The organism is Actinopolymorpha sp. B17G11 (assembly GCF_040196095.1).
GTDB lineage: Bacteria > Actinomycetota > Actinomycetes > Propionibacteriales > Actinopolymorphaceae > Thermasporomyces.
This window is the reverse complement of record NZ_JBEFTW010000011.1, coordinates 56,999-114,669: the sequence shown is the minus strand read 5'-3', so window position 1 is coordinate 114,669 and position 57,671 is coordinate 56,999. Positions and strand designations below refer to the sequence as shown.

Annotated in this window: 52 protein-coding genes (2 of these 52 running past the window's edge); 12 read left to right on the top strand and 40 right to left on the bottom strand. The window is 69.6% G+C overall.

Features of this window, described 5'->3' with window-relative positions; genetic code table 11:
* Positions 1-1,588, bottom strand: partial view of an ABC transporter permease gene (locus ABN028_RS14190; protein ID WP_349696906.1) — the 5' portion only. 416 nt of this gene lie to the left of the window's left edge; the window shows 1,588 of its 2,004 coding nt (coding positions 1-1,588); its start codon is at positions 1,586-1,588; the stop codon falls past the left edge of the window.
* Positions 1,585-3,042, bottom strand: a complete 1,458-nt coding sequence (locus ABN028_RS14185) for an extracellular solute-binding protein (protein ID WP_349327923.1) — start codon at positions 3,040-3,042, stop codon at positions 1,585-1,587. Before ABN028_RS14185 ends, ABN028_RS14190 begins: the two co-directional genes overlap by 4 nt.
* Positions 3,043-3,529: 487 nt before the next feature.
* Here ABN028_RS14185 and ABN028_RS14180 point away from each other — a divergent pair, with 487 nt between their 5' ends.
* Positions 3,530-4,351, top strand: coding sequence for an RraA family protein (locus ABN028_RS14180; RefSeq protein WP_349327922.1), 822 nt, complete (start codon positions 3,530-3,532; stop codon positions 4,349-4,351).
* A complete protein-coding gene (locus tag ABN028_RS14175; protein ID WP_349696905.1) occupies positions 4,348-5,628 on the top strand; it encodes a mandelate racemase/muconate lactonizing enzyme family protein in 1,281 nt (426 codons plus the stop codon). Before ABN028_RS14180 ends, ABN028_RS14175 begins: the two co-directional genes overlap by 4 nt.
* A gap of 34 nt (positions 5,629-5,662) precedes the next feature.
* Here the strand turns inward: ABN028_RS14175 and ABN028_RS14170 are convergent, their stop codons facing one another.
* The 8 genes from ABN028_RS14170 to ABN028_RS14135 form a co-directional block, all read right to left on the bottom strand.
* Positions 5,663-6,991, bottom strand: a complete 1,329-nt coding sequence (locus ABN028_RS14170) for a class II 3-deoxy-7-phosphoheptulonate synthase (protein ID WP_349327920.1) — start codon at positions 6,989-6,991, stop codon at positions 5,663-5,665.
* 30 nt (positions 6,992-7,021) lie between these two features.
* Positions 7,022-8,047: a 6-phosphofructokinase gene (locus ABN028_RS14165; RefSeq protein ID WP_349327919.1), complete on the bottom strand. Its 1,026-nt coding sequence runs from the start codon at positions 8,045-8,047 to the stop codon at positions 7,022-7,024.
* A gap of 103 nt (positions 8,048-8,150) precedes the next feature.
* A complete protein-coding gene (locus ABN028_RS14160) occupies positions 8,151-8,822 on the bottom strand; it encodes a response regulator (RefSeq protein ID WP_349327918.1) in 672 nt (223 codons plus the stop codon).
* A 77-nt stretch (positions 8,823-8,899) separates the two neighbouring features.
* Positions 8,900-10,132 (bottom strand): RNA polymerase sigma factor, encoded by a 1,233-nt coding sequence (locus ABN028_RS14155; protein WP_349696904.1) that lies wholly within the window; start codon positions 10,130-10,132, stop codon positions 8,900-8,902.
* A 66-nt stretch (positions 10,133-10,198) separates the two neighbouring features.
* Positions 10,199-10,522 carry a YciI family protein gene (locus tag ABN028_RS14150; protein ID WP_349327916.1) on the bottom strand — a complete coding sequence of 108 codons (324 nt, stop codon included), beginning with the start codon at positions 10,520-10,522 and terminating at the stop codon, positions 10,199-10,201.
* Between the two features lie 252 nt (positions 10,523-10,774).
* Positions 10,775-11,101, bottom strand: coding sequence for a dihydrofolate reductase family protein (locus ABN028_RS14145; RefSeq protein ID WP_349696903.1), 327 nt, complete (start codon positions 11,099-11,101; stop codon positions 10,775-10,777).
* Positions 11,073-12,239 (bottom strand): MacS family sensor histidine kinase, encoded by a 1,167-nt coding sequence (macS, locus tag ABN028_RS14140; protein WP_349696902.1) that lies wholly within the window; start codon positions 12,237-12,239, stop codon positions 11,073-11,075. The genes ABN028_RS14145 and macS overlap by 29 nt, the downstream gene beginning before the upstream one ends.
* 2 nt (positions 12,240-12,241) lie before the next feature.
* Positions 12,242-13,003 carry a lysophospholipid acyltransferase family protein gene (locus tag ABN028_RS14135; protein ID WP_349327913.1) on the bottom strand — a complete coding sequence of 254 codons (762 nt, stop codon included), beginning with the start codon at positions 13,001-13,003 and terminating at the stop codon, positions 12,242-12,244.
* Between the two features lie 141 nt (positions 13,004-13,144).
* Here ABN028_RS14135 and ABN028_RS14130 point away from each other — a divergent pair, with 141 nt between their 5' ends.
* Complete coding sequence (locus ABN028_RS14130) at positions 13,145-13,921, top strand: alpha/beta hydrolase (protein ID WP_349696901.1); 777 nt, start codon at positions 13,145-13,147, stop codon at positions 13,919-13,921.
* Positions 13,922-13,976: 55 nt separating this feature from the next.
* Entirely contained in the window at positions 13,977-14,726 is a 750-nt protein-coding gene (locus tag ABN028_RS14125; protein WP_349327911.1) for a hypothetical protein, read from the top strand.
* On the opposite strand, the gene ABN028_RS14120 is transcribed toward ABN028_RS14125, so the two are convergent.
* The 10 genes from ABN028_RS14120 to ABN028_RS14075 form a co-directional block, all read right to left on the bottom strand.
* Positions 14,609-15,664 carry a LysR family transcriptional regulator gene (locus ABN028_RS14120; RefSeq protein WP_349327910.1) on the bottom strand — a complete coding sequence of 352 codons (1,056 nt, stop codon included), beginning with the start codon at positions 15,662-15,664 and terminating at the stop codon, positions 14,609-14,611. The genes ABN028_RS14125 and ABN028_RS14120 overlap by 118 nt on opposite strands.
* 47 nt (positions 15,665-15,711) lie before the next feature.
* The gene (locus ABN028_RS14115; RefSeq protein ID WP_349327909.1) at positions 15,712-16,254 is read right to left on the bottom strand and encodes a 2,4'-dihydroxyacetophenone dioxygenase family protein; all 543 of its coding nucleotides are present in this window, start codon (positions 16,252-16,254) and stop codon (positions 15,712-15,714) included.
* A gap of 19 nt (positions 16,255-16,273) precedes the next feature.
* Positions 16,274-16,975, bottom strand: a complete 702-nt coding sequence (locus ABN028_RS14110; protein WP_349327908.1) for an SDR family NAD(P)-dependent oxidoreductase — start codon at positions 16,973-16,975, stop codon at positions 16,274-16,276.
* Entirely contained in the window at positions 16,968-18,344 is a 1,377-nt protein-coding gene (locus tag ABN028_RS14105; protein WP_349696900.1) for a GH1 family beta-glucosidase, read from the bottom strand. Before ABN028_RS14105 ends, ABN028_RS14110 begins: the two co-directional genes overlap by 8 nt.
* Complete coding sequence (locus tag ABN028_RS14100) at positions 18,341-19,321, bottom strand: aldo/keto reductase (RefSeq protein ID WP_349696899.1); 981 nt, start codon at positions 19,319-19,321, stop codon at positions 18,341-18,343. Before ABN028_RS14100 ends, ABN028_RS14105 begins: the two co-directional genes overlap by 4 nt.
* Positions 19,318-20,121 (bottom strand): VOC family protein, encoded by an 804-nt coding sequence (locus tag ABN028_RS14095; RefSeq protein ID WP_349696898.1) that lies wholly within the window; start codon positions 20,119-20,121, stop codon positions 19,318-19,320. Before ABN028_RS14095 ends, ABN028_RS14100 begins: the two co-directional genes overlap by 4 nt.
* 66 nt (positions 20,122-20,187) lie before the next feature.
* Positions 20,188-20,559, bottom strand: coding sequence for a carbohydrate ABC transporter permease (locus ABN028_RS14090; protein WP_349327904.1), 372 nt, complete (start codon positions 20,557-20,559; stop codon positions 20,188-20,190).
* Positions 20,560-20,731: 172 nt separating this feature from the next.
* The gene (locus ABN028_RS14085; protein ID WP_349327903.1) at positions 20,732-21,466 is read right to left on the bottom strand and encodes an endonuclease/exonuclease/phosphatase family protein; all 735 of its coding nucleotides are present in this window, start codon (positions 21,464-21,466) and stop codon (positions 20,732-20,734) included.
* A 17-nt stretch (positions 21,467-21,483) separates the two neighbouring features.
* A complete protein-coding gene (locus tag ABN028_RS14080; RefSeq protein ID WP_349696897.1) occupies positions 21,484-22,131 on the bottom strand; it encodes a response regulator in 648 nt (215 codons plus the stop codon).
* Positions 22,128-23,429 carry a sensor histidine kinase gene (locus ABN028_RS14075; RefSeq protein ID WP_349696896.1) on the bottom strand — a complete coding sequence of 434 codons (1,302 nt, stop codon included), beginning with the start codon at positions 23,427-23,429 and terminating at the stop codon, positions 22,128-22,130. Before ABN028_RS14075 ends, ABN028_RS14080 begins: the two co-directional genes overlap by 4 nt.
* Before the next feature lie 130 nt (positions 23,430-23,559).
* Between ABN028_RS14075 and ABN028_RS14070 the strand changes: the two genes are divergently transcribed.
* From ABN028_RS14070 to ABN028_RS14055, 4 genes are all read left to right on the top strand, one after another.
* Positions 23,560-24,258 (top strand): DedA family protein, encoded by a 699-nt coding sequence (locus ABN028_RS14070; protein WP_349696895.1) that lies wholly within the window; start codon positions 23,560-23,562, stop codon positions 24,256-24,258.
* 138 nt (positions 24,259-24,396) lie between these two features.
* Positions 24,397-27,081, top strand: coding sequence for an ATP-binding protein (locus ABN028_RS14065; protein WP_349696894.1), 2,685 nt, complete (start codon positions 24,397-24,399; stop codon positions 27,079-27,081).
* A gap of 113 nt (positions 27,082-27,194) precedes the next feature.
* On the top strand, positions 27,195-27,800 hold the full coding sequence (locus ABN028_RS14060; RefSeq protein ID WP_349696893.1) for a dihydrofolate reductase family protein: 606 nt from the start codon (positions 27,195-27,197) through the stop codon (positions 27,798-27,800).
* A 44-nt stretch (positions 27,801-27,844) separates the two neighbouring features.
* Positions 27,845-28,267 (top strand): VOC family protein, encoded by a 423-nt coding sequence (locus tag ABN028_RS14055; protein WP_349327897.1) that lies wholly within the window; start codon positions 27,845-27,847, stop codon positions 28,265-28,267.
* Between the two features lie 23 nt (positions 28,268-28,290).
* Here the strand turns inward: ABN028_RS14055 and ABN028_RS14050 are convergent, their stop codons facing one another.
* The 8 genes from ABN028_RS14050 to ABN028_RS14015 all read right to left on the bottom strand — a co-directional run bounded on the left by ABN028_RS14050 (position 28,291) and on the right by ABN028_RS14015 (position 37,779).
* Entirely contained in the window at positions 28,291-29,283 is a 993-nt protein-coding gene (locus ABN028_RS14050; RefSeq protein ID WP_349327896.1) for a sulfite exporter TauE/SafE family protein, read from the bottom strand.
* Positions 29,284-29,469: 186 nt separating this feature from the next.
* The gene (locus ABN028_RS14045) at positions 29,470-30,399 is read right to left on the bottom strand and encodes a TIM barrel protein (protein WP_349696892.1); all 930 of its coding nucleotides are present in this window, start codon (positions 30,397-30,399) and stop codon (positions 29,470-29,472) included.
* Between the two features lie 67 nt (positions 30,400-30,466).
* On the bottom strand, positions 30,467-31,993 hold the full coding sequence (locus tag ABN028_RS14040; protein WP_349696891.1) for a CoA-acylating methylmalonate-semialdehyde dehydrogenase: 1,527 nt from the start codon (positions 31,991-31,993) through the stop codon (positions 30,467-30,469).
* A gap of 30 nt (positions 31,994-32,023) precedes the next feature.
* A complete protein-coding gene (gene iolD, locus ABN028_RS14035) occupies positions 32,024-33,901 on the bottom strand; it encodes a 3D-(3,5/4)-trihydroxycyclohexane-1,2-dione acylhydrolase (decyclizing) (protein WP_349696890.1) in 1,878 nt (625 codons plus the stop codon).
* 40 nt (positions 33,902-33,941) lie between these two features.
* Positions 33,942-34,817: a 5-deoxy-glucuronate isomerase gene (gene iolB / locus ABN028_RS14030; protein ID WP_349696889.1), complete on the bottom strand. Its 876-nt coding sequence runs from the start codon at positions 34,815-34,817 to the stop codon at positions 33,942-33,944.
* Positions 34,814-35,722, bottom strand: a complete 909-nt coding sequence (locus ABN028_RS14025) for a Cgl0159 family (beta/alpha)8-fold protein (RefSeq protein WP_349696888.1) — start codon at positions 35,720-35,722, stop codon at positions 34,814-34,816. The genes iolB and ABN028_RS14025 overlap by 4 nt, the downstream gene beginning before the upstream one ends.
* The gene (gene iolC, locus ABN028_RS14020; RefSeq protein WP_349327890.1) at positions 35,715-36,698 is read right to left on the bottom strand and encodes a 5-dehydro-2-deoxygluconokinase; all 984 of its coding nucleotides are present in this window, start codon (positions 36,696-36,698) and stop codon (positions 35,715-35,717) included. Before iolC ends, ABN028_RS14025 begins: the two co-directional genes overlap by 8 nt.
* 64 nt (positions 36,699-36,762) lie before the next feature.
* Complete coding sequence (locus ABN028_RS14015) at positions 36,763-37,779, bottom strand: Gfo/Idh/MocA family protein (protein ID WP_349327889.1); 1,017 nt, start codon at positions 37,777-37,779, stop codon at positions 36,763-36,765.
* 219 nt (positions 37,780-37,998) lie between these two features.
* Here ABN028_RS14015 and ABN028_RS14010 point away from each other — a divergent pair, with 219 nt between their 5' ends.
* Complete coding sequence (locus tag ABN028_RS14010) at positions 37,999-38,736, top strand: GntR family transcriptional regulator (protein WP_349689301.1); 738 nt, start codon at positions 37,999-38,001, stop codon at positions 38,734-38,736.
* Between the two features lie 30 nt (positions 38,737-38,766).
* Here ABN028_RS14010 and ABN028_RS14005 read toward each other — a convergent pair whose 3' ends face one another.
* The 5 genes from ABN028_RS14005 to ABN028_RS13985 form a co-directional block, all read right to left on the bottom strand.
* Complete coding sequence (locus ABN028_RS14005) at positions 38,767-39,804, bottom strand: ROK family glucokinase (protein WP_349327887.1); 1,038 nt, start codon at positions 39,802-39,804, stop codon at positions 38,767-38,769.
* Positions 39,804-40,757 (bottom strand): ROK family glucokinase, encoded by a 954-nt coding sequence (locus ABN028_RS14000; RefSeq protein ID WP_349327886.1) that lies wholly within the window; start codon positions 40,755-40,757, stop codon positions 39,804-39,806. The genes ABN028_RS14005 and ABN028_RS14000 overlap by 1 nt, the downstream gene beginning before the upstream one ends.
* Before the next feature lie 172 nt (positions 40,758-40,929).
* Positions 40,930-41,367 (bottom strand): SRPBCC family protein, encoded by a 438-nt coding sequence (locus ABN028_RS13995; protein ID WP_349327885.1) that lies wholly within the window; start codon positions 41,365-41,367, stop codon positions 40,930-40,932.
* 85 nt (positions 41,368-41,452) lie between these two features.
* Complete coding sequence (locus ABN028_RS13990; RefSeq protein WP_349327884.1) at positions 41,453-43,066, bottom strand: ATP-binding cassette domain-containing protein; 1,614 nt, start codon at positions 43,064-43,066, stop codon at positions 41,453-41,455.
* A gap of 66 nt (positions 43,067-43,132) precedes the next feature.
* A complete protein-coding gene (locus ABN028_RS13985) occupies positions 43,133-44,116 on the bottom strand; it encodes a DUF3500 domain-containing protein (RefSeq protein WP_349327883.1) in 984 nt (327 codons plus the stop codon).
* 321 nt (positions 44,117-44,437) lie between these two features.
* Between ABN028_RS13985 and ABN028_RS13980 the strand changes: the two genes are divergently transcribed.
* The 3 genes from ABN028_RS13980 to ABN028_RS13970 all read left to right on the top strand — a co-directional run bounded on the left by ABN028_RS13980 (position 44,438) and on the right by ABN028_RS13970 (position 49,627).
* On the top strand, positions 44,438-45,133 hold the full coding sequence (locus tag ABN028_RS13980) for a UdgX family uracil-DNA binding protein (RefSeq protein WP_349696887.1): 696 nt from the start codon (positions 44,438-44,440) through the stop codon (positions 45,131-45,133).
* A gap of 260 nt (positions 45,134-45,393) precedes the next feature.
* Complete coding sequence (locus tag ABN028_RS13975; protein WP_349696886.1) at positions 45,394-48,003, top strand: DEAD/DEAH box helicase; 2,610 nt, start codon at positions 45,394-45,396, stop codon at positions 48,001-48,003.
* A gap of 40 nt (positions 48,004-48,043) precedes the next feature.
* Positions 48,044-49,627 (top strand): serine hydrolase domain-containing protein, encoded by a 1,584-nt coding sequence (locus tag ABN028_RS13970; protein WP_349696885.1) that lies wholly within the window; start codon positions 48,044-48,046, stop codon positions 49,625-49,627.
* Between the two features lie 74 nt (positions 49,628-49,701).
* Here ABN028_RS13970 and ABN028_RS13965 read toward each other — a convergent pair whose 3' ends face one another.
* The 7 genes from ABN028_RS13965 to ABN028_RS13935 form a co-directional block, all read right to left on the bottom strand.
* The gene (locus tag ABN028_RS13965; RefSeq protein WP_349696884.1) at positions 49,702-50,013 is read right to left on the bottom strand and encodes a ubiquitin-like small modifier protein 1; all 312 of its coding nucleotides are present in this window, start codon (positions 50,011-50,013) and stop codon (positions 49,702-49,704) included.
* A gap of 33 nt (positions 50,014-50,046) precedes the next feature.
* The gene (locus ABN028_RS13960; protein WP_349696883.1) at positions 50,047-51,135 is read right to left on the bottom strand and encodes a WD40/YVTN/BNR-like repeat-containing protein; all 1,089 of its coding nucleotides are present in this window, start codon (positions 51,133-51,135) and stop codon (positions 50,047-50,049) included.
* Positions 51,136-51,346: 211 nt separating this feature from the next.
* Positions 51,347-52,684, bottom strand: a complete 1,338-nt coding sequence (locus ABN028_RS13955; protein WP_349327877.1) for a phosphotransferase family protein — start codon at positions 52,682-52,684, stop codon at positions 51,347-51,349.
* A 42-nt stretch (positions 52,685-52,726) separates the two neighbouring features.
* Positions 52,727-53,869 carry a glycosyltransferase family 4 protein gene (locus tag ABN028_RS13950; RefSeq protein WP_349696882.1) on the bottom strand — a complete coding sequence of 381 codons (1,143 nt, stop codon included), beginning with the start codon at positions 53,867-53,869 and terminating at the stop codon, positions 52,727-52,729.
* Positions 53,870-53,893: 24 nt separating this feature from the next.
* On the bottom strand, positions 53,894-55,219 hold the full coding sequence (locus ABN028_RS13945) for a M48 family metallopeptidase (protein WP_349696881.1): 1,326 nt from the start codon (positions 55,217-55,219) through the stop codon (positions 53,894-53,896).
* Between the two features lie 113 nt (positions 55,220-55,332).
* Positions 55,333-56,733 carry a gluzincin family metallopeptidase gene (locus ABN028_RS13940; protein WP_349327874.1) on the bottom strand — a complete coding sequence of 467 codons (1,401 nt, stop codon included), beginning with the start codon at positions 56,731-56,733 and terminating at the stop codon, positions 55,333-55,335.
* A gap of 93 nt (positions 56,734-56,826) precedes the next feature.
* Positions 56,827-57,671 carry the 3' portion of a C40 family peptidase gene (locus tag ABN028_RS13935; RefSeq protein ID WP_349327873.1) on the bottom strand. It continues 187 nt past the right edge of the window, so 845 of the gene's 1,032 nt are visible here — the last part of the coding sequence; the start codon falls outside the window, past its right edge; the stop codon is at positions 56,827-56,829.

The following is a 57,671-nucleotide window of genomic DNA, read 5'->3' as shown; positions in this document are numbered from 1 at the left end:
CGAGGTTGTCGATCAGGTGCAGGTTGCTGACGATCCCGTAGAGGGGGATGAACAGCAGGGCGCCCGGCATCACATAGGTCAGCAGGACCGACCCGGTGATCGTCGGTGCGCCACGGAACCTCAACCTGGCAAGGGCGTACGCCGCCAACGCCGCCACGCTCACCGCAACCACAGTGGTCACCAGGGCCACCACCAACGTGTTGCGGAACCATGTGCCGAACGGATTTTCCGCCAGCAGGTTGAAGAACTGGTCGCTGGTCCACGGCGTCGGCCAGAGCATGCTGACCCGGCTGGTCATCTGCAGGTCCGTCTTGAACGCCGTGATGATCATCCAGTAGATCGGCGCCAGAACGAAGAACAGCAGGCCCGCCAGCGCGATCCACAACGGAACTCGCCCGAGGCGGTTGCCGCTCAGTCCCTTGTTGCCGACCTGCGTCAGCACCTCCGATGCCTTGGCACATCCGATACCGAAGCCGATGAGGATCGCCACGCCGACAGCCGCCTTCACGAAGAGCTGTGGATCCAGCTTGACCAACAGAGCCGTGAAGGCCACCCCCACCGTCCAGAGGATAGGCCGACTGATCCGTGCGTAGAACCGCGCGACCATGCCATCGCCGTTGCCCGTGCCCGTACCGCCGCGCAGGTACCGTGCGAGGACGAAGATCAGCACCGCGGTGAACGGCAGCAGGATCACCGCCGCGGCCGAGCCGAGGCCGAGTTGGAGCTGCTGGATCGCTGTCTGGTAGGCGAAGATGGTGTACAACGCTGTCGAGCCGGCCGGGCCGCCCTGGGTGAGCAACCACACCGAGTCGAAGTTGTTGAACGTCCAGATCGTCGACAGCAACACCGTGACCAGCATGACGTACTTCAGGCCGGGCAGTGTGACATGGATGAACCTTCGCCACGCCGACGCGCCGTCGACCGCGGCCGCTTCGTACAGTTGGCTGTCGATCGCCTTCAGGCCGGCGAGGAAGTTGATGGTGAAGAAGGGAATCCCCTTCCAGGTGTTCACCATCACCACCGACGCCATCGCGAGGTCCGGGTCTGCGAGCCAGGTCGTCGGCCACTGCGGCAGCACATGAAGGTCGGCGAGCAACGGCCCCAGGTGAAGCTGGTTCAGCAGGTAGTTCAAGCTGCCGAACAGTGGGTCGAAGATCGACCGCCAACTCACCGCGGCCACCACCGTGGGGATCACCCACGGCAGGAGGACGAGCCCCGTGACCAGGGACCGCCCCTTCCTGAGGTTGTGCAGGAGAAGCGCCGCGATCAGCCCGGCGCTCACCTTGAAGACCTCGGAGTAGGCGGTGTAGACGATCGTGTTGGACACCGAACGACCGAAGAACGGGTCGCCGAACAACCTGACGTAGTTGTCGAACCCGACGAAAACGTTGTCGGCGCCATGGCGGGCCGTGAAGCTGAGCCTGATCGCGTCGAGGAACGGGATCGCGATCAGGCCCACCAACAGCAGCACCATCGGGCCGACGAACGGGTAACCCACCCGCCAGTCCGCACCGAGGAGCCGCCGAGTCCTGACGACCGCACCTGACTGTGGACGTGCAGGACGGACTTCACGGAGCGCACTGCTCACTGCTTGAACCCCAGCTGCTCGAACGCCTGGACCATCCGCTTGTGGGCGTTCTCCACGGCGGCCTCGACCTCGACACCCTTCTGGATGATCTCGCCCATCATGTCGGTGAGGATGTACGCCTGCCCGACGGCTCCTCGACCTGGACTCGCGTCCTGCGGGAAGTGGTAGCCCGTCGTGGTCTCGATCGGCAGCTCCTTCGTGGCCAACTCGTAAGTGGGCTTGAAGATCGGGTCCCCTTCGAGGTAGAAGGGGTCGGAGTTCCAGACCTTCTCGTATGCCGGGTAGACCAACGCACCGGCGTCCTTCGCCAACGGGAGCAGACCATCACCCGAGGCGAGGTACTTCGCCACGATCTTGGCGAGGTCGGGGTTCTTCGCGCCCTTGAAGATCACGAACGCCATGACTCCCGCCGTCGTAAGCGAGACGTCGGTCGCCGGTCCGGCGAACCCCGGGAAGGTCCACGTCACCGGGTGGACGGCGTTGCCGGTCGTCATGGCCTCGGCATAGATGCTGTAGGAGTTGAGCGTGAAACCGGTGACCCCGGCGAGATAGGCCTCGTTGTTGCCCGTGTCGGTCCAGCTCATGACACCGGGTGGCAGCATCGGCTTGTACTTGTCCGAGGTGTAGATCTCGGACAGGAAGCGGACGGCCTCGATGGTCTCCCGAGAGTTGAAGACGACCTTCCCGCCCTCGTCATCGCTGATTCCGCCACCGTAGGCGTTGATCAGCGATTCGACGAGTCCGTTGGCGTCACCGCCGCGGTTGACGGTGAGACCCCAGCCGTAGCGTTGCTGGTCGGGGTTGGAGATCTCGAGAGCCGCGTCGCGGGCGTCTTCAAAGGTCTTGATGTCCTCGTAGGCGATGCCCTTCTCCTCCAGCCAGTCCTTGCGCGCGAACACGCCGGAACCCATGGTGTAGAAGGGGATTCCCCACCACTTGCCGTCGATCACCAAGGCGTATTCAGCGGTACCGCCGGCGGGCCCGTGCTGTGCCACCAGCTCGTCCACGACGTCCGTCACGTCCTCGATGAGGTCGAGCTCCTGCATCTGCGAGACGAACCGCCCCGCGTCGACCGAAGCCATGTCCGCGACGTTGCCGGCTCTGACGGCAGCCTGCTGCTTGGCCACGAAGTTGCCCTCGTCGGCATTGAACGTGGCGTTCTTGACTGTCGTCTTCGTGTCCTTGGCGAAGGTCTGGAGGATGTTCTCCACTGCGGTGTTCGCCTTGTCGAAGTACTGCCGCGTCGACAACGTGCGGGTCGTCTGGCCTTCGAAGTCCTTGGCCTCGTCGAGCAGCTTCTTCGGCACCGACGCGTTCGATGCCTGCGGCGGAGCGTTTCTCGTCTTACTTGCCTCGGTCCGGCACGCCGCCACGCCGGGTACGGCAAGGGCCGCGCCCACCAATCCCGCTCGGGCGAGGAATCGACGGCGATCCAAGCTCGCTGGACGTTCCATGAGCACACCTCTCACGTACACCTTCAGGCGTCGAGGCCGTCCGACTCACTGGGTACGCACCAGCCGGGCTAACCGAGTGGCCGTCTGTTCAGTGAGGATGGAGCGGGCCAATCGACGAAACTTTCGAACTGTCGGGGGTGGATCCACACTGGGTGGCGTCACCATAGTGACCTCGGCGCGTAATTACCAGATCCTTTGGTAAAGCGGCCGCAACTCAGCAGGTCGAGGCCATACTTCGCGGCAACACACCTGAAGTCCGGAAGGTGTTCATGCGCTGGGCGCATGGACCTCCATAAGAGATCGACATGTTCGTCCGAGCGTGTGCACGGACCGAAGCCTGCGAAAGTTTCGTTCCGCAGTCGAGCTGGTTGCGACGCAAGGCTCGTCGACCCCGACATCGTGACCGATCTCGGAAGACCGAGGGGTCGTCCGTGGCCGCGTGAGATGCTGAAGCGTCGACGACCGACTACGGAGGTCCCTTCTTTTCATGCGCATCCAACCCACCCCTGACCACCTCATCGAGCTCACCCGTGAGTGGTCGGGCGAGCGTTTCGCCGACGGCCGACCGCGGGTTCCCGACGACGTGCTCGACCGGCTCCGACTCGCCACCACGGAAGAGGCGTGGGGCACCCTGCTGCGCGCGGGCTACGATCGCCAGTTCGCCGGTGGATGGCGCGAGACCCATCCCGGCACGATCCTCGTCGGCCGGGCGGTGACGTCACAGTTCCTTCCGCATCGGCCCGACTACGACGCGGCAACCGTCACGGCGGGGGCACGGGAGGGCCATCTCGCCCCCGACAAGCAGAACTCCTGGATCATCCAGACGCTGCAGCAGGGCGACGTGATGGTCACCGACATCTTCGGCAAGGTGAAGGAGGGCACGGTCGTCGGCGACAACCTGAGCACGGCGGTCGCCGCCCGCACCGGAGTCGGAGCGGTCATCCATGGTGGTATCCGCGACTACCAGGGAATCGTGGAGCTGAAGGACGTCAACTTCTTCTTCCGGGACGTCGATCCGACACCGATCCGGCACGTGACCCTCGCGGGAATCAACATCCCGGTCCGCATCGGGGAGGCGACCGTGCTGCCCGGCGACGTCGTCCTCGGTACGCCGAGCGGGCTGGTCTTCATTCCGCCGCACCTCGCCGAGAAGGTCGCCGAGTCCAGTGAGAACATCCGGACCCGCGACGTGTTCGGAAAGCTCCGCCTCGCCGAAGGCGTCTACACCAGCGCCGAGATCGACGTCGGCACCTGGCCGGACCACATCGAGGAGGACTTCCAGCAGTGGAAGAAGGAGCAGCAGCAGTGACCGAGGATCCCGAGCAGCTGCTGGACAATGTCACCACCCATTCCCGACCGAGTGACCTGCGCATCACCGATCTGCGGATCGCCACCCTGGTGGGGGTTCCGTTCCGTTCGACCATCATCCGGATCGACACCAACCAGGGGATCCCGGGTTTCGGCGAGGTACGCGACGGCGCGAGCAAGACCTTCGCCCTGCTGTTGAAGGCGAGACTGCTCGGCGAGAACCCCTGCAACATCGACAAGTTGTTCCGCAAGGTCAAGCAGTTCGGCCACCATGCACGTCAGGCCGGTGGCGTGTGCGGGGTCGAGATGGCGCTGATGGACCTTGCCGGCAAGGCGTACGGCGTCCCCGCGTACGCCCTCGCGGGCGGGAAGTTCCGCGACAGGGTGCTCTGTTACGCGGACACGCCACGCTCGCCGGACCCCACCGTGCTGGGCGAACGGCTCCTCGCCCGGCGCAAGCGTGGTTACCAGTTCCTCAAGTGTGACGTGGGAATCGACCTGCTCTGGGACGTGCCCGGCGCCCTCATCGCCCCACCGGGTGCACGCGAGTCAAGAGCGACGATGCATCCGTTCACCGGGATCCAGGTGACCGAGAAGGGTGCCGAACACCTCGCCGCGCACGTCTCCACCGTGCGCGACATCGTGGGCTACGACATCCCGCTGGCGGTCGACCACTTCGGCCACATCGGTGTCAACTCCTGCTTGCGGGTGGGCCATGCGCTCGAGCCGTTCACCCTAGCGTGGCTCGAGGACATGGTGCCGTGGCAGCTCACCGAGCAGTGGCGCGAACTCACCACCCAGCTGAACACGCCCACCTGTACCGGCGAGGACATTTACCTCGCCGAGAACTTCCGGCCGCTGCTCGAACGTGAGGCCATCCGGGTCGCGCACCCCGACCCGGCCACCTCCGGTGGCATCCTCGAGACCAAGAAGATCGGTGACCTCGCCGAGGAGCACGGCGTCGCGATGGCGCTGCACATGGCCGGCACGCCGATCGCCACCCTGGCGAGCGTGCACATCGCCGCGGCGACCAACAACTTCCTGGCGCTCGAACACCACGCGGCCGACATCCCGTTCTGGAGCGACCTCGTGACGGGGTTGCCCAACCCGCTCGTCGAGGACGACGGGCACATCGCGGTGCCCGACAAACCCGGCCTCGGATTCGACGACATTAACGAGGAGCTGTTCCGCGAGCACCTCGACCCCGCCGACACGACGTTCTTCGCCGACTCCTCGACCTGGGACGGCGAACTCCTCCGCGACCGGCTCTGGAGCTGAGCTCCGCCTCGTCATGCCACCGGGCGTGAGGTTCTCACGCCCGGTGCAGCATCTCCGCGACGAGGAACGCCAGCTCCAACGACTGCGCGCGGTTGAGGCGCGGGTCGCACACGGTTTCGTACCGGTGGACGAGATCGGCCTCCTCCAGCGCATGCCCGCCACCCACGCACTCGGTGACCTCGTCACCGGTGAGCTCGACGTGCAGGCCGCCCGGCACTGTGCCGAGTGACCTGTGGACCTCGAAGAAGCCCTCCACCTCGTCCATCACGTCGGAGAAGCGCCGGGTCTTGTAGCCGCTGGGCGTCTCGAAGGTGTTGCCGTGCATCGGGTCGCACACCCACGCGACGGTCGCCCCGCTGGCGGTGACCTTCTCCACCAACGGCGGCAGGGCGTCGCGGACCTTCCCCGCACCCATCCGGGTGATGAACGTCAGCCGGCCCGGCTCGCGATCAGGGTCGAGCGCGTCGATGAGCGCCAGGGCGTCCTCGGGTGTGCTCGTCGGGCCGAGCTTCACCCCGACCGGGTTGCGGATCCCCTTCGCGAACTCCACGTGCGCGCCGTCGACCTGGCGGGTGCGCTCGCCGATCCAGAGGAAGTGACCGGAGCAGTCGTACGGCGTTCCGGTGCGGGAGTCGATCCGGGTGAGCGCGTCCTCGTAGTCGAGCAGCAGCGCCTCGTGGCTCGCGTAGAAGTCGACCGAGTGGAACTCGGCCGGGTCTGCACCACAGGCGTGCATGAACGAGATGGCCCGGTCGATGTCGCGGGCCATGCGGTCGTAGCGCTCCCCCACCGGGCTGTCGCGTACGAAGTCGGTGTTCCAGGCGTGCACCTGCCGCAGGTCGGCCTCGCCACCGATGACGAACGCGCGGGCGAGGTTGAGGGTGGCCGCGGACGAGTGGTAGGTACGCACCAGCCGGTCCGGGTCGGGCGCCCGGTCCTCAGGTGTGAACGCGAAGCCGTTGACCGCGTCGCCGCGATAGGCGGGCAGCTCCACTCCCGCCCGGGTCTCGGTCGGCTTCGACCGCGGCTTGGCGTACTGTCCGGCGATCCGGCCCACCTTCACGACCGGCACGCTGCCGGCGTAGGTGAGGACGACCGCCATCTGCAGGATCGTGCGCAGCTTGTTCCGCAGCGCGTCGGCGCCCACCCCGTTGAACGTCTCGGCGCAGTCGCCGCCCTGCAGGAAGAACGCCTTGCCGGTGGCGACGTCGGCGATCCTCGCCTTGAGCGAGTCGCACTCGCCCGCGAACACCAACGGCGGGAAGGTACGGAGCTGGGCGGCCGCGGCGTCCACGGCACCAGGGTCAGGCCACTCCGGCTGCTGGGCGGCCGGGAGCGCCCGCCACTTCTGACGGGAATTCACCCGGCAAGGTTACCGGTAGGGGATCGGCGCTCAGCCGAACAGGACCCCCGCCTCGGCGTACAGGTCCGGCGTGACCACCTTCAGCTCGCGGGTCGCGTCGGCCAGCGGAGCGCGGACGATCTCCGTGCCGCGGAGGGCGACCATCTTGCCGAAGTCGCCGTCGTGGACCGCCTCGATCGCGTGGAGCCCGAACCGGGTGGCGAGCCAGCGGTCGAACGCCGTGGGCGTGCCGCCGCGCTGGGTGTGGCCCAGGACGACCGCCCGAGCTTCCTTGCCGGTGCGCTTCTCCAGCTCCTTGGCGACCAGGTCACCGATCCCGCCGAAGCGGACGTGCCCGAAGGCGTCGAGCTCCTCGCTGTGCAGGGCGTGCGTACCCTCCTTGGGGGTCGCGCCCTCGGCCACCACGATGATCGGCGAGAAGTTGGTACGGAACCGGCTCTCGACGTGCTCGACCACCTTGTCGATGTCGAACGGCTGCTCGGGGATGAGGATCACGTTGGCGCCGCCCGCGAGGCCGGAGTGCAGCGCGATCCAGCCGGCGTGGCGGCCCATGACCTCCACGACCACGATCCGGTGGTGAGACTCGGCGGTCGTGTGGAGCCGGTCGATGGCCTCGGTCGCGATGTTGACCGCGGTGTCGAACCCGAACGTGAAGTCGGTGGCGCCCAGGTCGTTGTCGATCGTCTTCGGTACGCCGACGACCTTGACGTCCAGCTCCGCGAGCTTCGTCGCCACCCCGAGGGTGTCCTCGCCACCGATGGCGATCAACGCGTCCACGCCACCCGAGGCCAGATTGTCCTTGATGCGCTCGACGCCGTTTTCGACCTTGAACGGGTTGGTACGCGAGGAACCGAGGATGGTTCCACCCCGCGGAAGGATTCCACGCACCTGTGGGATGCCGAGCTCGCTGGTGACGTTCTCCAGGGGGCCGCGCCAGCCGTCACGGAAGCCGAGGAACTCATAGCCGTACTCCCCGACGCCTTTACGGACGACGGCCCGGATGACCGCGTTCAGGCCGGGGCAGTCGCCACCCCCGGTGAGGACACCAACGCGCATGGACAGGTCCCTTCGCAATGACAGAACAAAGACCGCAAGAACAGGTCGACGTCGAGCCTAGACCCGGCAGTTGATGGCCCGTCGGCAGGGCGGGGATCCGGTGTCAGACGTCGGGTGATTCGTCGGGTTCGCCGTCGTCGAGGCCACTCTGCATGGCGTAGCGGACGAGCTCGACCCGGTTGTGCAGCTGCAGCTTGCGCAGGGTGTTCTGGACGTGGTTCTGCACCGTGCGGTGGGAGAGGACGAGCCGGTCGGCGATGGCCCGGTAGCTCAGGCCCTTGGCCACCAGTCGCAGGACCTCGGTCTCCCGCTCGGTGAGCTGGGGCGCGACGGGTTCGGCGACCCGCGAGGCACCGGAGAGGCGGCGGAACTCACCCAGCACCAGCCCGGCCAGGCCCGGGGTGAAGACGGCGTCGCCGTCGGCGGTCCGGCGTACGGCGTCGACGAACTCCTCCGGGGAGGCGGACTTGACGAGGTATCCGGTCGCGCCCGCCTTGACCGCGGCGAGGACGTCGCCCTGCTCCCCGCTGGCGGAGAGGATGAGGACGCGGCTGCCGGAGTTGGCCTCCAGCAGCCGCCTCGTCACCTCGACGCCACCGAGCTCCGGAATCTGCAGGTCGAGGACCACGACGTCGGGTCTGGTGGCCTCCGCCCGGCGCAGCGCTTCCTCACCGGCTCCCGCCTCGGCGACCACGTCGAATCCCGCTTCGCTGAGATCGCGGGCGACCGCGTTGCGCCACATCGGGTGATCATCGACGACCATCACGCGGATCATGGTCCCCGACAGTACGCAAAACGGCCGGCGTCCTGCTAGTAGTACTTCGTCAGGTATGTCGGTTCGTGTGTTGTGCGCTACCCCAGCTGGTCGCGGCGGCGAGTCAGGTAGGCGGTCTCGGCGGTGTTGCCGGCCAGCTCGATGGCCTTGTCGTACGCCGCGCGCGACTTCTGACTGCGGCCCAGCCGGCGCAGCAGGTCGGCGCGGGTCGCGTGGTAGGCGTGATAGTCGGCCAACTTGTCCTCGAGACGGTCGATGGTCGCCAGGGCCACCTCCGGGCCGTCGAGCTCGGCGACCGCGATGGCCCGGTTGAGGGCGACGATCGGCGAGGAGTCGAGGCGGACGAGCTGGTCGTAGAGCGCGACGACCTGCGACCAGTCGGTGTCGCGTACGTCGCGGGCGGAGGTGTGCACGGCGTTGATCGCCGCGAGGATCTGGTAGGGACCCGGAGCCACCCCGGCGGCCAGCCGCTCCCGCACCAGCCGATGACCCTCGGCGACCATGCCTGCGTCCCAGGCCCCTCGGTCCTGCTCGTCGAGGGTGACCAGTTCGCCGCTGGTCGAAACCCGGGCGGTGCGGCGGGCCTCGGTGAGGAGCATCAGCGCCAGCAGCCCGGCCACCTCACCGTCGTCGGGCATGAGGGCACGGATCAGGCGGGTGAGCCGGATCGCCTCGGCGGTCAGGTCGTGACGTACGGGATCGGTGTCGGGGCCGGTCGCCAGGTAGCCCTCGTTGAAGACGAGGTACAGGACGGCGAGAACGCCGGACACACGCGCCGGGAGATCCTCCGCGGACGGCACCCGATAAGGGATGCGAGCCGCCTTGATCTTGGCCTTCGCGCGGGTGATCCGCTGCCCCATGGCGGTCTCCTGCACCAGGAAGGCACGGGCGATCTCGGGAACGGTCAGACCGCCGACCATGCGCAGCGTCAGCGCGACGCGGGTCTCCATCGCCAGCGCCGGGTGACAGCAGGTGAAGATCAGCCGGAGCCGCTCGTCGTCGATGGCACCAAGCGGCTCGGGCGGGTCGTCGTCGGACAACATCTGAGCCTCCTTCTGCTTGTCGCCGCGCTTGCTCTCGCGCCGGATCCGGTCGATCGCTTTGCGGTTGGCAGTGGTGGTCAGCCAGGCGCCGGGGTTGGGGGGTACGCCGTCGGCCGGCCACCGCTCGACGGCGGTCGCGAACGCCTCGGCCGCCGCCTCCTCGGCGATGTCGAGGTCGCCGAAACGTCTGGTCAGGGCGGCGACGACCCGCGCCCACTCCTCGTGGTGGGCCTGGGTGATCGCCTCCCGGACGTCGACCACGCTCATTCCGGGGTGGTCATTCCGGGGTCCCCGCGAAATCGTGGAGCGACGCGGAGCGGTTTCGTGAGGTGTTCACAGGAACGGCCGTACCTCGACCTTCCGGTTGCAGGCCTTCGACCCCTCGGCGGCGAGCCTGAGCGCCGCGTCGAGGTCGGGGGCCTCGATGATCCAGAAGCCGGCGAGGTACTCCTTCGACTCCAGGAAGGGCCCGTCGGTGAACACCGCCTCCCCACGCCGGTTGTCGATGACGGTGGCCGCGCTGGGCGCCGCGAGGCCGCCGGCGAAGACCCAGTGACCCTCCGCCTCGAGCCGGTCGTTGAACGCGTTGATGGCAGCCATCTCGTCCGGGGTGGCGAGGCCGGCCGTGTCGTGGATCACGGAAACCAGGTACTGCATCTGAAGATCATCTCCTGTGCTGTGGGGCGCCGCTCGTCGGCGGCCGCTCACCCGTGCTACGAACGTCTCTGCCCCGATCCGACACCCTTCCCGGACTTCTTTCGAGGACCTGCCGGTACGCCGGTGGTGAGCGATCCGACAGCGACGGTATCCCGTCCGGCGTTCGGGGTGGCCACACCGCGGCGGTGGGTCGGAGGGCCCGGCGAGCCTGCCACGGCTGGGGCCCGCAGCGCGGCGCCTGTGTTACGTGCTTCAGGTGGCGTACTGCGGGCGCCCGATGGGCCGGTAGACCTGGAGCGTTACGCCCTTCGGCGTGGCCCGCGAGTCGACCAGGTCAAGCGCTGTGTCCGGGCCGGCATCGGGGAACAGCCGCGTCCCCTGGCCGACGACCACGGGACAGGTGAGCAGGATGATCTCGTCGACCAGCTGGTGGTCGAATAGCCAGCGGACCAGGCTGCCGCTGCCGTGCACCTGCAGCTCACCGGCCGGTTTGGCTTTCAGCTCGCGGACTGCGGCCGCGACATCACCGGGCCCGCCTGACGAAGTCCTGCTAGGTCGCTGGCGCTGTGCCAGTTGCACGGGCGGCGGGCACCCGGGGGACGCGCAGTTCCCACTCGGTCCCCTCCCCCGCCGCACTCCGCGATGTAGCCGTCCCGCCGAGCTCCGCCAGCCGTCCGACGATGGAACGACTCACACCCATCCGCCCATCGGCCGCCGCCGCCTCGAGCCGGCCGGGCTGGATCCCCGGCCCGTCGTCGCGGACGCTCACGACCACGCCGTGCTCGTCGTCCTCGAGCAGCAGGTAGGTGCGCGCTCCCGCCGCGTGCTGGTGAACGTTGTCGAGGGCCGCCTTGACCGCGGCGACCAGCTCCCGGGCGACCTCCGAGGGCACGAGCACCGGTTCGGCAGGAGCGGCGACCGACACATTCGTGGCGGCGAACCCGGCGAGCTCCCGGGCCAGGTCGACCTGGCCGTGAGTGGCGGTCCCGAGCGGTTCGCTTCCACCCCGGATGAGGCTCCGCAACCGCTCCTCCTGCTCGCCGGCGGCCCGGCCAAGCTCCGCCGCCTCACCGCCGATCGCGAGTCCGCGCCGCTGGACGTAGGCGAGCACCTGCAGGACCCCGTCATGAACCGCGCGGGCGAGGCGTTCACGCTCCGCGGTTCTCGCGGCCAGCTCCGTCGCCCGGGCTCGCTCCGTGGCTGCCTGGCGGACCAACGCGGACGTGTAGCCCACGACGAGGGCGGCCAGCAGCAGCAGGAACAGGTTGCCCAACGTGGAGTCGTTGATGACCGCCCGCGTCGACAGGTCGGCCGGGACGATCACCAGACCGGCAAGGACACCGCCCACCCAGCCCCGATGGATCGCCCATGCCAGGACCGGGGCCGTCACCCAGTACGTCGGGACGGTGAAGTCGTGCTGCTCCAGCATCTGCTCGCTCAGGATGTACGGCGTCGTGAGCAGCGCACCCACGGCCACCGCGAGGTCGGCGGACAGGACCTGCCACCGGCGCCTGCTCGGCGCGTCATAGGCCCAGCTGATGAGCAGGGTCCACGCGGCCATCACGCTCAGGACGAACCACACCGCCATCGGGTGCGCCAGCTCCGGCCAGCGCAGCAGGTTGACCGCCAGCGCCTGCGCGAGAAAGACGAACCTCAGGACCGCGAGGCCCTTCCACAACGACGCCGCCGGGTCAGGCCCCTCCGCGGGGTGAGCCACCCTCAGCTCGCCTTGCGTACGTCGGTCCCCGCACCCCGCTCGGCCCCGTCGTCGGTCGGTCCGGTGTCTGCGGACCGCCGCCTGCTCAGGGCCAGCTCGTCCTTGGCGCGCTGGGCGTAGACGTCGACGTACTCCTGGCCGGACAGCTCCATGAGCTCGTACATGATCTCGTCGGTCACCGAACGCAGGACGAAGCGGTCGTCTTCCATGCCTTCGTACCGGCTGAAGTCGAGTGGTTTGCCGATCCGTACGCCGGGTCGCATGATCTTGGGCAGCGCCTTGCCGGGCGGCTGCATCGTGTCGGTGCCGATCATGGCGACGGGGAGGACAGGCGCGCCGGAGGCGAGGGCGAGGCGGGCGACACCGGTCTTGCCCTTGTAGAGCCGCCCGTCGGGCGATCGGGTTCCCTCGGGGTAGATCCCGAAGATCTCGCCGCGCTGGAGGATCCGCAGGCCGGCGTCGAGGGCGAGTTGGCTGGCCCGGCCGCCGGTGCGGTCCATCGGCACCTGGCCGATGCCGCGGAAGAACAGTGCCGTCAGCCGGCCCTTGATGCCCACGCCGGTGAAGTACTCGATCTTCGCCGGGAACGTGATCCGCCGGGTCACCACCAGCGGGAGGAACACCGAGTCGACGAAGGACAGGTGGTTGCTCGCGAAGATGGCTGGACCTTCGCGAGGAACGTTCTCCAGACCTTCGACCCACGGCCGGTAGATGGTCTTCAGCAACGGTCCGAGGGCGAAGACCTTGAGGAACCAGTAGAACAAGTTCTCTCCTTCGTCTCCTGTTCGGCACCTTAGGCCGCTGCAGATCTCAGGGCAACGCCCGGTGGGTCACGGCGCGAATGTGGCTCAACGGATATTCTCGCAAGTCCCCAGCGTCGCGCGACTTCCCGAGGAGCACGCACCGTGCGAGTGCAGTCCCACGCCGAGCCGTTGTACGCCGGAACCGGCCGGACCGGCGCCCTGCTCTGCCATGGTTTCACCGGCTCTCCGCACTCGATGCGGCCCTGGGGCACCTATCTCGCCGAGCACGGCATGCGCGTCGCCGCGCCCCGTCTGCCGGGGCACGGCACGACGTGGCAGGACCTCAACCGCACCGGATGGCAGGACTGGTACGCCTGCGTCGAGCGGGAGTTCGTCCGACTCGCCGACGAATGCGACACGCTGATCGTCGGCGGCCAGTCCATGGGTGCGTGCCTCACGCTCCGCCTGGCGCAGGTCCACGGTGACCGGATCGCGGGCGTCGTGCTCGTCAATCCGGCCCTGGGCAGCCGCGACATCCGGCTCCGGTCGCTTCCGCTGTTGCACCGGTTCGTCGCGTCGCTGCCCGCGATCGGACATGACATCCACAAGCCGGGCGCCCATGAGGGCGCCTACGACCGCACACCGCTGTCGGCACTGCACTCGCTCACCCAGCTGTGGCGTCTGGTCGCCGCCGAACTGCCGGCGGTGACCCAGCCGCTGCTGGTCTTCCGGTCTCTGCAGGACCATGTGCTCGACGGCTCCAGCATGCGCTTGTTACGAGCACGTGTCGGCTCGCGGGAGATCGAGGAACACAGCCTGGCCGACAGCTACCATGTCGCCACGCTCGACTATGACGCGCCGACGATCTACGCCGAGACGTGGGCATTCGTCGAGCGGCTGTGCCGGTCCCTTGGCAGGCCTGTCCCGGGTTGGGCCTGAGCGAGGGTCAGTGCCGTCCTGGTCGCCGGGTCTTGCAAGTTCGCGGGAGGCTCCGATGCGTGACAACGGTCTGCAGGCCGCCTCGTACGTCGCGATCGCCGACCTCGACCCGAGCGTCGCCGACCGCATGCTCGACGTTCTCGGCACCGCTCAGGTCGCCGCCTACACCGAGCCGTGCCCACCGGTGCTCGGCCCCTGTCTGGAGATCCGGCTGCCCGCGGTCCCGTGCGACCGGCTCTTTGTCGACAAGGAGGCCGAGGACCAGGCGCGGGCCCTGCTGGCCGACCAGCTGCCTCGACAGGTGAGCGGAGGAGGCGAGGACACCGAACCTGCTCAGGGCCAGGCGACGCTCGACGAGGACGAGGCCTGGGCAGCCATCATCGCGGGCTATGACGCGACGGCACCCGACGCCGTCCCGCGATGGCCGGTCCAGGAGGATGACAACGCCGCCGAGCATCGGACCACGGAGAGTGCTCCCCCGCCTGGAGGGGAAACGACGACGGAAACGTCCGTCGAAACCCCGGCTGGCAGTGCGGAGCGTGGACACGCTTCGTCCGCAGCCGACGAGGAGCGCTTTGTGCCGCCGCCACCGCCGCCGCTCCCCCGGGTCGAGATGGTGACGAAACTTGCGTGGGTGGCGTTCCTCGGTGGACCTGTGCTGCTGTTGTTGGCGACAGTGGCCGGCAGTTACGCACCGAGCTGGTTCGTCGTCGTGGGCGTGGTCTGCTTCATCACCGGCTTCCTGACTCTCGTCGTACGGATGAAGGGCGGTCCGCCGGACGACGAGGACGGCGCCATCGTGTGATGCTGCCGGGGAGCACCGGTTGGCGCGGGCAGCCCGCAGACCACCTCGTGCACAGCCGTCGCGGCGACCGAAGCCGGCCGGTCCGTACGCCACCACAACGCCACCTCCCGTTGGCAGTGCGCGTCGGCGATGGGGACCAGGCGTGCTCCGTCGAGGTTCGATGTCGTCATCGCGAGGGAGTTGGTCACGCCGATCCCGAGTCCGCGTCGGACGAGGGCGATCAGGGTCTGGGGCTGGTTGCTCCGGAAGACGACATGCGGTGAGAGCCCGGCCTGTTCGAAGACGAGATTGGTCTCGAACTGCGAGCTCGCCTGTTCCTCGCCCTCGCCGATCGTGATCAACGGCATGCCGGCGAGTGCGTCGAGTTCCACACCGTCCTGGCCGGCGAGCGGATGGCGGCTCCCGACGACCGCGACGAGCGGCTCCTGCCACAGCGTCTTGTGCGCGAGCTTCTCCGTCGACACCGGAGGGAGCACCGGACGGATGGCCAGGTCCGCCTCTCCGGTCAGAACCAGCTCGCTCAACGCCATGGTCGGACCCTCGCGCAGGACCAGCTTCACGTGGGGATGCAGCCGGCGCAGCTCCACGAGCAGCTCGGGCAGCAGATAGGCCGCCGCACTGGGATAGATCGCCAGGCGTACCTCTCCGCGGGCGGTCCCGTCGGAGGCCGCGCCGTCGCAGAGTTCCTGGACGTGCGCGAGAACCGCCTTGGCGTGCGGCAGGATTGCCCGCCCCTCCGGCGTGAGGACGGCAGGGTGGACCGACCGGTCGAACAGTCGTACGCCGAGGGCGCGTTCGAGTTCGGCGACGTGGATGCTGATCCGCGGCTGGGAACGGTAGAGCGCGGCGGCCGCGGCGGAGAAGCCGCCGTACTGCGCGACCGCGACAAAACTCGTGATCCAGTCCAACCTGAACCGGTAGACCTGACTCAGGTCCATTGGCGGTGCCTCCTCACGGCTCAGGCACCGCTCGCGGGCGTGGGCGCCTACCGGATGAACTGCTCCACGAAGTCTGCACCCAGTCCGACCTTGGCGTAATGGGCCCGGCAGAGTTCGATCTTGGTCCAGACGTCCTCGTAGCCGATCTGGCGCCCGTCGGCGTCGAGGTAGATCATCGCTCCGGTGATGTTGAAAAATGTCACCATTTCCGAACAGTCCTCGGGCACCGTGAGCGTGTGGATCTCGCCGGGCGGCTCGTAGACGAAGTGACCCGCCTCAGCCACCCAGGGGTGCTCGTAGTAGTGCCACTTTCCCTTGATCACGTAGCCGTAGACGGCGGCGGGATGGCGGTGTCGCGACACGACGCCCGACCGGGTGACGCGCAGCAGGTTGCACCACTGCCCGACGACGGTGTTGAACATCAGCGGGCGGAACCACACGTCCTTCTCCTGCTCGACCCAGATCCGGTCGTCGTCGGGCATCGCGGCGATCGCGATCTCCTGCAGGACGCCTTCGGACTCGGTGACCTTGCCGAACACGATGTCGGCGGAGTCGGCGGAGTTGGCTGGCTGGCGCTGGCGTTCTGTCATGGGTGACCTCCAGAGTCTTCTACGCGGCGAGGTATCCACCGTCGACGGGTACGACGGCGCCGGTGACGAACGCCGCACCCGGCGAGGCGAGGAACGCCACGACCTGGGCGACCTCGGCGGGCGTTCCCCAACGACGCAAGGGGGTACGGTCGAGGATGCGCCGCTCGGCCTCGGGATCGGAGCGGATCTCGGCGGTGAGGTCGGTCCGGATCCAGCCGGGAGCGACCGCGTTGACCCGGATACCGTCCTCGGCGTACGCGACGGCAAGTGACTTGGTGAGCTGCACGACTCCCCCTTTGCTCGCGGTGTACGCAGGTACCAGCGGCCCGCCGAAGTAGCTCAACATCGAGGCGACGTTGATGATGCTGCCCTGCGACCCGGCGAGCAGGGACCGGGCCGCGACGCATGCGCGCATCGTCCCCGTCAGGTTGATGTCGATGACCTGGGAGAAGACTTCGGGCTGGAACTCCAGGCGACGCCGGATGATGCCCGCGCAGTTGACGAGCACGTCAAGGCGCGCTTGACGGGCTATCAGGTCCTCGAGTTGGCCGTCCTTCGCCAGGTCGATCTCCTCCACCATGATGGCCGTCGATTCCGGTGGCGGAGCCTTGGTGGGAAGGCCGGCGGCGATGACGTGAGCTCCAAGTCCGCCGAAGTGTTCGGCGACCGCCGCCCCGATGCCGCCTGTGCCGCCGACGACGAGGACATGCTGCTCAGCCATCGGGCAGCTCGTTCGTCCGCGCGAGGGAGGCGAACCACGCCGCGCTCGACTTCGGGATCCGCTCCTGGGTCTCGTTGTCGAGGTAGACGAGGCCAAACCGCTTGCTGAATCCCCATGACCACTCGAAGTTGTCGGTGAGGGTCCACACGAAGTAGCCGCGCAGGTCGACACCCTCGGCGATCGCCTGTGCGCCGGCCCGTAGGTGCGCGTCGATGTAGGCGATCCGGTCCGGGTCGTCCACCCTGCCGTCCGCGTCGATCGTGTCGCGGGCCGCCATGCCGTTCTCGGTGACGTAGATCGGCAACCCCGGATAGTCGTGGTGCAGTCTGACCAGGAGGCGACGCAGTCCGTCGGGCTCGACCTCCCACCCCATGTCCGTCACCGGGAAGCCCTGCGGGACCGCTTCCACGTCGTCGCAGCCGATCCACGCCCGGCCGTCGGCGGCCTGGGAGGCACCACCGCGGACGTAGTTCGGGTTGTAGTAGTTGACCCCGAGGAAGTCCACGGGCGCCGCGATGGCCTGCTCGTCGCCGGACTGGATGTGGTCGGTGTCGGTGATCTTCGCTACGTCGTCGAGGACATCGGCGGGATAGCTTCCGCGCAGCACCGGGTCGAGGAAGAACCGGTTGTTGATCCCATCGACCCGCCGGGCCGCGTCGGTGTCCACCGGGCTGTCGCTGACCGGAGTGACCGGCCAGAGATTCAGGGTGATCCCGATCTGCTGGTCGGCCGCTCCCGCCGCGCGCATGCCGGAGACCGCGAGGCCGTGCCCGAGCAGCAGGTGGTGCGCGGCGTGCAGGGCCTTGCGTTCGTCCTGGACTCCTGGGGCGTGCTGGCCGTTGCCGTAGCCGAGGAACGCCGAACACCAGGGTTCGTTCAGGGTCGTCCAACTCGCTACGCGGTCCTTCAGTCGTTCGTACGCCGCGACCGCGTAGTCGGCGAAGCGGTACGCCGTGTCGCGCGACGGCCAGCCGCCCTCGTCCTCCAACGCCTGCGGGAGATCCCAGTGGTAGAGGGTCACCCAGGGCTGGATCCCCCTCTCCTGCAGCGCGTCGACGAGGCGGGCGTAGAAGTCGATCCCCGCCTGGTTGAGTGGCCCCACGCCCGTCGGCTGGATCCGGGGCCACGCCAGGGAGAAGCGGTAGTGCGTCACGCCCAGGTCCGCCATCAGCGCGATGTCCTCGGCGTAGCGGTGATAGTGGTCGCAGGCGACGTCACCGTTGCGGCCGTCCGCGATGCGTCCAGGCGTGTGCGTGAAGGTGTCCCAGATCGACGGCGCCCGGCCGTCCTCGGCCACCGCGCCCTCGATCTGGTAACTCGCGGTGGCGACACCCCACGCGAACCCGTCCGGCAGTTTCGGCACCGTCATCCCCTCCCTCGACCAGCCGTACCCGTGTCTGGTCCGTTCGACAGCAGGTCGTGGAGTTCCCGCCACAGCTCGTCCGGGATCGGCCAGTTGGCCCAGGCGACCGTCTGGTCGACACGTTCGGGTTGGGAGACGCCCACCACCGTGGACGCGATCCGCGGCTCCCGCAGGGAGAACTGCAACGCCGCGGCGCCGAGCGGTACGTCATGGGCCGTGCAGCGGTCCTGCATCGTCCGGATCCGGTTCAGGATGGCGTCATCCGCCTCGCGGTAGGCGTACTTCGCGACGGCTTCCGGACCCTTGGCCAGGATGCCGCCGCCGAACGGCGCGGCGTTCACCACGGCGACGCCGGCGGCCGCGGCCTGGTCGAGCAATGGTCCGGCGGACTGGTCGACCAGCGTGTAGCGGTTGTGGGTGAGGACAACCTCGAACAGGCCGGTCCCGACGAAGCGGCTCAGCAGGTCGATCGGCCCGCCCGCGACGCCCAGGTGTGCGGCGACACCCGCCTTCCGCAGCTCGACCAGTGCCTCGACGGGGCCACCCGGCGCCATCGCGGCGTCGTAGCCGATCACCTCCGGATCGTGGAGGTAGAGCAGCTGGAAGCTGTCGATACCGAGGCGTTCGCGGCTCTGCTCCGCACAGCGGTGCACCTGTGCGCCGGAGTAGTCCCTGGTCTCGGGGTCCGGGTCGACCTTTGTCGCGAGGACGTACCCGTCCGGGAGGCCGCCGTTCGCCCGGAGGGCGGCACCCACCCGGCGCTCGCTCTCGCCGTCGGAGTAGCCCGCGGACGTGTCGAGGAAGTTGACCGGGCTGTCCAGGGCGCGACGGACGGTCGCGACTCCCTGGTCGGCGGTCACGTCGTAGCCGAAGATCCGCTCCATCCCGCCCAGCACACCGCAACCGAGGCAGACCGGCGTGACCTCCAGGCCCGTGCCGCCGAGCGGGCGGAGCGGCAGCCGACCAGAGTTGTTCTCGCTCATGCGACCCTTTCGATCAGTACGTCACCGGGTCCGAGCAGGGACCCAGCCTCCACCCCCGCGGCCGCGGCCACGCCGACCCGCCGGATTCCGAGCCGGTTGTCCGCCCCTGTCCCTTCGACGAGGGCGTCGCCCTCGCGGCGGTGGGTGGCCACACCGTAGGTGAAGACCTCCAGTGTCCCGGCTCCGGCCCGCAGGTTGGTGATGAGGAAACCACGTTCGTCGTCGGGCCTGACCAGCTGTCCGACGACCCCGAAGCCGAGCTGGTCGCGGTAGACGTCGAGCGCCTCGTCGAGATCGGGCACGGTCACGGCCACGTGGTCGAAGCGTGGCGTGCCCTCCCAGTGCTGGTAGGCCGCGACCTCCTCCGCGACGAGTCCTTCCGACCAGACGTTGTTGTGTTGCACATGGCCCTGGACGAACTCCAGGTAGGCGCCGTCGGGATCGAAGAAGAACGCGATCCGCACACCACCGAACGCATCGAACGGCTTGACCGCCAACTCCACTCCCGCAGCGGCGAGAGTGGCGACCGCGGCGTCGATGTCGCGCACCTTCAGACCGAAGTGCCGGATGCCGCGTTGCAGGTCGTCACGCTCCCAGCTGGTCGGCCGCGCGTCCGCTCCAAGCTCCACGAGCTTCACCCGGCCGGCGTGGGGAGCATCACCGGAACCCAGCCACCGGACACGCCGGCCGTGATCGTCCTCGCTCAGTGTGCCGGTGGCAAGGCCCAGCAACCCGGCGTAGAACTCCTCAGACCGGCCGAGTTCGGTGACCCCGATCTCGACGTAGGACAATCCTGGCATTCGATTCCTCCCAGCTTTCGATGGCGCCCGCGTCTCACCAGATTCGGGGTGCGACGGTATGCCGCCTCAGGTCTTCAGCGCGCCCATCGTGAGCCCCTCCACGAACCGGCGTTGCATGCGTACGTACACGATGACGATCGGCAGGACGGAGATCACCAACGCGGCCGTCAGCACCGACCAGTTGGTGGAGTACTGCCCCTGCATCGCGAACAGCACCGGCTGCAACGGCAGCAACTCCGGTGTCTGCAGCAACGTGTTGGCGAGGATGAACTCGTTCCAGGTGAACATGAACTGGAAGATCACCAGGGTCGCGACGCCAGGTCCGATCAACGGCGCCATCACACTCCAGAAGATGCGGAACTCACCTGCACCGTCGACCCGCGCGCTGTCGCGGAGCTCACGCGGCAACGTCTCGAAGAAGGCCCGCATCAGGAACATCGCGAACGGGAGGTTGATGCGTGCCGTATGCAGCGGACCTGCGGGACATCAGAACCTCCTCGGCGTCAGGAGGGACTATTGATCGTCGAGCGCGAGACCGTCAAGCGAACGCGGACAATATTCGGCACGCAGATATCGTCTATATCGCAGGGGTTTTCGAGCCGCGCCCGACTCAGCCAGGTAGGTCGACGACCGCGACGACCGGCAGGTGGTCGGTCGCGCGGACGAGCTGATACCGCAGATCGGCCTTCGTGGGCACGCCGTAGTCGGCGACGTCCGCACCCGGACCCACGAAGATCGCGTCGATGCGCGTGCGTGGTCCCGCCGCCGGAAACGTCGGGGCGTGCGGGTCGAGCTCTCCCACCGAAGGGCCACCATCTCCGGGTTCGACCGACGTCGCCGGATCGTGCATGCCGGCCGCCGCGAACTCCCGCCAACTCGGTCCACCCACCGGCTCGTTCAGGTCGCCGCCCAGCACGATCGGAAGGTCGCGGCGGACCCGCAGCACCCCGAGGACCTCGCGGACGTCGCGCCGCCGGCCGAGGCTGGACAGTCCGAGGTGGATGCCGACCGCGGCGAACCGGACCTTCTCGAGGCCGAGGGTTGCCGCCACGACGCCGCGGATGGGTTCGCGGGCGCGCTGCGGGATCCGCAGCTCCTCGACCGCGTGGACGTCGATCCGCGAGCTGACCAGCAGGAGGTTACCGCCGGCCGTACGACCGCCCGCCGCGTAGAGCAGGCCGCACTCCCTGGCGAGTGCCGCACACCTCGGCCGCCACCGTAGCCGGCTCGGCGCCTCCTGGATGAGGGCGACGTCCGGCCGGACCTGGCGGACGATCGTGTGCAGCGCTGCCCGGTCGTCGCGCAGGCCTCGCACGTTGTAACTGAGGACCTTGATCTGCGGCACGGACGAAACGTTAACCGTTAGAGCAGGCCCGCGTCGTGGACCAGGATGGCCGCCTGCACCCGGTTGGTGAGGTCGAGCTTCGCCAGGCATCGGCTGACGTGGGTCTTCACAGTCGCCTCACTCATCGCGAGCTCCCGGCCGATCTCCGCGTTGGACAACCCTCGGGCGACGGCACGCGCCACCTCCTGCTCCCGTTCGGTCAGGACGGCGAGCCGCTTCCGCGCGGTCTCGGCCTGTGAAGGGCCCTTGTCGGCAAAGGAACTGATGAGTCGCCGGGTGACCGTGGGCGCGAGCATGGCGTTGCCGGCGACGACGGTACGGACGGCTGCGGCGAGGTCGCGCGGGGGCGTGTCCTTGAGCAGGAACCCGACCGCGCCGGCCTTCAGCGCGGCGTGGACGTACTCGTCGAGGTCGAACGTGGTGAGCATGATGATCCTGGCCGGATCCGGCGACCTCGCGATCTCCGCCGCCGCGCTGAGGCCGTCCATGCCGGGCATGCGTACGTCCATGAGTACGACGTCCGGCCGGTGCCGTGCGGTCGCCGCCACCGCCTCGGTACCGTCGCGCGCCTCCGCGACCACCACGATGTCGCTGGTGGCCTCGAGGATCATCCGCAGCCCGGACCGCACGAGTACCTCGTCGTCGACGACCAGGACGCGGATCATGGCCTCTCCCCCACGCTGTCATCCTTTGGCGCATGCTCCCCCTGCGGGAGCGCGGGAAGTTCCGCGGTCACAGCGAACCCGCCGTCGGGCTGCGGTCCGGCGACCAGATAGCCGCCGAGTAGCTGCACGCGCTCACGCAGGCCGGTCAGCCCGTAGCCGCCGCCCGGCAGCGCCTTGTCCGCGCCGGGAGGTGGCGCGTCGTTGCGTACGACCAGTCGCAGGCCGCCGGCCGCATAGGTGAGGACGACCTCGGTCGCGGCGCCGCCGGCGTGTTTGTGGACATTGGTCAGGGCTTCCTGCACGACGCGGTAGGCCGTGCCCTGCACCATGATCGGCACCGGACCTGGTGCGCCCTCGTCGCGCCGACTCACCGGGACACCGGCGGACCGCGACTCGTCGAGCAGCGTGTCGAGATCGTCGAGCGTCGGTTGCGGTGTGAGCGCGTACGCGTCGAACGCGCCCGCGTCGGGACTGCTCTGACCGGTCATGGGCGCGTGCGAGCCCTGCGTGCCGGACACCCACTCGACCGACGACGGGTTCGATCGGAGGACTCCGAGAACATCTCGCAGGTTGGCGAGGGCGTCGCGGCCCGTCGTACGGATCAGAGCAGCCGCCTGCGCCGTGCGCTGGTCCGGTGCGTTGACCTCCAGCGCGCCCGCGTGCAGGACCATCAGCGAGACGCGGTGCGCCACGACGTCGTGCATGTCCCGCGCGATGCGCGAGCGTTCCTCGGCCCTCGCCTGGTCCGAACGCGCCGCCTGCTCGCGCTCGAGTCGTTCGGCCCGGTCCTGCAGGCCGGCGAGCACCTCCCGCCTGGCCCGGACCCACAGACCGGCGACCAGACCCAGGCCCATGAACAGCAGGATCGCCGCCTGGTTCGTCAACCCCTCGGCGCGTTCGGCGCCACCGAGGTCGAGCCCGAGGCCGAGCGGGAGGACGAACGACACGATGAGGATCGTGCTGCCGATCGCGGCGTAGGCGATGAGTTCTTTGCGCCGGCGCAGGCTGGTTCCGGCGTAGTACGACGCGACGAACGGAGCCGGCCAGAGCGCCAGCAGGAGCATGCTGGCCGCCCCGGTGACGAACAACGGCCAGCGCCGGCGGCGGCCCATCCAGGCAGCCACACCGGACGAAACCGCCACAACCAGGATCAACGGTTCGGTCCAGTCCCGAACCGACCCAGCCGACATGAAGGCGACCAGCGCACCGACCAGCCAGGGTGCCGACCGGTCGAAGGTGCGGCTCGCCCAGCCAAGCGCGCGTTCGCCGACGACTGGCGCGATCCGACCGTGGTCCACCCGCTGAGAGTAGGCGAGGGCGGGCGGTGTGGCGTACATCCTTCGTCGGAGCGCCCCCCTCGAAAGGAGGGGGCCTTCCGGGCACTCTTGCCCGACGCCATCCCGGTCATTCAAGGCGAGGGTGACGTCCATGAGCGCACCCATCCTGGACGTCGTCCACGACGCCATGAACTCGCCGTGGATCTACCTGGCCGTCTTCGTGCTCGCGACTCTCGACGGGTTCCTCCCGGCGTTTCCGAGTGAGAGCGTCGTCATCGCGGCGGGCGCGTTCGCCGCTGCGGGTGCGCCGAACCTCTGGTTCCTCATCGTGATCGCGGCGCTTGGCGCGTTTGCCGGCGACCACATGTCGTACCTGCTCGGGCGGGTGGCGGGCGGCCCGTTGCTCGCCCGTACACGGCCGGGCAGCCGGCGACGGCGGGCTTTCGGTTGGGCATCGGCGGCGCTCCACCGGCGCGGCGGGCTGGTCCTCGTCGTCGCTCGGTACGTACCAGGCGGTCGGACGGCCACGACCCTCACGATGGGCACGGTGGGATTCCCGCTGCGTACGTTCTCCCGTTTCGACGCGGTGGCCGCCGTGTCCTGGGCCACGTACTCGGCGTGCGTCGGCTACCTGGGCGGCCTGGCGTTCGAGAGGGAGCCGATCAAGGGAGTGCTGCTCGGACTCGGGCTGGCGATCAGCGTCACGGTCGTCGTGGAAGCGGCGCGCCACCTCGTGTCCCACCGAGCTCGGCGGGTGACACTCGCGCGGCAGCGGAAGACCCTTGTCGCCGTTCGACAGGGCGGCGTGCCGGAGGGCGGCGTGCCGACGGCGGACGGTGCAGCCCAGTGATCCGACCAGGGCGGCTCGGGACTGTTTCGTGACTCGTTGAAGCCAGTGGTCGATGACGCCGCCCCCCCCCCCCCCCCCCGGCGGCGACCCCGCGCGGGAGGGCGACCCTGTGGCTCACCGTGCGTTAGCGTTCCTGGCGTGATTGTCGGGAGGGACGCGGAGCTGTCGCGGATCGATCGGCTGGTGGCTGACGCGAAGGACGGCCGGAGCCGTTCGTTGGTGGTGCGCGGCGAAGCCGGGATCGGCAAGACGGCGCTGCTCGATCACGCGGCCCGGGTGGCCAGCGGCATGCGGGTGCTGCGGGTGGTGGGGATCGAGTCGGAGACCGAGGTCGCCTTCGCCGCCCTGCAGGTGCTGTTCGCCGGCGATGCGGACAGGATCGACGCGATTCCGCAGACCCAGGCCGACTGCCTCCGCGTGGCATTCGGCACCAGCGGCGAGCCCGTTGACCGAGGGTTACCCGGGGCGGCGACGCTGTCGTTGTTGTCGGAGCTCGCCGGTGATGGGCCGTTGCTGTGCCTGCTGGACGACGTGCAGTGGTTCGATCAGCCGTCTCTGGACGCGTTGCTGTTCGCGGTCCGACGGCTCCAGGCGGACCCGATCGCGACGATCTTCGCCATCCGCGACGGCGAGCGCCCGTTCCACGCGCCCGGCATCGAGAGCCTGCCCCTCGACCGGCTCGAGCAGGCCGACGCCGCGCGCCTGGCGTCGACGGTCCGGCCCGTGCGGAGCGAGATGGTGAAGCGGATCCTGGACGAGTCCGGCGGCAACCCTCTGGCGATCATCGAACTGACCACGAATGTCGACGCTGCGGGCTGGCCGGCTCCGGTTGCTCCGCTTCCGGCAACGGGCCGGTTGCAGACGCACTTCGGCCGGCAGGTGCGTGACCTCGGCCCACGCACGCGGTCGGCGTTGCTGCTGGCCGCGGCCGATCACGGATCAGACCTGGCGACGCTGATGACGGCTGCTGGCCAGCTCGGCCTCGAGGCGGCGGACTTCGAACCCGCTGAACGTCGTCGCCTGGTGCAGGTGGCGGCGGGTGGGGTCGCGTTCAGGCATCCGCTGATCAGGGCGGCGGCGTATCAGGAAGGGTCCTTCGCCGCGCGTCTTGCTGCGCACGGGGCGTTGGCGGCCGTTCTGTCGGACCCGCGGGACGCGGATCGACGGGCGTGGCATCGCGCGTTGGCCGCGAGCGGGGCGGATGAGAGCGTGGCGGCGGAGCTGGAGCGGGTGGCGGACCGTGCCGCGGGCCGGGGTGGGCCGTCGACGGCGGTGCGGGCGTTGGAGCGGGCCGCGCAGCTGTCGAGCGCCCCTGGCGAACGGGGTCGGCGCTTGGTGGCCGCCGCTCGCGCTGCGTACGACGCGGGCCAGGGCGACCGTGCCGTCGAGTTGGCCGAGGACGGGGTCGCTCTCACGGACGAGCCGCGCGAGGTGGCGGAGGCGGGGCGGATCCGCGCCCAGGTCGCCTACGAGCGCACCTCCCCCGCCGACGCCGCGCGCCTTGCCGTCGATGCCGCGACGCCAGTCCTGACGACAGAACCCGACCAGGCGGTCGCGGTGCTGACGGAGGCGATGTGGTGCGCACGCGACGCGGCCGATGCCGAGCTGGTGGGCCTTTGTGCAGAACGGCTCGCCCAGGTCCGTGGCGGTTCCGCGGTGCTCGTCGACGGCCTGGTCGGCATGAGCCGGCTGCTGCGTGGCGACGTGGCGGGCGCCGTGGACCCGATGCGTGCCATGGTCGAGTCGGCCGGCCAGCGCGAGGACACGCCCACGCTGGAGCGGTTGACGGCCGGTTTCATGGCTCTGCTCATCGGAGCCGACGGCCGCGCGGCTGCGATGCTCGGCCGACACGTGGAGGAGCTGCGGCGTCAGGGGGCGATGGGATGGCTGCCGTACACGCTGGAGTTGCTGGGGACGACCCAGCTGGCCACCGGGCGACTGCGCGAAGCGGACGCGAGCCTTGTCGAGGCGGTGACGCTCGCCGACGAGTTCGGGCAGCAGCTACAGGTCGTCGTGCTCACGTCGATGTCGGCATGGCTCGCGGCGGTTCGGGGCGACGCCGCCACGGCTGAGCGCCACGCCGCGCGGGTGCTGAGCGACAACCGTCACCATGGGATCGCCGCCGCGCAGGCGGAGTGGGCGCTCGCCGTGGTCGATCTCACCACAGGGAACGCACATTCCGCTCTCGACAGGCTGGACGGCGTCTGCGGCGGGCTGCCCGGCCGAGACGTCATGGTGCGCGCGGTCCCCGACCACGTCGAGGCGGCCGTTCGGGCTGGTGACAGCGGGCGGGCGCGGACGTACCTGCCCCAGCTCACCGAGTGGGCGACGCACACCGACCGCCCGGTCGCGAGAGGGCTGATGCTCCGATGCCAGGCGCTCCTCGCCGATGGCGCCGACACGGAGGGTGCGTTCCGGGAGTCGCTGGACGTCGATGGGTGCGGACCGTATGACCGGGCGCGTACGCGATTTGCATATGGCGGATGGCTGCGGCGGCGCAGGCGTCCGAAAGCTGCGAGGGAGCAACTCGTCCGTGCACACCACGAGTTCGAAGAGATCGGCGCGCACGGGTGGGATCGGCTCGTGCGGGCCGAACTCGTCGCCCTGGGCGATGACGTGCCGGACCACTCGCCCGCGACCGACGCAGGCCAGCTGACGCCGCAGGAGCTGCAGGTCGCCCGTCGGGCCGCGCGCGGCATGAGCAACCGCGAGATCGCGGCGGAGTTGTTCCTGAGCCCACGCACCGTCGGCTACCACCTGTACAAGGCGTACCCCAAGTTGGGTGTCAGACGACGCGGCGAACTCGCCCACCTCGACCTGTGACCGCTCACGCCGTCGACGCAGCTCAGCACCAGTCATGTGACAGATGCCGGCCCTCCCGTGGCGCTCGTAGCGTCCCTGACAACGACGACTTGACTGGGACGAAAGGAAAGATCATGAGCAAGACGATCATGGGTTGCGCGGCGGTGTCGGCCGACGGCTACATCGCTTACGGCGATGGCCAGATCGGGTCCTTGTTCGACTGGATGTCGGGTGGCGATGTCGAATGGAAATGGTCCGAATCCGACGAGCACGCGATGCGCAGCACACAGGCGTCCAAGGACTTCATGCAGTCCGTCTACACCAACATCGGCGCGGTCATCCTGGGGCGGAACACGTTCGATCAGACGAACGGCTGGAATGGCGTACCGGCAGCGGGTGAACACGTCTTCGTCGTTACACATGAGGCGCCGACGGATTGGGAGTACGCGGACACCGCACCGTTCACGTTCGTCACCGACGGAGTCGAATCCGCGATCAAGCAGGCACGCGAGTTCTGCGGCGACCGGATCGTCGACGTCGCCGCTGGTCAGATCGGCGGGCAGGCACTGCGGCTCGGCCTGATCGACCAGATCGTGATGAACGTCGTGCCCGTCGTCTTCGGTGGCGGAAGGCCGTTCTTCGGCGCCATGGAACCCAGCGACAACGTCACGCTCGGCAACCCGTCCCGCGTGGCCCAGGGCAACCGTGTCACCCACCTGCTCTACGACGTCGAACACTGAATCATGGACCCAACGAACCCGCAGGACGCCACACCATCAGGGAGATGACCGTGCGCACCTTGCTCGTCGGACTCCGCGTCACCGACCTGGATCGCTCTCGCGCGTTCTACCAGGCACTCGGTTACAACGTCGTCGGAACCGTTCCCGACACCCCGTTCGGCAGCCTGACCATGCTCCAGCTGCCGGACGACCCGTTCGTCACCGTCGAGCTCGCCCACGATCCCGCCCGGCCGGTCACCGAGACCGGCGGCCTCAACCACCTCGCCATCCACACGGCCGACCTGCACGCCACCATCGCCACCCTGGCCGCCCACGGCATCCAGACCGATCCAGCGCGGCCCACCGCAGGTCCCGATGATCCGCTGGTCACCATGGTGCGCGACCCCGACGGCTACCTGATCGAGCTCGTCCAATGGCCGGAGGGACACGCCGACGGACTCACCGCCGACGACTTCAAGAGCGAGTGACCACCGCTCCGGCCAGCAGGCTTCTAGTCCCGAGCGATACTCGCCTCCTGCTTCGCAGCGGAACGCTTCGTACGCCGACCGTTACGTGCAAGCGCCGGCTGACCGTGGCGAACCCGCGCCCACATCCAGAGCATCGGTCCGACGACCACCACGACGCCAAGCGTGATCCCCAACGGAACGTCGGGGACACCGAGCATCTTCATGCCGGAGGCGAACAACACCAGAGCGAGCGCCCGGCGGATGATCCCTGACGGTGCGCGGGACGACGCGTGTGCGCCGACGACCACTCCCGGGATGGCGCCCAGGAGCAAGGATCCCGCCACCTCGAGCCGGAAGTCGCCGAACAACAGGTGGCCGACCGCTGCCGCGGCGACGAGGGGCACAGCCTGAACAAGGTCGGTGCCGACCAACTGACCCAGCTTCATGGCTGGATAGAGGAGCAGCAGGGCGATGATCATGAGCGATCCGGATCCGACCGACGTCATCCCGACGACCAGGCCGCCGATGATGCCGACGAGCAGCGTCGGCACCGGCCGGATCACGATGTCGGCCGCGCCGGACGCCGTGCCAGAAGCGGCGCCCGAAACCGTGCCAGAAGCCTCGCCGGACCGCGCCCGCTCCTTCCGGGAGCGCGAGACGAGGGTGAGATAGGCCTTCGAGATCAGCCCGGCGGCGGCCAGCAACAACGCCACCCCCAGCGCCTTCTTGACGACGCCTTCGATGTCGGCCGACGAACCCAGCGCCCGCAGGATGAGGACACCGGAGAACGCCGCAGGGATGGACCCGGCGCACAGCCACGCCACGAGTTTCAACGAGACAGTCCCACGCCGCAGGTGGACGAAGCCACCGAACGGTTTCATGAGCGCCGAGGCGACCAGGTCGCTGGACACGGCAGCCAGGGGCTGTACCCCGAAGAAGATGACGAGCACGGGAGTCATCAGCGCCCCGCCACCCATACCTGTCAGGCCGACGACGAACCCGATCACGAGTCCGGCGGCGGTCAGACCGAAATCCATGGTCCAGGAACTCCTCGCGGTCGACGTCGGAACCAGCCTGCCCCCGCCAGGTGGACGTTCCCCGCGACACCACCCGGGGCCTACTGCCCCTCAGACCCGGAAGACACCCTCTCATATCGGCCCGGTCGGCATTCAACCTTCGCCTCCACCGACGAACGCCTGGCCGGCCACCGTCCGACCGAACCCTCACGCCCCGTCGGGCCCACCATGGTCGGCTCCATCGAGCGCGGGTACCACGGTCTCCCACAGGAACTCCATGCTCCGGCGTACGTCCGCTTCCGGACCCTCCTCCCGCTCCCCGAGGGGGGCGGACAGCGCGGTGTCCTGCTCCAGCACGTACCACCCGGTGAAGCCGGCCCGCTCCAGTCCGACCACCACGCCCGCGATGTCAAGATCCCCTTGCCCGAGGGGCGCGAACAGGCCGCTGCGTACGCCATCGAGGAAACTCACCGCACCCTCGGCGACTGCCTTGGCGGTGCCCAGTCGGACGTCCTTCAGGTGAACGTGCGTGATCCGCCCCGCCGCGCTCGCGACCAACTCCATCGGGTCCATCCCTCCGATGGCCAGGTGGCCGGTGTCGAGACAGATGCCCACGTCGCTGTCACGGAGCAGCCGGATGACCGCATCGCGGGACTCGATCGCCGTACCCACGTGGGGATGCAGGCAGGTACGCAGGCCCAGAGCGGACGCCTCCGCCCGCACCCGGTCAAGGTTGTGCAGCAGACGTGCCCACTCGGCGTCGTCAAGGCTCACCTTGCGGTCATAACCGGTCGGGCCGGCGTCAGCGGCGAGGACGGCCACGTCGGCACCGGCCTCGGCGAGCGTACGCATCGCCGCGACGGTCGGGGCGAGGTCCACCTCGGCGGCGAAGTGGAGGGCCACCGGAACGAAGCCGCCGACCAACCCGAGCCCGCGGGTCGCGAGCGTCCTGCGCACCGACGCCGGATCGGGCCCGAGGTAGCCGGTGGGGCCCAACTCGGTCGCCGCCAGACCCAGGGCGGCCATCTGCGCCAGCACCTCCGACGGCGGAAGCTCCACACCCCAGCCGGGTGCCTCACAGACACCCCACGAGATCGGCGCACCGGCGACTCGACCCGTCAGCGGACCATGGTCCATTACCTGTCAACTCCTTGTTGCGTGTGCCGGCGAAGCGAGCCGAATCCCTTGCTGGGCTCCTCCTCGCCTACGTCGACGGGAAGTGCAGCGTGGCGTCCACGACCTGTTCGATGTGGGGCCACCGGGCGGTGACGGCCTTTGCCCTGGTGTAGAAGCCCACACCCTCGGACCCGTGGACATGACGGTCTCCGAACAGCGAGTCCTTCCAGCCGCCGAAGCTGTAGAACGCCATGGGGACAGGGATCGGCACGTTGATGCCAATCATTCCGACGGTCACGCTGCGCTGGAAGGTGCGCGCCGCCTCACCGCTGCCGGTGAAGACAGCGGTGCCGTTGCCGTAGGGACTGGCGTTGACGAGCCCGATCGCGTCGTCGAGCGTGTCGGCGCGCAGGACGACGAGCAGGGGCCCGAACACCTCGTCCTGGTAGACCTTCATCGCCGGATCCACCCGATCGAGCAGGCACGGCCCGACGAAGAACCCGTCCTCGTGGCCGGCGACACGCAGGCCGCGGCCGTCGAGGACGACCGTAGCGCCTTCCTCTGTGCCGTTCTCGACGTACGCGGCGACCCGCTCCTGCGCCTGCCTGGTCACCACCGGACCCATCTCGGCGGCGTCGTCGACGCCTGGCCCGACCTGGATCGCGGCCGCGCGTTCGCGGAGCTTGTCGACCAGCACGTCACCGGCTTCGCCCACGGCCACGACGGCCGAGATCGCCATGCAGCGTTGGCCCGCCGAGCCGTACGCCGCGGCGGTGATGTGGTCGGCGGCGAAGTCGAGGTCGGCGTCCGGCAGCACGACCGCGTGGTTCTTCGCGCCACCGAGAGCTTGGACACGTTTGCCCGCGCGAGAGGCCCGCTCATGGACGTACCTCGCGATCGGGGTCGACCCGACGAACGACACGGCCGAGATCCCCGGATGGTCCAGGACCGCGTCGACGGCTTCCTTGTCGCCGTGGACGACGTTGAAGACGCCGTCGGGCAGGCCGGCACGTTGCCACAGCTCGGCCACCAACGTGGACGCGGACGGGTCACGCTCGGAGGGCTTGAGGACGAAGGTGTTGCCGCACGCGATCGCGATCGGGTGCATCCACATCGGCACCATGACCGGGAAGTTGAACGGCGTGATCCCGGCCACCGCGCCGAGTGGCTGGCGGAAGGAGTACGCATCCACACCGGTCGAGACCTGGTCGGAGAACTCGCCCTTGAGCAGGTGCGGAATCCCACAGGCGAACTCCACCACCTCGAGGCCGCGCTGGACCTCGCCCTTCGCGTCGGAGACGACCTTGCCATGTTCGGCGGTGACGATGCGGGCCAGGTCGTCGACGTGGGCGTTGACGAGTTCGCGGAACGCGAAGAGGATCTTCGCCCGCCGTGTGAGCGGGACGTCCTGCCATGCCGTGAACGCCTTGGTCGCCGTGGCGACCGCGAGGTCGACGTCGGCGGCAGAGCCCAGCACGACGTCGGCCTGCCGCGCGCCGGTGGCGGGGTTCCACACCGGTCCACGCCGCGAGGACCCACCCGGCGTCGACGCGCCACCGATCCAGTGCTCAACGGTTCTCGGCTCGACAACCCTTGCCTCGTTGGTGGTCGACATCTCATACCCCTTGCTTCACAGGTACTCCGCCTACAAGTAGTGCCGCTGGCTCGGCTTGTTGGTGTCGTAGTCCTCACGCGCCTTGCGGGTGGACTCGAGCGCCGACACCTCGGCCACCGGCACGTCCCACCACGCGTCGGAGGACGGCGCGCCGGCGAGCGGGTCGGTCTCGACGTGGACGAGGGTCGTACGCCTGGCCTCACGCGCCTTCGTCAACGCCGTCCGCAACTCTTCGATCGTGCCGGCGCGAAGCACATCCGCACCCAGGCTCGCCGCGTTGGCGGCGAGGTCGACCGGCAGCACGTCGCCGTCGAGCGCGCCCGTCTCCGGATTGCGGTAGCGGTAGCTCGTGCCGAACCGTTGCGCGCCGACGCTCTCCGACAGCGAACCGATCGACGCGAAGCCCTGGTTCTGCACGAGGACGATGATGAGCTTGACGCCTTCTGAGACGGCCGTGACGATCTCCTGGGCGAGCATGAGGTAGGAGCCGTCGCCGACGAGGACGATGACGTCGCGGGTCGGGTCGGCCATCTTGACCCCGAGCCCGGCGGCGATCTCGTAACCCATGCAGGAGAATCCGTACTCCACGTGGTACTGCTTCGGGTCCCGCGTCCGGAACAGCTTGTGCAGCTCGCCGGGCATGCTGCCCGCCGCGTTGATGACGACGCCCCGCTCCCCCGCCGCCTCGTTGACCGCACCGATCACCTCGGTCTGCGCGGGCAACGGGGCGTGTTCGGCGCCGTAAGCAGTGTCAACCACTCCTTGCCAGGCGTCCGAGAGCTCCCGCGTACGTTGGCGATACGTCGCGTCGACCTGCCATCCGGCCAGAAGTTCCGACAGCGCCTCGAGGGCGGTACGGGCGTCGGCGACCAGGCCAGTCGCCGCGTGTTTGGCCGCGTCGAACGCCGCCACGTTGACATTGACGAATCGCACGTCCTCGTTGGCGAAGAGGCTCCTCGACGCGGTGGTGAAGTCGCTGTAGCGGGTGCCGATCCCGATCACCACGTCCGCCTCGGCCGCGACGGCGTTGGCGGCCGTCGTGCCCGTCGCGCCGATCGCACCGACACTGCACGGGTGGTCCCAGGACAGGGAGCCCTTGCCCGCCTGGGTTTCCCCCACGGGGACGCCCGTCGCCTCGGCGAAGGCCGCCAGCGCCTGCGTGGCGCCCGAGTAGATCACCCCGCCCCCGGCGACGATCAGCGGTCGCCGCGCCGAGCGGATCAGCGCCACCGCCCGGTCGAGCGCCGCCGGCTCCGGTACCGGTCGTGCCACATGCCAGATCCGTTTGGCGAGGAACTCCTCCGGCCAGTCGTACGCCTCCGCCTGCACGTCCTGCGGCAACGCCAGCGTCACCGCACCCGTTTCAGCTGGGTCGGTGAGCACCCGCATCGCCGCCAGCGCCGCCGGGACCAGCTGCTCGGCACGGTTGATCCGGTCCCAGTATTTCGAGACCGGGCGCAGGCAGTCGTTGACGGACACGTCGTAGGATCGCGAGTCTTCCAGCTCCTGCAGCACCGGGTTGGCCACCCGGGTCGCGAAGATGTCGCCCGGCAGCAGCAGGACGGGGATCCGGTTGATGGTCGCCAGTGCCGCGCCGGTGACCAGGTTCGTCGCGCCCGGACCGATCGACGTCGTACACGCGAACGTCTGCAGCCGGTCCTTCATCCGCGCGTAGCCGACGGACGTGTGGACCATCGCCTGCTCGTTGCGGGACTGGAAGTATGGAAGCTCGGCCGGATCCCGCTGAGCTGACTCGACCAGTGCCTGGCCGAAGCCCGCGACGTTGCCGTGGCCGAAGATGCCGAAGCAGCCGGCGATGAGGCGTTGCTCGACACCGTCGCGTTCGGTCCACTGCTGGGCGAGGAACCTCGCCAGCGCCTGCCCGACCGTGAGCCTGACTGTGCCCATGGACGCTCACCCTCTCGCTGTGGTCATCGGCGATCTGTGGTCATCGGCGATCTGTGGTCAAAGGCAACCTGGGATCGACCGGCTGGTCGTTCCAGGTCGTCCGGATCCAGGCGTACTCCGGGTCGTCACAGATCAGCCAGTCGCGTTCCTCGCCCGGCCCGGCCATGACGTTGAGGTAGTACATGTCGTAGCCGGGCATCGCCATCGACGGTCCGTGCCAGCCGTGCGGGATTGTCACGACGTCACCGCTGCGTACCTCGGCGAGCACGTCGATCGGCCGGTCATGCGTACCGTAGACCCGCTGGAATCCCTTGCCCGGTTGGCCGTCCGGGCCGTTCGCGACCTCGAAGTAGTAGATCTCCTCCAGCGGACACTCCTGCCCCGGCCGGTCCTCGTCGTGCTTGTGCGGAGGGTAGGACGACCAGTTGCCGCCAGGCGTCAGGACCTCGACCGCGATGAGCTGGTCGGCCTCGAAGACACCTGCGGCGCAGAAGTTGTGCACCTCGCGGCTGCACTGCCCGGCGCCGCGCAGCTCCACTGGAACGTCCTTCGCCGCCCCGTGGCGCGCTGTCAACCGTGTCTTGCATCGCGCCGACGGCAACGCCACCGTGGCACCCCGCGGCGCCTCGATGGTCACGTCGGCGTCCCGCGGCACGTAGGCGAAGTCACTCACGCCGGCGAAGACATCCGGACGCCCGTCCAGCTCGAACGTCTCGCCGTCGCACCGCACCACCACACCCTCGCCGGCCAGCGGGAGGACGACCATCTCCTCGTCGCCGGTCGAAAGCGACTGCGTCCCCCCGGGAGGCAGCTCCAGCACCCGCAGACCGCTGTAGGTCCAGCCAGCACGTTGCGGCGTCAACGCCAACGTCCATGGAGCTTCCGCGAGTGATCCGGCGGGCAGGTGGTGGTTCACGCGTCCTCCTTGCCGGGCAACAGGCTCACCGCGGTGTCGACCGCGGCCGCGACGTCACCGTCGGGCGGATAGAGCAACGACCGGCCCACGACGAGCCCGCGGACGGTCGGAAGTGCCAGGGCCTTCTCCCAGCGGGCGTACGACTCGTCCGGATCTCCCTGGACCTCGCCACCGAGCAGCACGATCGGCAGGGTGGTCGCGGCGGCGACGCGTTCCATGCCGCCCGGCTCGGCCACGACGGGCAGCTTGAGCCAGGTGTAGGCGCTCGTCGTCCCCAGGCCCGCGGCGATCACCGCCGACTGGACGACCGCGTCCGCCGTCAGGTCATTGACCAGCCGGCCGTCGACCCGTCGCGCCATGAATGGCTCGACGAGTGCCATCAGACCGCGCCCGGCAAGGGCACTGACGGCCTGTGCGCACCGGTGCAGCGCCGCCGCCGACGCGCCGTCGGCCGAGTCGATCCGGAGCAGCATCTTGCCGGCATCGAGGCGTGCTCTGGCGATCCCCTCCGGGTCGTACGCCGTGAACCGGTCGTCGATCTCGAACGCCGTCCCCGGCAGGCCGGCCCGGTTCATCGAACCGATGACGACCTTGTTCTCCAGCGCACCGAGCAGCAGCAGGTCCTCCACGACGTCAGGGGCTGCCAGCACGCCGTCGACCCCGGGCCGGGTGAGTGCGACCAGCAACCGGGCAAGGAGGTCCGGCCGGTCGGCCATCGCCATCGACCGGTCGCCCGCCCGCAACGCCCCGCGCGCCGGATGGTCGGCCGCGATGACCATGAGCCGGCCCGAACGCCCGACCAGCGGCCGGCGGGCACGTGCCGTGTAGGCGGCGGCCACCGCGCCAGGCTCACACATCCGGAGGGAGACCAGCTCGCTCACCTCGACCCGCGACGTGTCAGCCATCGGCGCCCGCCGGCCCCTGCATCACGCCCGGAGCGTCCGCAAGGAGCTGCCAGACCGCGGCCTCGTCCGGCATCGCGTCGGCGCACGCCAACCGCGCCGCGACATAGGCACCTGCGGCGTTGGCGAACCGGATCACCTTCTCGAGCTCCCAGCCGGCGAGCAGACCGTGGCACAGTGCTCCGCCGAACGCGTCACCGGCGCCCAGACCGTTGACAACCTCGACGGGGACCGGCGGGACGACCACCTCGTCCGTCCGCGTCCGCGCGAGCACGCCTTTCGGCCCCTGCTTGACGATCGCGAGCTCCACGCCCCTGTCAAGGAGGGCTTGCGCCGCCTTGTCCGGGTCTCGCGTACCGACCGCGATCTCGCACTCGTCGAGGTTGCCGACCGCCACCGTGGCGTGCTCGACCGCACCGCCGATCACCGCACGTGCCTCGTCGGTGTGCCAGAACATCGGGCGGTAGTCGAGGTCGAGCACGGTGTGGGCCCGGTGCTTTCGGTCACGCAGTGCCGCGAGCGTCGTCGACCGGCTGGGCTCCTCCGACAGACCGGTGCCCGTCACCCAGAAGATCCGGGCGGCCGCGATGGCCTCCCGGTCGAGCTCGCCCGGGTGGATCTCCAGGTCGGGCGCCTTGGGATAGCGGTAGAAATACAACGGAAAGTGGTCAGGTGGGAAGATCTCGCAGAACACCACCGGCGTCGGCAGCCCCTCGACCGCCGAGACGTACGCATCGTCCACGCCGAACCCACGCAGCGCCCGGTGGATGTAGTCGCCGAAGGGATCCGCGCCCGTACGGGTGATCACCGCGCTGCGGCGACCGTGCCGGGCCGCCGCCACCGCGACATTAGTGGCGCTGCCGCCGAGGAACTTCCCGAACGTCGTGACGTCCTGGAGTGCAACGCCGATGTCGTTGGGATAGAGGTCCACGCTGACCCGACCCATCGTGATCAGGTCATAGCTCTCGCCCGCGGTCATGGGACCTCCTTCGTCGCCCGCATGACCAGGGTGCCGTGTTGACTCATGACCTCACCTCGTCCGGTCACTGGGGCGGCACCTCCTGGGCGATCTCCTCGACGCGTACCGACCTACCTTCCCTCCTGGAACGCTCGCACGCGTGCGCGACACACAAGGCCGCGAGCGCGTCCTCACCACGACACGGCGACTCGATCCGGCCGGCGGCGACGTCGACGAACGCCCGCAGCTCGGCGACATAGGCCTCGGAGAAGCGCTCGGCGAAGTTCGCGTACGCCGGACCGCCGGGCCACGTCACACCGGGCTCGGCCGACCACGCCGGCAACCGCTCGTCCAGGCCGGCGATGACGGTCCGCTGCGAGCCGTGCAGCTCCAGGCGTACGTCGTAGCCCGAGCCGTTGTAACGCGACGCCGCCAGCGCGACCAGGGTGCCGTCGTCGAGCGTCAGGAGCGCGTTGGCAGTGTCGACATCGCCCGCCTCGGCGAAGAAGTCCGCACCCCGGTTGGCACCGGTCGCCATCACCTCGACGACCTCGTGTCCGGTTACCCAGCGCACTGCGTCGATGTCGTGGACACTGCAGTCGGCGAAGATCCCTCCGGAGGCAGGGATGTACGACGAGTGCGGCGGCGCGGGGTCGAGCGTGCACGCCCAGACCGCATGCAGCCGACCGAGCTCGCCGGCGGCCAGAGCCTCCCGCGCGGCCGCGTAGCCCGCGTCGAACCGCCGCTGGAACCCCATCTGGAGCGGGATTCCCGCGGCCGCCACCGTGGCCAACGTCTCATGGGTGCCCGCGAGGTCCGACGCCAGTGGCTTCTCGCAGAACGCCGGCACCCCGGCCGCGGCGGCCAGGTGGACGAGCTCGGCATGCGCCTGCGTCGCGGCGGCGATCACCACGCCGTCGGGCCGGCTCGCGAAGAGCTCCGCAACGCTGCCGGCGGCAGCGATGCCCAGCTTCTCGGCGGTCTCGTGCGCGCGGGCCACGTCGGCGTCGGCCAGGAACACCGACTCCACGATCTCGAGGTCGTGAAGGGTCTGGGCATGCAGGGATCCGATCCGGCCCACCCCGATCAACCCGATTCGCATCCAGCCTCCCGCCTCGGGTGCCTGCCGTCGTCGTGTGCGAGGAATTCTCCTCGCCCGACGGACATCCCGGCCGAGTTTTCTCCAGCAATACTGACCTGTCAACAGTTTGTAAGGACATTCTGACGTTAGGCTGTCCGCAGCTGCATGCGGCACACTGGTGCTGGTCCGGACGTTGATCCGGCTGACCATGCCGTACGCCGGACGAGGGAGGAGCCGGGCGTGACCCCACTCGCCGTGACGGTCGACCGGCGCAGCCCGGTGCCGCTCTACTTCCAGGTCGCCCAGCAGATCGAGCAGTCGATCGTCGCCGGCACGCTCGCCCCCGGTGCCCGGCTACCCAACGAGATCGTCCTCGCCGATCAGCTCTCGCTCTCCCGCCCGACCATGCGCCAGGCCATCCGCCACCTCGTCGACAAGGGGCTGCTGGTCCGCAAACGCGGCGTGGGCACGCAGGTGGTGCAGTCGCAGGTACGCCGATCGATCGAGCTGTCCAGCCTCCACGACGACCTCGCCCGGGCCGGTCAGGAACCCTCCACGACCGTGCGGGACCTGCGCGTCGTCGCGGCACCTGAGAAGGTCGCGAGCGCCCTCGGTCTGGCGGCCGGATCTTCCGTGCTGCGGATCCGGCGCCTGCGCTGCGCCCGGGGCGAACCACTCGCGCTGATGACCAACTACCTGCCCGAGGACCTGGTGAAGATCACGGCGGCCACCCTGGAAGAGCGCGGGTTGTACGAAGTCCTGCGTACGGCCGGCGTCCAGCTCCGCGTCGCCCGGCAGACGATCGGCGCCCGTCCCGCCACCGCCACCCAGGCGAAGGACCTCCGCGAGCCCAAGGGTGCGGCCCTGCTCACCATGACCAGGACGGCGTACGACGACGTGGGCCGCGCGGTGGAGTTCGGCTCGCATCTCTACCGCGCCTCGCGCTATTCGTTCGAGCTCACCCTCATCGAGCGCTGACCCAAGCGCGCGCGGTGAACGGGAAACCCGCTACAGGTCGGAGAGGCGGTCGACGCGGGCGCGGAGGCGTTCGTGGGCCGGTCGGCGGGTGCGGCGGCGGCGGAACAACCGGATGTTCTCCCGGGCCAGGTCAGCCGCACCGACCATCCCGGCGTCGTTGCCCAGAGCGGCCCGCAGGATCTGCGCCTCCGGACGGAAACCACGCCCGGTCAGCGTCCGACGGAACGTGTCCCGCGCCGGACCGAGGAACAACTCGCCTGCCTGCGACACTCCCCCGCCGACGACGAACGTGCCCGGGTCGAAGGCAGCCGCGATGTTGGCCAGACCGACTCCCAGCCAGCGGCCGACCTCCTCGAACAGCTCCACCGCCACCGGGTCGCCGTCCTTGGCCGCCTCGGTGATCGACGGCCCGGTGATCCGGCCTGGATCACCACCCACCCGGTCCAGCAGGTTCTGCGCCACCGGCGACCCGGACGCCGCCAGCTCACGCGCCTCGCGCACGAGGGAGTTGCCACTGGCGTACTGCTCCCAGCAGCCGCGGTTGCCGCACTCGCACCGATGACCACCGGGGACGACGGTCATGTGGCCGAACTCCCCCGCGACGCCGTACTTCCCGCGCAGCATCACGCCATCGGTGATCACGGCGCCGCCGATCCCGGTGCCGAGCGTCACACAGACCAGGTGGCTCTCGCCCTGGCCGGCCCCGAAGCGCCATTCCGCCCACGCGGCGGCGTTGGCGTCGTTCTCGATGACCACCGGCAGCCGGATCCGTCGGCGGACGGCATCTCGCAGCGGCTCGTGCCGCCAGGCGAGGTGGGGTGAGAACAGCACGGACGAGCCGGTGACGTCGATCCAGCCAGCTGCACCGATGCCGACGGCGGTCACCTCGTGCCTGTCGCGGAGCTCGGCCACGACGGTCGCGATGGTGTCCTCGGTCGCTCTCGGGCTGGTCGAGGGCGTGTCTCGACGAAGACGTTCGAGGACGTTCCCCTCAGGATCGACCACCCCCGCGGCGACCTTCGTACCCCCGATGTCGACCCCGATCGTGAGCGCGTGGATGAACGCCATCAGCGCCGCCGCGCCAGGTCGGCGGCACCGATGATGCCCGCTTCGTTGCCGAGCGTCGCCAGCCGGATCTCGAGGACGGGACGATGGCCCCGCGCGGTGAGCTGGCGTCCGAACGACTGGCGCGCGGGTTCCAGCAGCAGGTCACCGGCCTCGGAGACGCCACCGCCCACCACGACGGCCGCCGGGTCGAGCACCGCGGCCAGGGAAGCGATCCCTTCGCCGAGCCAGCGGCCGAGGTCCTCGAGAAGCTCACGGGCCGCCACATCGCCCTCGGCCGCGGCAGTGCTCACCATCGGTCCCTCGATCCGGTCCGCCTGACCGTCGGCAAGCTCGAGGAGGCGGGCGGCCTGCGGTGGGCTCGAACGGGCGAACTCGCGTGCCTCCCGCACCAGAGCACTGCCGCTTGCGTACTGCTCCCAGCAGCCCTTGTTGCCGCAACCGCAGAGGTACCCGCCGGGGACGACCCGAAGGTGGCCGACCTCGCCACCGACGCCGAAGGCGCCCCGGTAGAGCTCACCGGACAGGACCAACCCGCCGCCGAGCCCGGTGCCGATCGTCAACAGGATCATGTCGTCGACGTCGCGGCCCGCGCCGAACTGGAACTCCGCCCAGGCCGCCGCGTTGGCATCGTTCTCCACCACGACCGGAAGCGACGTGCGCTTCTCGACCGCCTCCTTGAGCGGCTCGTCGCGCAGCGCGAGGTTGGGGGCGAACAGGACCGTCGAGCGGCTCGCGTCGACGAAGCCGGCCGCGCCGACCCCGATCGCCTCGGCGTCGTGGTCCGCCCGGAGCTCGGCAACAACGTCCACGATCGCGGCGACGATCTCCTGCGGGCTCGTTGCCGGGGTCTCCTTCCGGGCCTCGGCGACAATGGCGCCAGCCTCGTCGACCAGGCCGGCAGCGATCTTGGTGCCACCCACGTCGACACCGATGGTCAGCCGCGACTCACCCACGACGCCCTGCCCTTCTCACGCGTCAATGTCCCGAACCGACCGTCTCGGCGGCATCCGGGATTCGGGCTTCCACCTGCTGACCAACCGGTCGGCCGGCCATTCCATTGCCCCGGCCGAGGCTACCCAATCCGGTGCAACGCACCGTGCGGCGCCCAGCGAACACGCGACGCCGTCAGCCCTGCTCGACCTTCTTCTTCAACTCTTTCAACGCGGTGTCGATGATGACCTTCTCCGCCTTGCGCTTGATCAGACCGATCATCGGGAACGTGACGTCGACCGCGAGCTGGTAGGTGACCTCGGTGTTGCCGCGCCCCTTGTCCCGCAGGGTGTAGGAACCGTCGAGCGATTTCACGACCTTCGCCTCGACGAGCGACCAGCGCACCTCGCGGTCGCCGTCCCACGCGTAGGAGAGGGTGTAGTCGTCCTTGATCGCTCCGGCGTTGAGCACGAAGTGAACCTGGTCGGCGCGGCCATCGGGATGGACCGCACGGACCTCGACCTCCTTCACCGCCGCGGCCCAACTCGGGTAGGCCTCGAAGTCAGCGATGACCGACATGATCTTTGCTGGCTCCGCGACGATCGTGACGCTCGAACTCGTCTGATCTGGCACTGCGCCCTGCCCCTCTACTACCTACCGGTGTGCTGTTGGACGGCGCTTTCCTGCTGGGTTCACCAACTTACCGGAGATCGCGCGGTCAGCGGTCCCACACCGGCTCAGGGACCTCGCACACCTGTCCTTCGGCGGAGAAGGTCACAAACCGGTCGAACGAACGGACGAACCAACGGTCATGCGTCACCGCCACCACCGTGCCGTCGAACTCGTCCAGCGCGGCCTCCAGCGCCTCCGCCGACGCGACGTCGAGGTTGTCGGTGGGTTCGTCGAGAACCAGCATCGTGGCCGGATCCCGCCGCGTACCGGCATCGCCGGTCTCGAGCAGCAGGATCTGAAATCTCGCCTGCTGGCCACCGGAGAGAGTTTCGAAACGTTGGTCCCGTGCGCCGGTGAGTTCGTACCGGTGCAGCATCGGCGCCGCCTGGTCGACCTGGAGCGCGCAGTCCTCCCAGAGGATGTCGAGCAACCTTCGCCCGGCGAGGTCGGGTCGCTCGTGCGTCTGTGAGAAGTGCCCGGGCACCACGCGGGCGCCGAGCTTCCACTCTCCTTCGTACGCCACCGTGTCGAGCGTCGGCCAGCCGGCGAGCAGCCGGAGAAAGTGCGACTTGCCGGTCCCGTTCGCGCCGAGCACGGCCAGCCGCTCGCCGTAGAACACCTCCAGGTCGAACGGCTCGGTCAATCCGCGCAGGGCGAGCCCACGACAGGTCACGGCCCGTACGCCGGTACGCCCACCGGCCAGCCGCATCCGGATCTGCTGCTTCCGCGGCGGCTCCGGTGGTGGCCCGGCCGCCTCGAACCGCTCCAGGCGGTTCACCGCCACCCGCGTCTTGTTCGACTTCGCGAGGCGGAGCATGTCGACCAGCGCCTGGAGCTTCGCGCGCTCCTCGTCCCACCGGCGACGGAGTTCCTCGAACCGCGCGTGCCGGTCGAGGCGGGCCTCGTGGTAGGAAGCGAAGCCGCCGCCATGCACCCACGCCGTGTTGCCGTTCGTACCGCCTTCCAACGTCACGATCCGGCCGGCGGTCGCCGCCAGCAGCTCACGGTCGTGGGAGACGTAGAGGATGGTCTTCGGTGACTCGACGATCCGCTGCTCCAGCCAGCGCTTGCCGGGGACGTCGAGGTAGTTGTCGGGCTCGTCGAGGACCAGCACCTGTTCCGGCCCACGCAGCAGGGCCTGCAGGACGAGCTTCTTCTGTTCGCCTCCGGACAGGGTGGTGACGTCGCGATTTCGCAACCGTTCGTACGGCAGTCCGATGGCCTCGGTGCAGCAGGTGTCCCAGACGACCTCGGCGTCGTAGCCGCCAGCGTCGGACCACTCCGCGAGGGCCGTGGCGTAGGCGAGCTGGGTGCGCTCGTCGTCGCGGTCCATCATCGCCAGCTCGGCAGCGTCGAGGGCCGCCGCGGCGGCGCGCACCCGGTCTTGAGCGACCGAGAGCAGCAGGTCGCTGACGGTCGCGGCACCCTTGCCGGTGCCGATGAACTGCGGCATCACACCCAGGCCGCCGCTGCGCGTCACCGTGCCCGACGCCGGTTCGAGCTCTCCGGCGATGATGCGGAGCAGCGTCGTCTTGCCGCAGCCGTTGGCGCCGATCAGCGCGACCTTGGCACCGTCGCCGACGCGGAGGTCGACGTCGGTCAGAAGCGCCCTGCCGTCCGGGAGCTGGTAGCGGATGTCGGCGAGCTCGATGTGCCCCACGCGAGCCCAGTCTGGTGAGACGGCGTGCTCTCGTGCCAGCCAATTACCCGCTGGCGCGCGGAGCGCTCAGCCGTGATGCGCCGCGTAATGGGCCGCGAGCAGGTCCTCGCCCCAGTCTCGGCGCAGGTCCCGCCAGACCGAATGGATGTGGTTGGCGTCGTTCTGGGTGTTGTCGTACTCCACCAGGAACGTCGGGCCGACGACCGCGTAGTAGTGGCCCTCACCGCGCTGCTCCGACCCCGCCCAGCTGAACGTCACCTGCTCGAGCCCGGTGTCGACCGCCTCCAGCCAGGCGGTCTCCCCCAGCTCGGGAGGCACCCGGTCGAAGTAGTGGCGGACGAGCTTGGTGAGGTGCTCCTGTTGGTCGGCATCCATGTCGGAGTACGCAAGTCCGCGGGTGATCACGCTCGGGTCCGCCACCGGATCACGCCGAGTGAGGATGTCGTCCGGCGCCAACTGGTCGACGATCGCGACCGTACGGCGCTCCGCGTCCATAGCACCCAGGACCGCACGGCCGAGGTCCTCCGCGTCGGCGAGGGTACGAAGACCGGCGTGCGGCCCGCTCGGGACCACGGCGGGGTTGGCGCCGAAGAACTGCGGAGTGGCGGCTACGGCGTCACCCACCACCGTGAGGTGCGCGGCCAGATGGTGGCCGTTGACCCGCCACGCCCAGGGTCGCGTGCCGGTCGGATCGCCGAGGACGCGGACCCAGTACGCCACGGGGTTGCGCTGCAGCCACATCGCGTTGTCGACCTCGCGTTCGATGTCACGCAGGATCGACTCGAGGGCCATGATCGCCTGCGCTTCACCGAGCCCGCGCGCGCTGAAACCGGTCTCCAGCAGCGCCAGGGCGAGTTCGCGCTGGCGCTCGGTCATGTCGGCGAGCGCGAGTCCAGGGCGCGGTCCGGGCAGATAGGTCCACGCGCGGTGGTCATCGGTGTCGAACGCCGCCGTCGCCTGCGACCGCTGCTCGGGGTCGAGCGAGGTGAGGAACGCCGATGCCGCCGAGGCCATCCGGTTCGCCGCGCCTCGTTGCTGTGATCCGGGCATGCGCCGCCTCCTGCTGATTCGTGCCGTACTCACGACCTGGCCAGCGTATCCGCGCGCGTTCGCGTGCCTCGCCAGTCGCCGCTGGCGGCTGTCCTCCATCGGCCCTCGGACTCGCCGGCGGAGCGCCAGATACCTGCGCCGGCCGATGCCTTCGGGGTCAGGCCACGGTTCATGATCAAGAGGCAGGAAACCGGGGAAAGCGGTCCCGCAGTTGCCAGTTTGCCGCCTCTTGATCATGAAGGACGGTCCGCCGGGTCCAGCTCCCGCGGTGTGGACGGGTTGCCACGACTGGCCGACTCCTGGCCGGGTAGGTGTGGACGCATGGCTCGTACGCCGAAGCGGACCGCCGCGGAGTTCGTGCCCGCCGACGCCGACCTCGAGGAGCTGAAACGGGCGGCCAGGTCCTGCCAAGGTTGCGACCTCTACAGGGAAGCGACCCAGACCGTCTTCGGCGACGGTGATCCGGACGCCCGCGTGGTGCTGGTGGGTGAGATTCCCGGCGACCAGGAAGACCGGCAGGGACAGCCGTTCGTCGGCCCGGCGGGCCGGGTGCTCGACCGGGCGCTGGAGGATGCCGGCATCGACCGGGACCGTACGTATGTCACGAACGCCGTCAAGCACTTCAAGTTCACCCGAGCGGAGCGCGGTAAGCGCCGGCTGCACAAGACGCCGACACGGACCGAGATCGTCGCGTGCCGGCCGTGGCTCGTCGCGGAGCTCCAGGTGGTCGATCCCGAACTGCTGATCTGTCTGGGAGCGACTGCGTCCAAGGCGGTACTGGGAACGGACTTCAAGGTCACCGTCGACCGCGGCAAGCTCCTGCCCTGGCCGGACCTCTCCGAGCCTGCCGGTCCGTCGGCCGCCCGCGCCGGACGCGCCGGCCGCGGGAGAGGCCCGGAGCCGCGGGTGCTCGCGACGATCCATCCGTCCGCGGCGCTGCGGGCCGAGGACCGCGAGGAGGTCTACGCCGGGCTCGTCGCCGATCTCCGCGTCGCAGCGAGCGCCCTCGGATCGTAGGTCCCGGCACGGGCGCGCGAGGCTCCCGCAATCGCACTTGACGCGCGATCCGGCCGCGGGCAGGCTGACCGAACCAGAACCAGGCCGTCCACATGGACGCACGTACACGCATGCAGGGAGAGGGGGTGCGCCGCGTTGAACCTGCCGAGGATGATCGTGCCCACGCCGCCGCCCCGAGCCTCTCGCTGAGCCTGCTCAGCACCCTCTGACCACACCAAGCTGAGGCGGGCGGCGGCTACTCCAGCTTCGCGGAGGTCCGCTTGTCCCCCCGTGTCCGTGCCGCGTTCCTCGACGCGCTCGACGTTCGTCCCGATCCCTTCCAACTCCAGGCCATGGCCGCGCTCGACGACGGGCGTTCGGTGCTCGTCATGGCACCCACCGGCGCGGGTAAGACGTTCGTCGCCGACTATGCGGTGGCCCGCACTCTGGCCGCCGGCACCAGGGCCGTCTACACCACGCCGCTGAAGGCCCTCAGCAACCAGAAGCACCGCGATCTCGCCGCCCGCCTCGGCCCGGACCGGGTTGGCCTCATCACCGGTGACCGGGTCGTCAACCCGGACGCCCCTGCGCTGGTCGTCACGACCGAGGTGTTGCGGGCGATGCTCTACGACCACGCCACTGCGTTGTCGACGTTGGGCGCGGTGATCCTCGACGAGTTCCACTACCTGCAGGACATCGAGCGTGGCGCGGCCTGGGAAGAGATCGTGATCCACACGCCCTCCCACGTCCCGCTGGTGTGCCTGTCGGCGACGATTCCCGACGTCGAGGCAGTGCACGCGTGGCTGGCGCAGGTGCACGGCCCGACCGAACTGGTCGTCGCGGCGCATCGGCCGGTCACGCTCAACCACCTCTACGCCGTGGGCAACCTCCGCCGCGCGGCACCGCTCCTGCTGCCGATGTACGTCGACGGGCGGGTGAACACGACGGCGGAGCTCCTCGACGGCGCCCGCAGGGACACCCGCGGCGAAGGGCTCCGCGTCCGGGACCGGGACCGGCCGGTGCCGCCGGAGCGCGGAGACCTGATCGCGCATCTGCAGGCGAACGACCTGGTGCCGGCCATCTGGTTCGTTCTCTCCCGCGGCGGTTGTGACGAGGCGGTCTCGGGATGCGTCGACGAGGGCGTGCGGCTCACCAGCGAGTCCGAGCGGGTACGGATCCGTTCCCTGGTCGGCGAGGCCCTGGTGCCGCTGTCGGCTGGCGAGCTCCGGGCGATCGGCGCCGGAGGGTGGCAACAGGCGCTCGAGGCGGGCGTCGCCGCCCACCATGGCGGGCTGGCGCCGGTCCAGCGGGAGGTCGTGGAGGCCGCTTTCGCGCAGGGGCTGGTGAAGGTCGCGTTCGCGACCGAGACGCTCGCGTTGGGGGTCAACCTGCCGGCGAGGACCGTCGTGATCGACCGGGTCGTCCGGGCAAGTGGCGAGTTGCTCGCCGCGGGCGAGTTCTCGCAGCTCGCCGGGCGGGCGGGGCGGCGGGGTATCGACGAGACGGGTCACGTCGTGGTGCCGTGGTCGCCGCACGTGCCGTTCCATCGCGTCGCGGCCCTGGCCGGCGGGCATCTCGCGTCGATCCGCTCGGCGTTCCGGGTGACGCCCGCCATGGCCGCCAATCTCGTGCGTACCGGCTCGCCTGCCGAGGCGGTGGCCGCAGTCGAGTCCTCGCTGCGACACCACCGCGCGCTCGACCACGCGGAGGTGCTGCGGTCCGACCTCACGGAGCGCCGCGCCGAACTCGCCGAACTCGACGAACTCGCCGCGCTCGAGCCCTCCGACGAGTCCGAGGTCGACGCCGGTGAGGACTCCGTGACGTCCACGGCAGCGGATCGGCGTGAGGTTCTCGACGCGGACCTGGCCGCCGTCGAGCCGGGCGACGTCGTGGTCGACGGCGGCCGTCCGGCGCACGGCCCGGCAGTCGTCCTCGCGGTGGGGACGAAGCGAGGAACGACCTGCGTGGAGGCCATCAGGGCGAACGGTCGGCGGGTTCAGCTCACCCCGTCCACCCTGCGCGGACGACCAACCGTCGTCGCGCGGGTCGAGCTGCCCGCATGGGAACCGACCCGGCGCGGCCACGCCAAGCGCGCCGCCGATGCCCTCGCGCGACTCGACCTACCCTCCGAGGAGTGGGAGCCCGCTCCAGCAGCGACCGGGAAGAGGGCCGCGGCCGCGGACGCGGTGGGGCGGCGCGGTCGCCCGACCCGCCGAACGTCGGGAGCGCGGCGCCGTCGGCTGGTCGAGTCGGTCGGCCAGCTCGAGACCCTCCTGACGGAGAACGCCACAGGTGTACGCAGCGAGCTGGACCGCATGGTGCGCCTCCTCGAACGCCGTGGCCACCTTGCCAACTGGACATTGACAGCATCAGGACAGGCCGTACGGCGGCTGTTCCACCCGTCCGGCTTGCTCCTCGCCGAGTGCCTCGCCGCCGGGATCATGGCGGGGCTCGATCCGCCGTCGCTCGCGTCGGCGACCTCATGGTTCACGGTGCGAAGCCGCCTCGGCGCCCCGCCCTCGACCGGGCTCGCCACGCCCGAACTCGCCCACCGGTGGGCGGCCGTCCGTGACGTGACCCGATCGGTCCAGGCCGACGAGGTGGCCTGCGGGCTCCCGCCGACGCCGCATCCCGAACCGGCACTCGGGGTACCACTTCACCGATGGGCCGGGGGCGCCGCACTCGACGTCGCACTCGCCGGCAGCGGTGTCCTGGTCGGCGATGTCGTCCGCGAGGTACGCCAGGTGGCCGAACTGCTCGATCAGGTGCAGACCGTGCCCGGAGAACACCAGAACGCCGCACAGGAGGCGGCTTCCGCCCTCCGCCGGGGCGCGATCATCGCGGCCGACGGCTACTCTGAGGGCCGCGTTGTGAGGGGCCCGGCGGCATAGAGACCGACGAACCTCCCACAAGCTGGGGTGGGAGGCACACATGGCCGATGTGACGGCGATCGTCGAAGAGCTGCGTCAGGAGATTCCCGACCTGCTCGTCGAGCACCAGATCCCGGGTCTGGCGATCGGGATCTGCGACGCGTCAAAGCGGTTGTGGTCGGCGGGGTTCGGGACGACGAGGGCCGGCGGTGACCAGCCCGTCAGTACGTCCACGATGTTCAGCGTCCAGTCCACGTCGAAGATGTACACCGCAACGGCGGTCATGCTCGCCGTCCAGGACAGGTTGGTCGACCTCGACGAGCCGATCACGACCTACCTGCCGGAGTTCACCGTCCGGAGTCGCTTCGAGACCGCACCCGAACGCCGGATGACCCTGCGGCACCTGCTCAGTCACACCGCCGGCTTCACCCACGAAGCGCCGGTCGGGTCGAACTTCCTTGCCGGCAAGGCGTCCTTCCCCGCCCACTGCCGCAGCATCAGCGACACCTGGCTCCGTTTTCCGGTTGGTCACCACTACGAATACTCCAACCTGGGCATCGATCTGGCCGGCTACATTCTCCAGCGACGAAGCGGGCTTGCGTTCCACGAGTTCGTACGCCGGAACCTGCTCGTGCCACTCGGACTGCTGCGTACGACCTTCGACCACCGGGTGATCGCCCGCGAGACCGACCGGGCGATCGGCCACTCGGCACGAGTCCGGCGCCTCCCGCTGCGGGTCCCGATGGTCCCGGCCGCAGGGCTGTACGCAAGCGTCGACGACGCCCTGCGCTACGTCCGGTTCCACCTTCGCACCGGCGAGCAGCTCCTCGACCCGGATCTGCTGGGCGAGATGTACCGGATCCCGTTCCCGGCACCGGGCCAGCGACGCGGGTACGGGCTCGGCGTCGACTTCGGCACCTGGGATCCCGGGGTCCTCGCCTACAACCACGGAGGTAGCGGATTCGGCTTCCAGTGCATCCTGGCGTGGGTACCGAGCGCCGGCCTCGGGATTGTCGTCCTCACCAACTCACTCGACCAGCGGCTGCCGCTGACGCTCGGCGAACGGGTGATTCGCTCCCTCGTCGACGTTCCGGCGGCGGCCCCGGAGCCGGTGCCACCGGCCGTGGCAGTGACGCCTGACGACCTGGCCCGTTTCGCCGGTGAATACGTCGGGCGAGAAACCATGACGCTCGTCCACGACGGTACGCAGGTGTGGCAGGACGTGGGTGGTGAGAAGAAGCCCCTGCGCGTGGTGGGAAGGGACAGGTGCGTCCAGGAGGACAGCCCCCGTCAGCGTTTCCGGCTCCTCGACGACGGCGAATACGGTTACCTGCAATGCATCGACGACGGCACCACGTACTACCGGAACGACCCGGTGAGCCGTCGACCTCCTGCCGGGCCGGGCCCGGATCCGCAATGGCACGGCGAGTACGCCCTCACGATGAACGGAGTCTCGGTCGCCACCGTCGTACTCCGCGGTGCGGATGGCGCCTCGTTCCTGACGATCGGCGACCTGAGCCGCCGCCTCGACTACCACGCGCCGGGCATCTACCACCTGTGCGACGGCGAGGTGCTTGACCTCACCCGCACTCCCCCGACCCTCGCCAACATCCCACTCCGCCGCACGCACCCGCGCCAGTCGTGATGGTCAGTACTCACCCACCGGCGTCAGTCGTGACGAGCGAACTCAACCGTCGACGCCAGTCGTGACGAGCGAACTCAACCGCCGGCGACGGAGGGGACGATGTGGACCTCCGAGCCGTCACGCAGTGGCGTCGCCAGTCCGTCACGTCGCCGAGACTCCTCGCCGTCGACGTAGACGTTGACATAGCGCCGGAGCCCGCCCTGCTCGTCGCGCACCCGGCGTTCGAGCCGAGGATGTCGGTTGGCGAGTGCGGCGAGCAGGTCGCCCAGCGTCGCCGGCTGGTCGACGTCGAGGTCTATCCTGCTCGCGCCGTCGCAGTCGCCGCGCAGCATGCTCGGGACCAGGACCGTCACCCGCTTCTGCGTACTCACTCCCACCTCATTCACGACGCAACCCTGCCCCAGCATGGCAACCAGGCCCTACGCCACCAGGGCCGCGCGGACGCAGAGGACGTCTGGCAGGTGGGAGGCGACCAGCTGCCAGTGTTCGCCCTCGTCGGCGCTGGCATAGACCTCGCCGTTGCGGGACCCGACGTAGACGCCGGCCGGATCCGCGTCGTCGCAGGCCATCGCGTCCCGTAGGACGCTCGCGTAGAAGGCCTCCGCCGGCAGGCCGGCCGAGAGCGGGGTCCAGGACGCACCAGCGTCCTCGCTGCGGAAGACCCGGAAGCGCTCCTGGGTCGGGAACCGTCGCCCGTCCGCGGTCAGGGGGAAGTTGTAGATCACGCCGGACCGCTGCGGGTGGGCCACCATCGGGAAGCCGAAGTCGCTCGGCAGTCCCTCGGCGATCGAGGACCAGGTGGCTCCACCGTCGTCGGAACGGTAGACGCCGTGATGGTTCTGCGCGAACAGCTGCTCAGGCTGGCGCGCGTTCCGCGCGACCTTGTGCACACACTGGCCGTAGTCGGGGTATTCGTTGTCGGGCAGGAAGTAAGCCCGGATTCCGGTGTTGCTCGCGGTCCAGCTCTTGCCACCGTCGTCGGTGCGGTAGACCCCGCCGGCCGACATCGCGATCAGCAGCTGGTCATGGTCGGTGGGGTGCGGCAGGACCGTGTGGATGGCCTTGCCACCGCCACCAGGCTCCCAGGTGGGCCGGTGCGGGTGGTCCCACAGCCCGCGCACCAGTTCGAAGGTGCGCCCACCGTCAGAGGAGCGGAACAGCGCCGACGGCTCCACGCCGGCATAGATGATGTCCGGTTGGTCGGCCGGGCCGGGCGCGAGCTGCCAGACGCGTTCGAGCGCTTCCCCGGTGTCGGTGGGGAACGCGATCGGTGCCTCCTCCGGCTCGTCCCACGTCGCGCCCAGATCGTCACTCCTGGCGACCGTCGGGCCGAAGTGCGGGTTCGTGACGCCCGCCAGGACCCGCGGCCGCTCACGCCGGGTGTCGAGGCCGACCGCGTAGACCGCCGTCATCGAGAAGTGCGGACCGGTCATGTCCCAGCGACGCCGGTCCTCGCTGCGGGCGAGAAACAGGCCCTTGCCGGTGCCGATCGCGAGAAGAACCGTCATGGGTTCACGCTCCCATCCCGCACATCGGTGTGCGGACACGTCCGACGGCCGCGGATCGCGATCGAGCCCACGCCCGACCAGGGACGGCCGGCGCCTCCCGGCGCATCGCTCAGTATGGACGCTCGTACCGACAACGCGCCGGTGACCGGTGGATTCTGTCCCTCAGATCACCCGTACTGGCGCCGCCCCGGCACCCATCGGAGTCGGTCGGCTACGGCGCCGCGGCACCGCCCCTGGCCAGCGCGTCGTCGACGAACCGCTCGATCCGGACCAGGGCCTGCTCCCTCGTGATCTCGGCGCCGGCCTGGTTGACCGTCTCTCCGGCGTACGGCAGCCAGGACATCGTCCCGGCCCCGGCCAGCGCGTCCCACAGGGGCAGGTGTTCGAGCGGCCGACCGCGGGCCTCGGCGTAGTCCGCCGCGAAGAGGTCCGGCAGGTCGCCGCCGATCAGCGCCAGCTCGACGCGGCAGTTGGCGACGTCGGACTCCGCCGGTTCGATCCGGGCCCCGCTCCAATCGACGACACCCACGACGGCATCGCCGTCGAACAGCACGTTGCCGGGATGGAAGTCGCCGTGGCAGAGCACCTCTGGCTGGGCCGGTCCGAGGAGTCGCAGGCGGTCGACCACCCGAGCGACACCGTCGCTCCGCTCGCCACGCCAGCTCTCCGGCAGGCCGGCCAGGTCGAACGAACGCCACGACGGCGGGCGGCGTACGGCGGGCGGCAGCGGCGGCGACAGATCGGTCCGGTGGATGGCGACGAGCGCCCGGGCGAGTGCGGCAACCCACGCTTTCGGATCCACCGGGTCGTAGCACATCGCGCCCCGGAGTGCCGTCATCACCAGCGCGGGCGTACCGAACCAGCGGCCGGCGAGGTCCACCCCCACCGGCGCGGGTGTCGCCACGCCGCACCGCTGGGCGAAACCCAACCGTTCCCACTCGAGCGCGGCCGTGTCGTCGTCGGCAAGGTAGCGCTTCAGGACGAGGTCGCGGCACAGTCCCTGCCTGTCGCTCACCCGCAGCAGGTGGGTCGCGGTGGCGATCCCGCCGTCGAGCCGGGCGACGTCCACCAGGTCGAACGGCCCGGTGTCGTCGTCCGCCTGCTCCGCGAGCAGGTGCGCGATTCCGGACCGCGACGGTTCGGTGGCGCGGTGCGCCACGAGGCGTGCCACCCGGTCGGCCAGTCTGGTACCCGGGTCCCGGTCGGCCTCCATCTCGTCCTTGACCGCGAAAAGGGCCGCTTTCAGCGCCAGGGCATGCGCACGGCGCAGCCGATCCAGCCGCCGCGCGGACAACCTCGACGGCGGATCACCGCGCAGGAAGACGTGCACCAGGGTCCCGTCGCGCCAGGGCTCCAGCCACAGTTCGGCCGTACCGACGACCGCACCCGCGGCATACCACCGCATTCCTTCGGCGTCGCGGTCGTGGTAGCTCGTCAGCGCGATGTCGGGCCAGCACGAACGCCAGAACGCCGGATCCTTCAGCCGGGCCGCGATCGCTCCCGGCGACGCCACGACGTACGAGTCGTCGGCGATGTCGACGAGCGGCACGCGCACCTCCGTCGCTCTCGGCGCCCGTCCGATCAGACGGGCTCAGCCCGCCGCAGGGTAGCCCAGCAGCGTGCGCAGCTTCGCCACCGACACGTCCCACGTCCAGTTCTCGCGTGCCCATTCGCGGCCGCGTTCGCCCATCGCCCGCGCCTTCCGGGGGTCGCCGAGCAGTCCCGCCACCTTGGCGGCGACCGCGACCGGGTTGTACGGATCGACGACGTACCCCGTCTCTCCGTGCACCACAGCGTCGGGCGCTCCGCCCGAATCCCCCACGATCACCGGCAGGCCGCTCGCCTGCGCCTCGAGGAAGACGATGCCGAGCGCCTCGGGCTCCAGCCCGCCGAGCCGGGTGCGACACGGCATCGCGAAGACGTTCCCCGCGTCGAAGTACGGCGGGATGTCCGTCCACGGCACCGCGCCCGTGAAGACGACGTGCGTGCGTACTCCGGTTTCGTCGGCGAGGCGTTCGAGCGCGGCACGATGCGGACCGTCCCCGACCACCAGGAGCACGGCGCCGGGCACGTCCCGCAGCACGTGCAGCCATGCGCGGATCAGGGTGTCCTGGCCCTTGCGTTCGGTGAGCCGGGCGACACACACCACCACCGGCTGGTCGGCGGAGAGGCCGAGTCGTTTGCGGACGACCTCGCCACCGGTGCCAGGAGCGAACGTCTCGGTGTCGACACCGGGAGTCAGCCGCACCATCCGCCGCGCGTCCTCCGGCGCCAGGGCGCTCGCGATGGCACCACGCGTGTAGTCCCCGAGATAGGTGAGCGCGTCGGTCGTACGCCCGATCCGCCGCAGTGCCTGCCGGGCTCCAGGCACGCGGGCCCACCAGGTCTCGTGGCCATGGGTGAGCCCGACGATGCGGTGCGCACCGGCCGCACGCAGACCGCCTGCGAGCAGACCCAGCGGTGCCGCCGCTCCGAAGAGCACCCGGTCACAACCCTCGGCGCGCAACACCTCGCGGGTACGCCTCGCTACGGCGGTCGTCGGGAGCAACCTGCGCCCCGGGTCGCGGACCACCGGGAACGGCAGACCCGCGTCGTAGGCGCGGTCTCCCGGCATCGCGGCGGTGTAGACGACCACCTCGGTGGGCGGCATCCGGTGGCACAGCGCGAGGACGAACGCCTCGATGCCGCCCTGCCGGGTCGGGAAGTCGTTGGTCACGACGAGAGTGCGCGCCACGTCCACCGACCCTATCCGGACAGATCACCCGCCAGGCAATCCCTCACCGGCGACCAGGGCGGGAACCGGCGGCGCACCCTGCCTGGCCGCCCACCAGCGCACGAGCGCGATCCGTTCCGGCGGCGTCGGATGGGTGGCGAAGAGGCCGGTGACGAGCGGACTCGGCTGCAGCTCACTGCGGTTGGTGACCGCGAGCCAACGCTGGGTCTCGGCGTATCCGGCCGGGTCCCGGGTGAGGTCGAGGGCATGGAGGTCCGCTGCCGTCTCGATCCGCCGTGACACGAGGTTCTGTACCGGTGCGGCGACCAGCGTCCCCGCCGCCACGAACGCCAGCACCAGTGCCACCACGCGCGGGTCCGTCACCGAAGACACCCCCACACGCCGCCCGATCCGGCGACTGTCCAGAGCCAACGCGAGAGTGATGACCGCGGATCCGACAGCGAGTGCCCCGACGAGCGTCCCACGCAGGACATCGTGCCGCTTGGCGTGGCCGAGTTCGTGGGCGACGATCCGGCGGACGTGTGCCGGCGGCGCCCCCACGAGCAGCGTGTCGTAGATGACGAGACGCCAGGTACTCCCGAACCCGGAGACGTACGCATTGAGCCGCGTCGTACGCCTTGACGCATCGGCGACGAACACCTCGCTCACCCGCACGCCGTCGCGCTCGGCGAGCTGGAGCAGCGAGGTGCGCAGCGGCCCGTCCGCCATCGGCGTGAAGCGGTTGTAGAGCGGTTCGACGACCGTCGGATAGACGTACGAACCCAGCACAACCGCCGCTGTCGCCACCGCCGCGGCGGGTGCCCACCACCAGCGGGGAAACCAGCGGGCCAGCCCCACGAGAGCGACGAGCAGAACCGCCGTGACCGTACTCGTCACCACGAACCCGACGAGCAGGTCAGCACCCCACGCCCACCAGCTCTGCGTCGACACGCCCGACCGACGCCGTGCCACCTCCAGCCAGACCTCGAACGGCACCACCGCCAGTCGGATCACCAGGGTCACGACCAGGGCACCCAGGACGACCCGCGCGCACCACCCGCGCACCCGCGGGAAGGCGCGCGCACTCAGGCGTGCACCGAGTGAGGTGAAGCCCAGCACCATCGCCGTGACCATGCCGGCCGCGGTGATGAGGTAGCCCGGCAACCGCACGGACCGCGAGAGCCAGCTGCCGATCGCCACCTCGCCCGAGGTGAAGTCCTCCGCCACCACCTCGTGCGGCGAGGACGAGGCCGCGACCACGTCTCCGGACGGCTGCCACGGCGTCGCCAGGGCGATGGCCACCGCGAGACATCCCCACAGCACCACCGCCACGATCAGGGCAGGCCGTCGTGCGATCCCCCCACTGCGCATGCTTCCCCCGTGTCACCGGATCCTCAGACCCGTCCCCCGAACTCGCCGTTCCCCCTGACCCGCCGTTCCCCCTGCCTCCACGTCGTCCCGCGACGGTCTGGCCCGCTCGCCGTTCAGCCGCCGACACTCGTGACCTGGACGTGCTCTCGCCAGCCAGCCACGAACCGCTCCTCCGTGGTGTTCAGGACGCTTCGATAGACGCGTTCCTCGTCCGCCTTCGTCGTGATGCCGTCCATCGCCTGGTAGAAGTCCACCAGCTTCTCCTCGCCCCACTGCTGGGCGATGTAGCTGCACGCCGTCCACGCGGCCTCGTACGCCTGGTCGAGCTCGTCCGCCCGCGGGTCGAAGTCGGACGTGCTCGGCAGATCGTCGGGTGCATCGGACTCGCGCACCTCGGACAGGAACTCCTGCGCGATGACCGCCGTGGACAGTCCGGCCTCGTTGAAGCCCACGTAGTCGGCGAAGCCTTCGGACAACCAGACCGGCATGTGGCTGACCGTCGCCTGTGCCGCGACATGGGTGGTCTCGTGCGTGAGGACGACGAGCCTGCCGAGGGAGCCGATCTTGTCGAACGTGGCGGGGTTGATGACGATGTGCGACGCCTCCGTCGGCGAGGTGCGACCGACGGACGTGGTGACGGCGGCGACCGCGCCCTGGCTCTCCGCGTCGACGCCCACGACGCGTTCCATCTGGACCTGGGTGGAGGGTGCGATCACGACGACGTACTGTGCCCAGTCCTCGCCCCACACCCTCGTCACTCGCGGTACGGCCTCGTCAGCGGTGCGTGCGTAGCGCTCGAGGCGGGTCCTGGACTCGACGCCGATGAGCAGGCTGTGCTCGCCACGGACGACCGTCACCTTGTCGGTCAACCACAGCGGCGTGGGACCCGACGACGACTCGCCCTCGCGGTCACCCGCGACGTAGGTCCGCCCCTGCCGTTCGACGAACACCATGCGAAGCGTCGACGTCCACGGCTCGCGGTCGGCACCGGTGAGGGTGAACGTCGTGTCGACCTCCGAGACCCACGCCCTCGTCCCGAGCGCCCGCCGGCGTTCGGGGGTGAGTGCACCGGGATCCTCCGCGGGACTGCCGAACCGGAAGTTCTTCGCACCCATGCGGACGAGATTGTCGAAGGTACGTGCCGCGACCTTCGCGTAGTCGGGCGAGCGGGGGTCGATCGTGGCGAGATAGGCGGACCTGTCCCTGCTGCGCAAGGCGGCGGACTGCCGGCGGAGCAGGTCCCTGGCGACGTCGTACCTCGCGGCCGCGAGGTTGCCGGCCCGACTGGAAACGGTGGGTACACCGGAGTCGGTGGCCTCCGCGCGGGGTGTCGCCTCGATCGAACGAACGGTCGCTGCCGACGGGATCGCGACGCCGGTGAGGAGAAACCTGCCCGTGACAAAAACAGCCAGCACGAGCAGACCGCCGCAAACCAAAGCGACGAAGTACTGGACGAAGGCCCGTCCAGGGGTCGAGGCCACCCTGCGTGCGTGCCGCGAAGGATCATCAGCCACCCTCGCATCGTACGGAATTGGGCCCCACCCCTTCCGTGGGAATGGGCAGGCACAAGGCCGTGTCGACGGAGTTCGACGTGGTGCGGACCGTCACTAACCTGGCCGGACCGCGCCGGCGTACGGCATTTCGTCCATGTCGCTGTACTTCACGCCATCACTGGGGTTCGACGCGTGCAGAATCATGCCGTCGCCGGCATAGATCGCCACATGGTGCATGTCGCTGTAGTAGATGACGAGATCGCCCGGCTGCAACTCCGAACGGGAAATCTTGGCCGAGACGGCGTATTGCTCCCGGGACGAGTGGGGGAGGGAGACACCGGCCTGTTCCCACGCGACCATCGTCAGCCCGGAGCAGTCCCAGGTGTCGGGGCCGTCGCCACCGAAGACGTAGGTTTCCCCGACCTGCTGACGGGCGTAGGCGAGGGCGGTGGCGCCGCGGGTGCCACCGGGTGGCGGAGGGGGAATCCGGTCGCCACCTCGGGAGGACCGGTCGGCGAGTCGTTCGCGCTCCTCCGCGGCCGCGAGGCGTTCGCGCTCCTCGGCGGTGAGCCGGTCGAGGAGGGACTGTGCCTTGGCTGCCTTGCTGGAGGCGATCTTGCGGCGGGAGTTGGCTGCTTCCTTGGCTTCGCGGAAGCGGGTGAGCTCGGCCTGCCGGGCCGCCTGCCGCTCGGCGAGTCGCTTCTGCTCGGATTGGAGCTGGCGGAGCCGATCGCCCTGCTGGCCGGCGAAGGCCTTCGCGGTGCTCATCTGGGCGAGGAACTCGTCGGGGTCGTCAGCCACGAGAAGTTGCACGGTGGTGTCGAGACCACCCGTGCGGTATTCGGCGGCGGCGAACTGGCCGATGTCGCCGCGAAGTCCGTTGAGTCGCTTCTGCTGGCGGGAGACATCGGCGTTGAGCGCGCGGACCCGACGGTCGATGACCTTCATCTGGTCGCCGA

What these genes read in the sequence shown, in the direction of transcription:
- ABN028_RS14025 (WP_349696888.1), bottom strand. Translation starts at nt 35,722, where the DNA reads ATGGCTGACACGTCGCGGGTCGAGGTGAGCGAGCTGGTCTCCCTCCGG.
- ABN028_RS14185 (WP_349327923.1), bottom strand. Translation starts at nt 3,042, where the DNA reads ATGGAACGTCCAGCGAGCTTGGATCGCCGTCGATTCCTCGCCCGAGCG.
- ABN028_RS14080 (WP_349696897.1), bottom strand. Translation starts at nt 22,131, where the DNA reads ATGATCCGCGTCCTGGTCGTCGACGACGAGGTACTCGTGCGGTCCGGG.
- ABN028_RS14110 (WP_349327908.1), bottom strand. Translation starts at nt 16,975, where the DNA reads ATGGCTGAGCAGCATGTCCTCGTCGTCGGCGGCACAGGCGGCATCGGG.
- ABN028_RS14005 (WP_349327887.1), bottom strand. Translation starts at nt 39,804, where the DNA reads ATGGCGTTCATCCACGCGCTCACGATCGGGGTCGACATCGGGGGTACG.
- ABN028_RS14100 (WP_349696899.1), bottom strand. Translation starts at nt 19,321, where the DNA reads ATGAGCGAGAACAACTCTGGTCGGCTGCCGCTCCGCCCGCTCGGCGGC.
- ABN028_RS14105 (WP_349696900.1), bottom strand. Translation starts at nt 18,344, where the DNA reads ATGACGGTGCCGAAACTGCCGGACGGGTTCGCGTGGGGTGTCGCCACC.
- ABN028_RS14050 (WP_349327896.1), bottom strand. Translation starts at nt 29,283, where the DNA reads ATGGATTTCGGTCTGACCGCCGCCGGACTCGTGATCGGGTTCGTCGTC.
- ABN028_RS14160 (WP_349327918.1), bottom strand. Translation starts at nt 8,822, where the DNA reads ATGATCCGCGTGATGGTCGTCGATGATCACCCGATGTGGCGCAACGCG.
- ABN028_RS13960 (WP_349696883.1), bottom strand. Translation starts at nt 51,135, where the DNA reads ATGACGGTTCTTCTCGCGATCGGCACCGGCAAGGGCCTGTTTCTCGCC.
- ABN028_RS14090 (WP_349327904.1), bottom strand. Translation starts at nt 20,559, where the DNA reads ATGTTCCTGATGCGGGCCTTCTTCGAGACGTTGCCGCGTGAGCTCCGC.
- ABN028_RS14125 (WP_349327911.1), top strand. Translation starts at nt 13,977, where the DNA reads ATGCGTGACAACGGTCTGCAGGCCGCCTCGTACGTCGCGATCGCCGAC.
- ABN028_RS14120 (WP_349327910.1), bottom strand. Translation starts at nt 15,664, where the DNA reads ATGGACCTGAGTCAGGTCTACCGGTTCAGGTTGGACTGGATCACGAGT.
- ABN028_RS13980 (WP_349696887.1), top strand. Translation starts at nt 44,438, where the DNA reads ATGGCTCGTACGCCGAAGCGGACCGCCGCGGAGTTCGTGCCCGCCGAC.
- ABN028_RS14095 (WP_349696898.1), bottom strand. Translation starts at nt 20,121, where the DNA reads ATGCCAGGATTGTCCTACGTCGAGATCGGGGTCACCGAACTCGGCCGG.
- ABN028_RS14070 (WP_349696895.1), top strand. Translation starts at nt 23,560, where the DNA reads ATGAGCGCACCCATCCTGGACGTCGTCCACGACGCCATGAACTCGCCG.
- ABN028_RS14060 (WP_349696893.1), top strand. Translation starts at nt 27,195, where the DNA reads ATGAGCAAGACGATCATGGGTTGCGCGGCGGTGTCGGCCGACGGCTAC.
- ABN028_RS14180 (WP_349327922.1), top strand. Translation starts at nt 3,530, where the DNA reads ATGCGCATCCAACCCACCCCTGACCACCTCATCGAGCTCACCCGTGAG.
- iolD (WP_349696890.1), bottom strand. Translation starts at nt 33,901, where the DNA reads ATGGGCACAGTCAGGCTCACGGTCGGGCAGGCGCTGGCGAGGTTCCTC.
- ABN028_RS14055 (WP_349327897.1), top strand. Translation starts at nt 27,845, where the DNA reads ATGACCGTGCGCACCTTGCTCGTCGGACTCCGCGTCACCGACCTGGAT.
- ABN028_RS13970 (WP_349696885.1), top strand. Translation starts at nt 48,044, where the DNA reads ATGGCCGATGTGACGGCGATCGTCGAAGAGCTGCGTCAGGAGATTCCC.
- ABN028_RS14015 (WP_349327889.1), bottom strand. Translation starts at nt 37,779, where the DNA reads ATGCGAATCGGGTTGATCGGGGTGGGCCGGATCGGATCCCTGCATGCC.
- iolC (WP_349327890.1), bottom strand. Translation starts at nt 36,698, where the DNA reads ATGACCGCGGGCGAGAGCTATGACCTGATCACGATGGGTCGGGTCAGC.
- ABN028_RS13985 (WP_349327883.1), bottom strand. Translation starts at nt 44,116, where the DNA reads ATGCCCGGATCACAGCAACGAGGCGCGGCGAACCGGATGGCCTCGGCG.
- ABN028_RS13945 (WP_349696881.1), bottom strand. Translation starts at nt 55,219, where the DNA reads ATGCGCAGTGGGGGGATCGCACGACGGCCTGCCCTGATCGTGGCGGTG.
- ABN028_RS14150 (WP_349327916.1), bottom strand. Translation starts at nt 10,522, where the DNA reads ATGCAGTACCTGGTTTCCGTGATCCACGACACGGCCGGCCTCGCCACC.
- ABN028_RS14155 (WP_349696904.1), bottom strand. Translation starts at nt 10,132, where the DNA reads ATGAGCGTGGTCGACGTCCGGGAGGCGATCACCCAGGCCCACCACGAG.
- ABN028_RS14045 (WP_349696892.1), bottom strand. Translation starts at nt 30,399, where the DNA reads ATGGACCATGGTCCGCTGACGGGTCGAGTCGCCGGTGCGCCGATCTCG.
- ABN028_RS14165 (WP_349327919.1), bottom strand. Translation starts at nt 8,047, where the DNA reads ATGCGCGTTGGTGTCCTCACCGGGGGTGGCGACTGCCCCGGCCTGAAC.
- ABN028_RS14040 (WP_349696891.1), bottom strand. Translation starts at nt 31,993, where the DNA reads ATGTCGACCACCAACGAGGCAAGGGTTGTCGAGCCGAGAACCGTTGAG.
- ABN028_RS14115 (WP_349327909.1), bottom strand. Translation starts at nt 16,254, where the DNA reads ATGACAGAACGCCAGCGCCAGCCAGCCAACTCCGCCGACTCCGCCGAC.